We start from the raw sequence: 41,528 nt of genomic DNA, 5'->3' as shown, positions 1-41,528 counted from the left end.
GCGCGGTCGCCTGGGTGGCGAACAGAATCCGGGGCTGCCTGCCACCGCGCACCGGGGGCGGGGTCGCGGCCACTACCTCCTTCAGCCAGGCATTCAGCGGGCCGGTCGCTATCCTGGTGTCCCACGACGCCAGCGCACTCTCGAGCGCAGGCACCAGCTTTTGCACCGCCCGACCCGTCTTGGCCGAGATATTGACCCGCTGCGCCCAGCGCACCTGCGCCAGCTCCCGGTCGATCTCACGCTCGAGCAGCTCTCGGCGGTCCTCGTCAACCAGATCCCACTTGTTGAAGGCCAGCACCAGCGCCCGTCCGGCCTCGATGACCATCGACAGCACCCGCTGATCCTGTTCGGTCAGCGGCTGCGATGCGTCGATCAGCACAATCGCCACCTCGGCCGAGTCGATAGCCGCGTGGGTGCGCACCGACGCGTAGAACTCGTGTCCGCTGGCCTGGCCGACCTTGCGGCGCAGGCCCGCGGTGTCGACGAAACGCCATACCTTGCCGCCCATTTCGATCAGCGAATCCACCGGGTCGACCGTCGTCCCGGCGACCTCATGTACCACCGACCGCTGATCACCGGCCAGCTTGTTCAGCAAGGAGCTCTTGCCCACGTTGGGTTTGCCGATGAGGGCCACCCGCCGCGGCCCGCCGCCGGCAGTGGCCGACTCCCCCACCGCGGGTAGGGCCGCCAGCACCTCGTCGAGCAGGTCGGCCACGCCGCGGCCATGCATCGCGCTGATCGCATGCGGCTCACCGAGCCCCAGCGACCACAACGCGGCAGCATCAGCTTCGCCCTTTTCGTTGTCAACCTTGTTGGCGGCCAAGAAGATCGGCTTACCCGAGCGGAGCAGAATGCGGGCGGCAGCCTCGTCGGCGGCGGTAGCGCCGACACCGGCATCGACCACCAGAATGACCGCGTCGGCGGTACGCATCGCCACGGCTGCCTGTTCGGCCACCAGCTGCTGCAAGCCTTTGGCGTCGGGCTCCCAGCCCCCGGTGTCCTGCACCACGAACCGGCGTCCGCTCCACAACGCGTCGTAGCAGACCCGGTCCCGCGTCACGCCCGGAACGTCTTGCACCACCGCCTCACGCCGCCCCAGAATCCGGTTCACCAGCGTCGATTTGCCGACATTGGGCCGGCCTACAATCGCCACAACCGGCGCAGGCTCCGGCTCCGGCAGGTCGGCCAGATCGAAACCGTCGAGCTGCCAGTCACTTTCGTCAGCCCAGGTGCCGTCGTGGGTCACCGGACCGCTCCGCTGCACTGCGTGACCAACTCCAGCAGGCGATCGACGACTTGAGCCTCTGTCATCTCGCTGGTATCAACGACGATCGCGTCGGACGCCGCTCGCAGCGGCGACACCGCACGGGTGGAATCAAGATGGTCGCGCCGGCGCACGTCGGCCAGTACCGCGTCGTAGTTGCCGGCCAGTCCCGCTGCGATATTTTGATCGTTGCGGCGCCGCGCGCGGGTCTCCGCGGATGCTGTCAGGAAGATCTTCACCGGGGCATCGGGGAACACCACGGTCCCGATGTCGCGGCCTTCCACGACGATGCGGCCCGGCCCGCCGGCCATGGCACGTTGCAGCTCGACCAGGCGCTCGCGCACGACCGGCACCGCTGACACCGCCGACACCGCCGACGTGACGTCATCGCTGCGGATCTGCGCCGAAACGTCTTCTCCGGAAAGGCAAAAGCTGCTTGTGTCTGGGTTGTAGCCGACCGACAGCTGTGCGGTGGACGCGCAGTCCCCGACCGCCTGTACATCCGCCGGGTCGATGCCCGCGCGCAGCACCGCCAGCGTCACCATGCGGTACATCGCCCCGGTATCCAGAAACCGAGCGCCCAGTTTGCGCGCGAGTCCCCTTGAAACAGAAGATTTTCCAGTACCGGCCGGCCCGTCGATGGCGATGACCGCCGCCCTCGCCGGACGATGACCGGCTTGGCTTGGCTCGCTCACAAGCCCACCACTTTGTACAGCTGGCCGATCTCGTCGCGGCCCAGCGCCCGCACGCTACCTGGCCGCTGCTTGCCCAGCGTCACCGGCCCGATATCGGTGCGCACCAACGCCGCCACCGGAAATCCCGCCGCCGCCAGCAGCCGGCGCACGATACGATTACGTCCTTCATGTAGCGTTACTCGCACCAACGTCTTTCCGGGAATCGCGTCCACCACCGCGAAGGCGTCGACACTGGCCACCCCGTCGTCCAATTCGATTCCGGCCCTGAGCTTTTTGCCTAAGCCGCGCGGGACCGTCCCGGCCACTGTGGCCAGGTAGGTCTTGGGTACCTCGTGCGAGGGATGCATCAACCGGTGCGCCAGCTCACCGTCGTTGGTCAGCAGGATCAGCCCCTCGGTGTCGGCGTCCAGACGCCCGACATGAAAAAGTCTCTTGTTGCCCCGCACTTTTCGTTCGATCAGGTCGCCGATACACGGCCGCCCACGATCGTCGGACATGGTGGAGTGCATGCCGCGTGGCTTGTTCAGGGCCAAGTAGACCAACGACTCGTCGAGCACCACCCTGGCTCCATCGACACGGATCACCGAGACGTCCGGGTCGACGCGGGTACCCAACTCGGTCACCAGCTTTCCGTCGACCTCGACGCGGCCGTCGACGATCATCTTCTCCGCGGCCCGCCGGGACGCAATCCCGGCCTGGGACAACACTTTCTGCAGGCGGATGCCCGGCTCCTGCTCCAGCTCGACCATCAGTCGGTGTCCACATCGAACGCCAATGTCGGGTCAGCGGGCTGGCCGCCGGCGAGCTTGATGAACCGCGGCTCGCTATCCAGGGTGGCGCTCAGGTCATCGATGGTGTCGACGTCGGGAAGCAGCGGCGCAAGGTCCGGCAGCTCGGACAGTGACGTCAATCCCAACCGCTCCAAGAACAAGTCGGTGGTGGCAAACGTCACCGCGCCGGTGTCCTCGTCGGTACCGACCTCGGTGATCAGGCCGCGCGCCAGCAGCGTGCGCATCACGGCGTCCACATTGACCCCCCGAACCGCACTCACTCGCGCCCGTGTCACCGGTTGACGGTAAGCCACCACCGCAAGGGTTTCCAGCGCGGCACGGGTGAGCTTGGTCCGCGCACCGTCCAGAAGCAGCTTCTCGACGTAGGGCGCGAATCGGGCGCGGGTATACAACCGCCAGCCTTCACCGCTGTGGCGCAAATCGATGCCGCTGTCGCGTTCGGTGAGTTCGTCGGCCATCAACCGCAGTTTCGCCGCGACCCGGTAGACCGGTTGTTCGGTGGCCGCGGCCAGCGCCTCGGCGGTCACCGGGGTGTCGACCACCAGCAACAGCGCCTCTAGCACCCGTCTGAGCTCGTCGGGGTCCATCTCCGCGGGCTCGGCTATTTCCGGCATGTCCGAGGCCCCCAAGGAACCGGAGGCCCCCACGGAACCCGACGAACCCGGGCAAAAGGCGTAGGACAGATATTCCTCGGGAGTTGCATCATCACTGGCGCCGGTCATCATTGGTCTCGCACTTCTACCAAAGCTTCGCTAGTCGGCCGTTCCCCGGTCCACGAAACCTGGAGCACGCCAAGGGGCTCTGACTGGTCGAATGCTACCGCCCGGGACCGATACAGTTCGAGCAGCGCCAGGAAGCGCCCGACGACCTCGATCGGCGCCCGGCAGTCGGCGACAAGCTCAGAGAAGGTGGCCCACTGGCCACCACCGCGCGCTCGCAGCATCGCCAGCAGGTGCTTGGCCTGCTCGACAACCGAGACGGTCTGCACGTGCAGATGCGCGGTCGCCACCGTCGGGGCCGGCCGCGGAGTCAGGGCCACGGCGGCGATCTCGGCGAAGCGTTCGGCGTCGACGCCCAGCATCACCTCGGGAAGCAGGCCCGCAAACCGCTCTTCCAGCGAGACCGCCCGCGGGTAGCTGCGCAGCGCGGTGGCCTCCAGCTCGGCGAACATTTCCGCGACATGCTTGAACGCCCGGTATTGCAGCAACCGGGCGAACAGCAGGTCACGAACCTCGAGCAGGGCCAGATCCTCCTCGTCGTCGACCTGCCCGGCCGGCAGCAGCCGGGCCGCTTTGAGGTCGAGCAAGGTCGCCGCGACCACCAGAAACGCCGTGGTCTCCTCCAAGTCCAGCTGGGTGCCAATGGCTTTGGTGTAGGCGATGAAGTCGTCGGTGACCTGGTGCAAGGCCACCTCGGTGACATCGAGCCGGTGCGCGAAAATCAGCTGCAGCAGCAGGTCGAACGGCCCCTCGAAGTTGGTCAGCCGAACCAGAAAGCCGTTCTGAGGTGCGGTGGCTGGGTTCGCGGTGTCGTTCACACGCCGAATCGGTCGATGAACTCGCGGGCCAGGGCGCGGTAGGCCACGGCACCGGCCGACTTCGGTGCCCACGTCGTGATGGGTTCGCCCGCGACGGTGGTCTCGGGGAAACGAACCGTGCGGGTGATCACGGTATCGAACACTAGGTCACCGAACCGCTCGACGACGCGGGCCATGACCTCTCGCGCATTGACGGTGCGGGGGTCGTAGCGGGTCAGCAGGATGCCGCTGATCTCCAGCTTGGGGTTCAGCCGGTCGCGCACCTTGTCGACCGTATCGGTCAACAACGCCAGGCCGCGCAACGAGAAGAACTCGCATTCGGTGGGGATAACCACGCCGTCGGCGCAGGCCAGCCCGTTGACGGTCAGCAGCCCCAGCGACGGCTGGCAGTCGATCAGCACATAGTCGTAGCGGTCCAGCACCGGGTACAGCGCACGACCCAGGGTCTGCTCCCGGCCCACCTCGTTGACCAGCTGGATCTCAGCGGCCGACAGATCGATATTGCTGGGCACCAGATCCAGGTCTTTGACCCGGGTGTGAATCAGCACGTCGTCGATCGACACGCGCGGCTCCACCAGCACGTTATGGATGGTCTTCTCCAGCTCGTAGTGGGGAACGCCCAGGCCCGCGGACAGCGCCCCCTGCGGGTCCATGTCCACGAGCAGGACCCGCCGGCCGTACTCGGCCAGCGCGGCACCAAGATTGATGGTCGACGTGGTTTTCCCGACGCCGCCCTTCTGGTTGCACATCGCCACCACCCTGGCCGGCCCGTGCGAGGTGCGCGGCACCGGGTCAGGGATCGCCCGCGGCGGCCGTCCGGTCAGGCCGACTTCGATTCCGCTGTCGGGGTGATCGGTCATACCCGGTCGCGGCCGAGGGTCACGGGCGTCAGGGTGGACATCGCAGGAAAGTCTAACGGCTTCCTCCGCCTGCGCCGGGAGACCCGCGGGCAACCTTGGGAGCTTGCTGTGGAAGGCCGCGGCACCGCGGCCCGTATGACATGCTTCTCGGGCAGGGGTGTTCTGAGGAGCTGCCATGGACGACACGAGCACCGACCAACGAAGCCACACCGATCAACTGGACCCCCGGCTGCTGCGGATCGCCGGCGTGTGTGTCCTGGGCGCGATGATGTCGATCGTGGACACGACGGTCGTCACCGTCGCCCAGCGCACCTTCGTCGCCACCTTCCACACCACGCAGGCCATGGTCGCCTGGACCATGACCGGCTACACCCTGGCCTTGGCGGCGGTGATCCCGCTTGCCGGTTGGGTGGCCGACCGGTTTGGCACCAAGCGCCCCTTCATCGGTTCGCTGCTCGCATTCACCTTCGGCTCATTGCTGTGCGCGATGGCGCCCAACATCACCTTGCTGGTCGCGTTCCGCGTGGTGCAGGGCCTCGGCGGCGGCATGCTGATGCCGCTAGTGCTGACCATCCTGACCCGGGAGGCGGGCCCTCAGCGGCTCGGGCGGGTGCTGGCCATCCTGGGCATTCCGATGCTGCTCGGCCCGATCTTCGGTCCGGTGCTGGGCGGCTGGCTGATCGACAGCTACGGGTGGGAATGGATCTTCTGGATCAATCTGCCGATCGGCCTGATCACCGTGGCACTGGCCATGACGGTATTCCCACCGGATCAGCCGGCAGCCTCGGAAACCTTCGACGTGATCGGCATGTTGCTGCTCTCCCCCGGCCTGGCCACATTCTTATACGGGGTCTCGCAGGTGCCTCGCTGCGGCACGGTGGCTGACCGGCGGGTCTGGATACCCGTGGCCGTGGGCCTGGTGCTGATCACCGGGTTCGTCGTGCACGCGCTGTTGCGCTCGGATCATCCGCTCCTTGATCTGCGGCTGTTCAGCAACCGGACCGTCAGGCTGGCCAACGTAGCGATGTTCTTGTTCGCCGCCTCCTTTTTCGGCGCCGGACTGCTCTTTCCGAGTTACTTCCAGGAACTGCTGCACCAACGGCCGCTACAGGCCGGGATGAGCATGGTTCCGCGCGGAATCGGCGCCATGGTGACCATGCCGCTCGCCGGAACGTTGATGGACAAACGGGGACCGCGCAGCATCCTGCTGGTGGGCATCGCGCTGATCGCCGCCGGGATGGGCGTTTTCGCCTACGGGGTTGCGGTGCAGGCCGACTACCTGCCGACCTTGCTCACCGGCCTGACCATCATGGGCCTGGGCATGGGTGCCACCATGACGCCGCTGTCGGCCGCTGCGGTAGCTGCCCTGGCCCCGCAGCAGATCGCGCGCGGTTCGACGTTGATCAGTGTCAATCAGCAGGTGGCGGCCTCGGTGGGTACGGCACTGATGTCGGTGATCCTGACCGGTCAGTTCAACCGCAGCGCAAACATCTCCGCTGCCCACACAATCGAGGCGCTGCGCGACAACGCCGCGCAGCGCGGGGTCCCGCTTGACGAATCGGCCCTGCCGGCAGCGGCGCGCGACCTCAATTTCCCGGTCGCTGTGATGCACGACCTCTCCCACGCCTACGCAGTGGTGTTCGTGATCGCGGTCGTGCTGGTCGGGCTGACCTTCGTTCCGGTGGCTTTTTTGCCGAAAAGCCAAGCAGCACAACCGTTTAAGCGCGCAAGCTAGCTAGCGACAACGTCGAACTCGATGGGCAGCGTGACCGGGCCCGTCAGTGGCGTGAACGGTCGCCACGGCGCCGGGCCGGTGCGCCGCGGGTTGCGCAGTCGCTGAGTCATGACCGTCAGTCCCAAACCAAGCTCGGCCCTGGCCAGGTGCGCGCCGAGGCAATGGTGCACCCCGGCACCGAAAGCCAGCCTCGCCGCAGGATCGTCACGGGTGATGTCCAGGCGCTCCGGGTCTTCGTATACGTCTGGGTCTCGGTTGGCCGCGGCGATGTTGACACTCAGTTGGGTACCGGCCGGAATGACCACGCCGGCCAGTTCGACGTCCTCGACGGCTTGGCGGATGACAGCGAAGGCCGCCGGGGTGTGCCGCACCAGCTCGGCCACCGCGCTGGGGGCCAGCTGCGGGTGCCGGCCAAGCAGTGCCCATTGCTCCGGGTGGTCGCAGAGCACCTGTACGGCGGCAGCCAGTTGGTTGCGGGTGGTGTCGGTGCCGGCCATCAGCATTGCCGATACCAACCTGCACAGCTCGTCGCGGTTGAGCCGGTCGCCGTCTTCCTCGGCGCGGATCAACTCCGAAATCAAGTCGTCCGTGAGGTTGTCGCGCCGCTGCGCGACCATGTCGTCGACGTAGGCATCGAGCTGGTCGTAGGCATTCATGATGACGGCCTCGTTCCCGGCGGCGTTCCAGGTGAACATCTTGAAGATGTCGTCGGCCCAGTCGGAGAACAATTGCCAATCCGCCGCGGGAGCACCGAGCAACGCGCAGATGACCGGAATCGGATAGCGCTGAGCGATATCAGTGACCACGTCGCACCGGCCAACCACTGTCAGCGGGTCGACGAGCGAGGTGATCACTTCCGTGATCGTCGGCTCCAGCCGCACCGTCGAGCGTGGCGTGAACGCCTTGGAAACCAGCCGGCGCAGTCGGTTGTGTTCGGCACCGTCCAGACTCATGAGGTTGTTACGGAACCGTTCCCACAAGCGACCCGACGTAATCCCTTGGGCAGCAAGGAAAAGTCCCTTGGGCACGGTGAACCGGCTATCGAGCAGCACGCTTCGTACCAACTCGTAGCTCAAGATCTCCGGACCTAACAGGCCCATGGCGATCGGGGACTGTTCGCGTGCTTGCCGGATGAGGCGGTGCGCTTCCTCCGGACTGCGGGCGTCTCGGTAGGCGAGCAACGGCAGGTCGGCTTCGAACACAGTGGGACACATGGACCCCCACACTAACTTCGCCGACCGCGAAGAACGGTCACCAGGTACCGGGCGAGGCGCCATTGTGATTCAAGCTGCAGGTTCAGAATTATGTTTTAATTTGGACGTTCCGGGCTGACGCATCGCAACGCTTCGCCGGCCGGAAATAGTTTAAAACCGGAATTAGACGTACGCTGATTTTATCTTGGTTCGCTACCCCTACCTGCGGGTTAACAAAGCAGTAATTGTCGCTCGGTCTCCCAATCCCGACAATTGTCGATAAAAACAAGGGCACTGTTTGCTGACAGCGATGTCGCGACCGACCGCGTTCAGTTTCCCAGCGCTAGGTGGTGTCGATGACCGTTAATTTTCCCAACACAACTAGCCACGTCAATGCAGCTCGTTGTATCACTTCGTCGCGCTCGGCCGGGGTCCGCGCCGGGCAATCGGCCATCGCGATCGGGTCGTAGGCGGTGCCCGTCGTCCTGCTTGTCCCCGCTGCCGGCAGCGCGCCGGATGCCGGCAGCATCGGCCCGGGTGCGCTATCCAACTTCGCGGCGTTGCCACCCGAGATCAATTCGGGGCGGATGTACAGCGGCCCGGGATCGGGTCCGCTGATGGCCGCCGCGGCGGCATGGGGCCGGTTGGCCGATGACCTGGAGACCGCCGCAACTGCCTACAATTCGGCGGTCTTGGAGCTGGCCAGCCTGCGGTGGCGGGGCCAGGCAGCCGATGCCATGGTGACCGCCGTTCTGCCGTTTGTCGGCTGGCTGAGTACCACAGCGGCGCTTGCCGAACAAGCCGCAATCCAGGTCAGCGCGGCCGCAGCCGCCTATGAGTTGGCTTTTGCGCTAACCGTGCCACCGCCGGTAATCGCGGCCAATAGGACTTTGCTGATGGCGTTGGTCGCGACCAACTGGTTCGGGCAAAACAGCCCGGCAATCGCGACCGCCGAAGCCCACTACGCCGAGATGTGGGTCCAGGACGCCACCGCCATGCACGAATACGCCGGCGCCGCGGCGATCGCCTCGGTGTTGACGCCGTTCACGGCGCCGCCCAACGTCACCAACCCGTCCGCGTCCACATTTCCATGGAATACCTTGCTGCAGTACTGGACCACGATTCTGGACGCCTTGGCGATCTCGGAGGCGTTCATTTACGACGCCGGCGGACTCACCTTGAACCCCCTACAGTTCGTGGCCGCGATGTTGTGGTCCAGCGCTTCCAACGTCGAAGCGCCGGCCGCGGTGGCCGGGGCGGTAGCCGGCGCTTCCGGCGCCGCCGCCGGCTGGAGCTGGTCGCAGGCAGGAGCCGGGCCGGTAGCGATCAGCGCAGGTCTGGCCGTCAAGATCGGGCCGATGTCGGTGCCACCGGGCTGGACACCGCCACCCTCTCCCGCAGACGCGAAAGTGGTGACGTTATCGGCCCGAGGAGTTCGTGCCGGCGTCCGGGCCGGCGAATTGTCTGGCCTACTGCAGGGTGTATCGCCGTCACGGTCGAGAGCGGCACAAGACGGCGGCAACTTCGGCCGCCGCTATGGATCACGCGTCCAGGTGATCTGTCGCCCACCGAATGCCGGATAGCCGGTTCAGTGATCGACCTGACGGACCGCGAAAACGTAAGGAGTTCATAGCAAATGGATTTCGGGGCACTGCCACCGGAAGTCAACTCGGGGCGCATGTATACCGGTCCGGGTTCCGCGCCCATGGTGGCGGCCGCGTCGGCCTGGAACGGATTGGCTTCCGAGCTGAATCTGACCGCCGACGGCTACGACAGGGTGCTGACGATGCTGCACTCCGACGAATGGCTGGGCCCGGCATCGGCTTTGATGTTCCAAGCAGTCGTACCTTACCTGGCATGGATGCGAGCCGCCGCCGCGCAGGCCGAACAAGCTGCCGGCCAGGCGCGGGCGGCAGCAGCCGCCTTTGAGACGGCGTTTGCCTCGGTGGTCCCCCCGCCGCTCGTCGCGGCCAACCGCGCGCAGCTGGCATCGCTCGTCGCGAAAAACGTCTACGGGCAATTCGGCGTCGCCATCGCGGCTCTGGAAGCTCACTACGCCGAGATGTGGGCCCAGGACAGCAGAGCCATGTACAGCTACGCGGCTTCCTCGGCCAGCGCCGCGGAGCTCACACCGTTTACCCCGCCGCCACACATCACCAGCCCGTCCGCGGCCGCTACGCAATCCGCCGCTGTTGCCCAGGCCGCTGCCACCGCCGCGGGCGCAGCGCAGAGCACCCTGTCCGGCCTGATCTCTGAGCTGCCGAGCACGCTGATGAGCCTGGCGTCACCGCTGGCGTCGGAGTTGTCGGAGCTGGCGTCGGCCGGCGCTTCCTCGATTCCGGCGTGGCTGCAGTGGCTCGTCAACTGGTACTTGCCGATATCCCAGCTCCTCTACAACACCGTGGGTTTGCCGTATTTCGCCATCGGCATCGGCAACAGCCTGATCGGGTCGTGGCGGGCGCTGGGCTGGATAGGCCCGCAAGCCGCCGACGCGGCCGCGGGAGTGGCCTCCGCTGCTGCCGGCGCCGCCCCGGCTGCCCTCGGCGGCGCCGGGCCGGTAGCGGCCGGCCTGGGCAACGCTTCCGCGATCGGCAAGCTGTCGGTGCCGCCCACCTGGACCGCGGTCGATCCGGGCCCGGCCGTCAGACCCGACATTGCACCGCTGGCCAGCGACATCGTCAATCCGCCGGAGGTCGCCGCGCCGGGAAGCCTGCTGGGCGGATTGCCACTGGCCGGCCCGGGCGCTGCCGGTGCGGGCGCCGGTCCCAAGTACGGATTGCGGGTCACCGTGATGTCCAGGCCGCCATTTGCGGGGTGACCGCCGCTGCTGTGGTGCACAATTCAACCCACCGCGTGATGAGGACGCCACATGCCGCACCTGCAGCGCAGGCTCGCCAACCGTCATATTCAGTTGATCGCCATCGGAGGAGCGATCGGCACCGGCCTGTTCATGGGCTCCGGACGCACGATCTCCCTCGCCGGTCCCGCGGTGCTAGTGGTGTACGCGATCATCGGGTTCTTCGTGTTTTTCGTCCTGCGGGCGATGGGTGAACTGCTGCTGTCGAACCTGAACTACAAATCGTTCGTCGATTTCACGGCCGACCTGTTGGGGCCCGCCGCAGCTTTTTATCTGGGGTGGTCGTACTGGTTCGCCTGGGTCGTCACCGGTATCGCAGACCTCGTGGCGATCACCGGCTATGCCAGGTTCTGGTGGCCCGCCGCACCGGTGTGGTTACCGGCACTGCTCACCGTCGCCCTCATCCTCATGGTCAACTTGTTCAGCGTCGGCCATTTCGGCGAGATGGAATTCTGGCTGGCGTTGATCAAAGTGGTCGCGATACTGAGTCTCATCGCGCTGGGCGCATTACTGGTGGTGACCAACTTTGTCTCTCCGCAAGGTGATCGGGCCACGATTGAAAACCTTTGGAACGACGGCGGATTGTTCCCCCGGGGCTTCATGGGCGTGGCCAGCGGGTTCCAGATCGCGTTCTTCGCCTACATCGGAGTCGAACTCGTCGGCACCGCCGCCGGCGAAACGGCAAATCCTCGTCGTACACTTCCCCGCGCGATCAATGCCGTCCCGGTGCGGGTGGCGATCTTCTATGTCGGTGCGCTGGTGGCGATCCTGGCGGTGGTGCCCTGGCGGCGCTTCGCCAGCGGCCAATCCCCTTTCGTGACAATGTTTTCGCTGGCCGGCCTGGCCGCGGCAGCATCGGTCGTCAACTTCGTGGTGACCACCGCAGCCGCCTCCTCGGCCAACTCCGGCGTGTTTTCCACCGGCCGAATGCTGTTCGGCCTGGCCGACGAGGGCAGCGCGCCAGGCGTGTTCCAACGCCTCAACCGGGGCGGTGTGCCCGCGTCGGCCATTGTGTGCACGGCTCCACTGCTGCTGACCTCCATCCCGCTGCTGTACGCGGGCGGGTCGGTCATCGGGGCCTTTACGTTGATCACCACGATCGCCTCGCTGCTCTTCATGTTCGTGTGGGCCACGATCGTCGTCAGCTACCTCGTGTACCGCCGCCGGCATCCGCAGCGTCACGCCGACTCCGCCTACAAGATGCCCGGTGGCGTGCAAATGTGTTGGGCGGTACTGGCCTTTTTTGCATTCGTGATCTGGACCCTGACCACCAACCGCGAAACAGCGATCGCGTTGGCATCGGCCCCGCTGTGGTTCGCGGTCCTCACGCTGGGTTGGGTCATCGTCCGCAGGCGAAACACCAACGCCGGCGTGCTCAGCGACGAGCCCTCAGTGTTGCCGTAGGCCGTGGGCGTCCAGCACCACGTCTCGCACCGCGGTAACCGGCATGGGCGCAGCCCCATCCGACAGCAGGTCTGGTGCCGAGGTGATGATCAAGGGCGTGTCCTCGTCGGAGTCCGGCAGCCTGCCGTGCGTGCCGCCGACATGCCGGCCGTGAAGAGCGATGACTCCCATGGTGTATCGAAGGCCCAGCGCCTTTTTGGCCAGTGCCGCGGCGGCTTTGGCTTTGACCGTCCGATCGTCGGGGTTCATCAGCAACTCGGCGGGGTCGTAACCGGGTTTGCGATGAATGTCCACACACGGCGCGAACTCCGGTGCCCGGGCGTCGTCGAGCCAGTAGTAGTAGGTGAACCACGCGGCCGGTTCGGCAATCGCGACCAGCTCCCCCGCCCGCGGATGATCAATGGCCAAGGCCTGCTGGGCTTTTCGATCCAGGACCGCGTCGACACCGTCGAGCTCCGCGACCAGAGCGGCCACCCGGGCGATGTCGGACTCGTCACGCACATAGATGTGCGCGGCTTGATGGTCGGCGACGGCGAATGCGCGTGACGTCCACGGGTCCAGGTATTCCCGTCCTTGTTGGGTGTAGACGCTCAGATACCCTTCCGCGCGGAGCCGGCGGTTGACATCCACCGGGTTGTTGGCCGGCGCGATCCCGTATTCGGAGACCACGACGGTCGCCATGTTATGCTCGGCGGCCGCGGCCAGCAGGGGGGCCAGTGCCGCGTCCACGTCCGCAGCGGCGCTGCGGGCCTGCGGTGACCGGGGACCGTAGCGTTGAAAGTCGTAGTCTAGGTGTGGGATATACGTTGTGAGCAACGTGGGTGAATACCGCTGCAGGATTTCGATGGACGCATCCACCAGCCAGCGTGATGACGTGATGTCGGCCGTCGGTCCCCAGTATTGGAACAGCGGGAACGTGCCCAACTTATCGCTGAGGATGTCGTGCAGATCCGAGGGCACGGCGTAGCAGTCCGGTGATTTGCGGCCGTCCTGGTGGTACACCGGCCGGGGCGTGACGATCACGTCGTTGCTCGCGTTCATCGCGTACCACCAGCCGACATTTGCCGAGGTGTACCCGTCGCAACGCCCCGCGGCGGTCTCCCAAACCTTCTCGCCCGCAACCAGCTTGTTGCTTTGCCGCCACAGCAACACCTCGCCCAGGTCGCGAAAATACCAGCCGTTGCCGACGATTCCGTGCTGGTTGGGCATCCGGCCGGTGACCATCGACGACTGCACCGAGCAGGTGACCGCCGGGAACACTGGGGTCAGCTGACGCATCGCGCCCCGGGCGGCAAACGCGGACAGATTCGGCATGTGCTGCAGCAGCGGTTGGGTGAGCCCGACGACGTTGAGCAGCAGAACTCGTCGCGTCATGCCGCGTCCCGGTTGCGTAACAGGTCGTTCAGCCAACCGATCTCGGCCGCAATGTCGTCGGCCAGGCTGCCCATCCGCAGCGACGTCGGCAGTACTTCCCAGGTATAGGTTTCGATTTCGACGTCCGCGGGCTGAGGTAGCGCCTCCGTGCCCAGCATCGCCATCACGTCGGCCAGCACGTGCGACGTGTTGCTCAGCGGTGCCGGCGGGCTGAGGTGCAGCGGGACGTGGTAATGCACCCGGGCGCTGCCGGTCCTCGGTATCGACGGGTCCGTGAAGGACAGGTCGTCGCGAAACCACCGGTTGCCGCCGGCGTCCACACCGTTGACCTGATGCAGATACGGGGAGCCCGCGAACTCGGCGAAGGCTTCGACCACGCCGTCGGCGGCCAGGTTGTCGATGGCAATGGCATTGGAGGCCTGGATCTTCACCACGCCGATCCCGATGTCAGCCAGCCCGGCCACCACCTCGGCCGGGTTCTCACCCATCACGGCCAGGTGACAGGTGTCCAGGCACAACCCGATGTAGCGGGTATCCACGCCGCCACGGCCGAACCAACCGATGGCGTCTCGGCACGATCCGATCACGCAGCCGGGTTCGGGCTCGACGGCCAACCTGATCCGATGGCCGGTCTGCTGCTCGATGCGCCGCAGTTCATCGCTGAGCGCGGCCAGAGTCTGCCGGGCCTTGACGTCGGCCGCGTCGTTCCATGGGTCGCTCCAGCCCAGCGGCAATGTCGAGATGGAGCCGTTTTGGGCGCCGGCCAGCAGCTCACTGAGCACCTCGGCACAGAGCCGGGTGTATGCGAGCCGCTCTGGCGTAGTCCAATCCGGTTGGTAGACTTTATGTTTCACCGAAGTGCCGTGAAACCCTCCGTAAGGAAAAGCGTTCATGGTCACCACGGCAAGCCCGTTGTCCGCCAGGATCGCGGCCAGTCGGGCGCGGGCCGCTCGATCCTCGGCCAGCCGGGCCATGGTGGCGGCCGGCAACCACAGCCCGACGCCGAGCCGTTCCAGTCCGGCGCGTTGGCGAGCCGGAGCGAACACCGACAGCAGCTGGTGTTCCAACGACTGCAGACTGTCGGCGGCGACGACATTACTGCAGTAGGACAGCATCAGGGCTTTTCCCCGCGGTTGATGGTGTTGCCGGCGAAGGCGGCCTGCTGCTCTTCGCTCAACAGGCGCAGCTGCCCGCTTTGGCCGTAGAATTCGACCGGATTGCGCCACATCACCCGGTCGACGTCGTCTTCGCTGAACGAGGCCGCCAGCATCGCCGTCGCGGTCTTGACCGTCTTGAGCGGATCGGATCGGCCCCAATCGGCGGCCGAGTTGACGATGATCCGCTCGAGCCCGAAACGCTGCATCAACGCGACCATCCGCGCCTCGTCCATCTTGGTGTCGGGATAGATGGAGAAGCCCATCCAGCAACCGCTGTCCCGGGCGGGCTCGATGGTCACCTCGTTGAGGTGATCCAGCAGCACCATCCCGGGATCGATACCGACCCGCTTCACCAGGTCAATGCTGGCCTGGGTCCCACCGAGCTTGTCGCGGTGCGGCGTGTGCACCAGCGCGGGCAGGCCATGCTCGGCGGCCATCTCCAATTGCGTTTGAAATACTGAGGTTTCATCCGGCGTCATGGAGTCGTAGCCGATCTCACCGACGGCCACCACACCGCTTTTCGACAGATACCGTGGGATCTGCTCGAGCACGGCCCGGCAGCGGCTGTCGTTGGCTTCCTTGGGATTCAGTGCGATGGTGCAGTTGTGGGCGATGCCGAACTGGGACGCGCGGTAACGCTCCCACCCGATGAGACTGTCGAAGTAGTCGATAAACGAACCCGCGTTGGTGCGGGGCTGCCCCATCCAGAAGGCCGGCTCGACGATCGCACGGACACCCGCGGCATACATCGCCTCGTAGTCGTCGGTGGTCCGTGACGTCATGTGAATGTGGGGGTCGAAAATCCTCACTCGGGCACCTCCGTCATCGTGGCGGCCAGTTGCTGCAGCATCCTTACGTCGGCCGACACAGGGCGCCCGGCCGCGGTGCGCTCGCTGATGTAATCGGTTGCCATCCGTGCTAATTCCGCATCCGCGCGGATGCGCAGGCCGGGTACGGCTCGCAACGGCACCTCCATGAAGATCAGCTTCATCACGCCATGGCGCCAGGAGTGCTGGGCCAGAAACCGTGTTCCGAATCCACCGAGCGCCGCCCCGACCAGCCGTGGATCGTTGCACCGCAACGCATCCTCGGCCAGGGTCACACCGACCGCCGTGGTGACGTCCCCGAGGGGGCCGTCCAGCGCCGCCGCCTCCAGGCCGCGGAGCACGGCCAGGCGCTCGTCGCTATCCCCCCACTGGTACAGCTTCTCGATGAGCGGACCCGCTGCCGCATCGGGGCCTTCGGCCACCAGCGCGGCAAGCAACTGCAGCCGGGCCAGCAGCGCCGCAGCGCTGGAATGCTGTGACATCGCCCGCTCGGCCTTGGGGAAAGCTTCCAGGATCTTGTCGGGATTGTGGTGGATCTCGGCCACCGCGTTATCGATCCACGAGCGCGCCACGATCGGCAGACTGGCGCGTTTGATGGCAGACATGCTGCGCCGTAGCACATTCGGCGCGTCGTGGGAATGGCGCGGCAGCTCGACCGAGGCAACCCCGGCGAAGCCGCTGCTGTGCAGTGCGTCGATCACGGCACCGAGATCGAGGTCGCCGTGACCGAACTCGAGGTGTTCGTGTCTGACCGGTGTCATGTCGTCGAGGTGGACGTTGACCAGCTTGTCACCCAGGTCGGCGATGGCCGCGTGCGCGCCCGCCGGCTCGGTCATCACGCAGTGACCGACGTCAAGGGTGATGCCCAGTCGCGGCGGATCGCCCAGTGCCCGGCATACCTCGCGGGCCTGTTCCACCGTCTCCACGAACATGCCGGGTTCGGGCTCGAATCCGAGCGTCACCGCCTTGCGGTCCGCATAATCGACGACCTGCGACAGTCTGCTGATGAGCAGGTTTCGCGTCGTGTCGGGGTCGCTGTAGTCGACGGCGTAGCCAGACCACAGCGACACGCAGGTGGCTCCGAGGTCCGCGGCGATGTCGATTGCCCGCCGCAGGAATTCGACACGGGGTTCGGCGGCGATGTCCACGAGTGCCGGTTTGTGTTTGTTGCGCGGGTCGAGCAGATAGCGTGCTCCCGTTTCGATCGCCACCTGCAACCTATGGCTGTCCAGCAGCGCACGCAACGCGCCGAGCTGCGCAGCCAGATCGGAGTCGAACGGTCGAACATGCGGGTAGCCAATGGTCAATGCGACGGCGGTGTAACCCTGATCCGCGATCAGCGCGAGCGCGTCGGCAAGCGGGTGGTCGCTCAAGCCATTCGTGTTGTAGCCAACATGCATTAGGTCACCTCAGTGGGTTGGGGCGCAGAGACTTTGAGCCGCAATCCAATTGCGAGCCCGCACAACGTCAGCATGGTGCGCGGCGCCCGGGCTGCCAGCATGGCCTGGACCGCGATCATCGAAGCGATGCCACTACGCACCGCGCTGCGCAACACCGTGGCGCTCGGCTGCTGCCATGCCTTCCACAAGCCGGGGCCAAACGACCACGCGTACACCGCCGCAGCGGGCGCGGCGCGAAAACCCGGTGTGCTCACCATCGCCGAAGCGGCCACCGACGCCGCCATGCCCCCGACGACGGCCGGCAGGCTGCGCTCTGAACCCGTGACCTCGCTGCGGGACAGCACCGTGATCGCGGTGGTGTGCCCGCCGATCACCGACGCCGGAACCAGCGCGCGCCGGTAATTCGGGCCGGCGCCGAGCATCACGTCGAGGAACCGGCAACCCGACATGACCAACGGCCCCGCAGCGGTGTCCTTGGCCACCAGGTCATACGCGGCGACGCACAACGTGATTCGGCCGGCAGCGGCCAAACCGTGGCGGCCGCCGGCCGCCGTCGCAGTCGCCAGCCCTGCCGCGGTCAGGGCGGCGGCGAAAGATATCGCCGTGCCGGCCGACACTTCTCCGGACGGGATCGGCCGCTCGGGGCGTTCGATGGCGTCGCGCTCGCGGTCGGCCCAGTCGTTGAGCACCATGCCGCTCCAATACAGCAGCGCCGAGGCCAGCGGGAGCGCCAGACGGCGTCCGGTCAGCGGACGCCCAGCCCAGATGGCGCCCACCGCAGTGTCACCCAGCACGGTGAGCGCAGCAGGCGCCCGCATCAGGTTCAGGTACGCCTTGACCTTCACTGGTCGGCCGGAACCGGTGTCGCAAAGGACCTGGCCCACTGCACCAGCGCCTCGTATTGCGCCGCAAGTGAATGCGTCGACGAGCCCCACGGTTCTTTGAAGAAGAAGCCGAGTTGCCCGACGACGCCGTGCGCACCGCGCAGTCGCGCCATCGCCAGCAGGCGTGCCACGTCGAGAACCAATGGCGCCGCCAATGCGGAATCCGGTGCCGACCAGATGGTTTGCAGCGTGATCTGACCGCCGAGAAATCCGGTGGCGTGGATGTGGTCCCACGCGACTTTGGTTTCCCCGAGGTCGGGGACATAGTCGATATGCAGTGGAGCATTGACGGAGCCACCGAGCATCTGCTGGATACCACGTTGCTTGCTGGCGAGCTTGGACTGCGCAGCGACCGGGTCGGCGAGCGTGGCTCCATCGCCGCCGCCCAGCAGATTCGTTCCCGCCCAAGAATTTACGATCATCGCGCGGCTGGCGAACATCGGCGCCAGGACGGTGCGCAGCAAAGTCTGCCCGGTCTTAGCGTCCTGGCCGCCGTAGAGAATGTCCGCGTCGTCGGCCAGGCTGCGCAACGCGGCAACGCCCATGCTGGGCGACGGGGTGAAGCAGGAGTAGGCAGCGCCGTTGCGGATCGCCGCCAGGGCGGTCAGCGCGCTCGCCGGCAGCACCATACGGTCCTTCTCGCATAGTGCTGCCCGCAATATGTCCGGGTCGTGGTATTCGGGGCGGTCCGGCACCGGCGGCTGCGTCGATGCCACGTCGATGACCACGAAGACGTCAAGTGCGTTACGAGAGATAAAAGAGCCCATGGCGTCGCTGAGCCGGTCGATCAGTTCGGCCTGGGTGCTGGCACCGACGGTCGACGGGTCGGGCGTGGCTACACACGACGGACCGACGATCTCGTCCTCCGTGGCCGCCAGGCGATCTGATACCGCAGCGACCACCCGGTGCGGCAGCAGTCCCGCTTCGACCAACGTCTCGGCGCGCTTGACCAATGGGGTGGTCGACAGGTCTCGCCCAGCCACCACGAAATCGGCATACTTCGGCAATGGCACACCGGCGAAGTCGGCGGCGGCTGTCACGCAGCCGGTTTCGGGGATCAGCCCGGCGCTGAGCGCATACAGACCCACGATCGACGTAGTTGCCACCGACCCCCGCGCACCGCTGAGCCACACGCCGCAGCGCGGTCGCGCGGTCACCCGGGATGCGGTGTCGTAGGGGTCCATCGCGCCGTCCTTGGTCGCCGAACGCTGCAATAAATCGATGTGTTGAGCGTTAAAAACTAGCTTTTCTAAGCAGAGGATGCTAGCACCGAGCATCGTGTTCAGCTGATCAATGTCTGTACGTAAGCTGGCAACAATGAGCTTCAGAGCGCGCATAGCCCCGTTGCGGTGGTCGGTCTGGCGCATGGCGCCCGGGATCCGCAACCTCACCCGGACCGGTCAGATCGGTGACGGCCGTGAAGCAGCCGCCCTCGACTACGTACTCCGGCACGCCCGGGCCGGCGATATCGACGACGTGTTGGCCACCATCGACAAGTTCGCTTACGAAAAATCGATGCTGATCAATATCGGCGACGAGAAGGGGCCGATTCTCGACGCCGCCGTGCGGCGCGCCAATCCGGCGCTGGCACTCGAGTTGGGCACTTACTGCGGTTACGGCGCACTGCGGATTGCCCGGGCAGCTCCGAAGGCGCGGGTGTACTCGGTCGAGCTGGCCGAAGTCAACGCCGCCAACGCCAGGCAGATCTGGATCCACGCCGGCGTCGCGGACCGGGTCACCTGTGTGGTCGGCACCATCGGCGACGGCGGAGACACCCTGGACAAGCTGGCAAGCGAACACGGATTCTCTTCCGGCACACTTGATTTCGTGTTCATCGACCACGACAAGAAGGTCTACCTCGACGACTTGCAGAGCATCATGGACCGCGACTGGCTGCATCGGGGTTCGGTCGTGGTAGCCGACAACGTCCTGGTGCCGGGGGCACCGAAGTACCGGGCCTACATGCGGCGTCAGCAGGGTGGGTTGTGGAACACCGTGGAGCACAAGGCCCACCTCGAGTACCAGACGCTGGTGCCCGACCTGGTGCTGGAATCGGAGTACCTGGGTTAGTTGCCGTGGTGGCACCCTGGTCGCCACACCCGACTTCTTAGCCTCATCCGCACCACTTTGTCTGGTGGGCGGGCGTGGCTCTGGGTTTCTGTCGAACCGGGGTCGTTACGGTGCGGGCGTGCAGTCACTGATGTATCCGTCGATCGATCTCGGCGACGCCGAATCACATCTGGGCGCCGACACCTACCGGCGTGGCCTCGACTACGCCCGGAAAGGACGAGTGGTGCGTTGTTCATGGAACCCCGGCAACGACAGTCTCACCGGGAGCGTTCGCGGTAACCGTGGTCGCGCCTACACCACCACCGCGCACTCGTCAAGCGTCGTACCCAAGGAACTGGTGGCCGCCGAGCTGCCCGCCAAGCAAGAGCAATTGCTCGATATCGAGCTGCCACCCAGACACCACTCGCTCTACGACAAGCGGCTGCAACGCGAACGCCAGAGGTGCTCGGCTTGCTCGACGACATCCAGTGGCCAGGTGCGAGCTCGCCTCGGCACCCAGGGCATCGACTACTGCTATCTTGATGGGCGAACCCGCAACCTTCCCAAGGTGATTCAGCGCTTCTAGGAAGGGACTGTGCCGGTTTTCCTGATTAGTCTCAAGGCCGGCGGTTTCGGGTTGAACCTCGCCGAGGCCGCCTAACTGCTTCCTGCTCGACCCGTGGTGGAACCGGCCACGAAACCCAGGCCATCGACCGTGCCCACCGCATCGGCCAGAACCGCAATGTTATGGTGTACAGGCTCATTGCCGCGACACCATTGAGGACAAGGTCATCGCACTCAAATGCGCGCAAAGCCAAGCTCTTTGCCAGCTTGATCGATGACGGCAACGCCTTCGTCTCCGCGCTGACGGCCGATGACATCCGCGGACTGCTCACCTGAGGTCGGGGCACTTGGCCGTTATTCACAGTCAGAAGTTTGGGCGCTGTCGTTGTACCTGCGCGCCATGACCGAGTGCATCTGGCGCCCTAGCGGTTACCACGACGTCCAGCCAGAACATGAGGCAACCCCAGCGGCGCCGACCGCCTGAATCACCACGTCGTAGAATCACGACGACGTCCTACACCAGGTCCCTTTACTTGACCGTGCACGAAAGTTTGCCCTGAACGCGGCATTTGATGGCCTGAACCGCATACGTCTGAGCACTACGGTCGACACTGGGCTGCTTAGGACGGCACGCGACGTGTGGCCAGGAATTGCCGACGCAGCTCTCATCGGAGGCTTTCGGGAATTACGTGCTCGCCATCGATCGGCCGAGGTGGATGCGAGTTATGTAGCCTACGGCAAGCACCCGCTTGATGAGCCCGACGAGCGGGGCGACCTTGCGTCGTGGCGGCGAACGCCTGGAGAATCGTGAGCGCACTTTCGGCACGCGGAGAGCGGTGGTGGTGTGAGATGGCCGAGATCGTCCGGCGTCTGCCGGTGTGCTGTCGCGCGATGCGGCGATCCCTCGGCTTCGACGGGCACTCGTCGCACCGTGCACCACGACCATTGGCGGGCGGGCCAGCGAGGTTGGCCTTGAACCGGGTTCCGACCCGATCCCGCTCCGTTCGGCGGTGAATCCGGATTTAGTTGACAGTGTCTGTATGGGAGCGTTGGTGAATCGGCTTGGCCGACGCGCCGACGCCCGGATGCGGGCGAGTTGCGCGGCTCCCGAGGTCGCGGTCGGCCGCTGTCGATGACGCACCAGCAATCTTGTCGACGGCCCTGACACGAGGTCCACCGATCGGTGGAACTCGATATAGACGGTTGGGGGATAGGCGTTGTCAGCTGCCGCATCTACTCTGATGCCCGGCTCCCCCGCGGCGAGGGTACGGCCTACCGGTGCCAGCTTGCGGCATAGGGAACCCGATGAGCTGACCGCTCACCGCGCCAATGTTTACCCTCACAATTTGCGAAGCATTTGCTGTCTTAATGCCATGCCGATTTCAATCGACCACCGTTACTGGGTCGGCTATCACCGAAAGGGCCACGACACATGACTAGAGCCGCCTCCGATCCGGCACCTCAACCCAAAGCCAGCGTGATCGATTCTGGCTTACCTCACGAGCAGCTTCGCGACGATAAACCATTGCGACGCAAAGGAATCGCGAGTGCGGTGTTAGGAGCGTTAGCGCTGACCAGTGGCGCTGCGGCCATAAGCGACACCAGCACCACCCTGCAGCTGGGTACCGGCGCCCGGCATATCGGTGTTGGCAGACTCGCCATCGCCCTGACCTCTCATGACGGCTTCAAACTCGACAGCTGCGAAAACAACAATGTCTCCGCTTCCTCCGGCTCAAGCAACCAGGGCGTCGACTCCGAGGGAAGTGGGGCTGCGCTACAAATATCGCCGAGAGCCTCCAACATCAGTGACAACGACATAATGGGCGACTGGCTGGACGTAACGGGCACCGCTGCTGCGACGATTCCGGTTACTCCCATAGACCCGATTGATAATGACGAGGATTGGGTAGTGGTGATAGATCCACAAGCGCAATACACCTCGAACATGAATGATCGGAGTGAAGCTGAATTTCAGAATACATTAGCCGAGAGAATGGCCGAGGTATACGAGCGAATTGAAGCACGCAAAAATGGCATTGTAGACAGAGTTGTGGTGATAGAGGACGAACCGTCAGATAATCTGAGGCTAAATGATGAGGGAGAGGATGCATTTCAGTCAACCTTAGCTGAGAGGATGGCTGAGGTATACAGACGGATTGAAGCACGAAAAAATTACAATAAATAGTTTCGGTAAAAGCCCGCCGGGAAGACAAACGCGGGGCATGTTGGACTGGACCTGTCCTCGGATCCGTTGTTAACGAAACGGCAGATCGTGGAGGGAGAACTGCCGCATCAATGACCACCGCATCGCGGTCGTGGCGCGGCCCGCGGAGCGAAAGCCATGCCGCCGTCGTTACTGCTGGTTCGGCCTCCGAAGTGACCTGACCGCGCCGTCCGTCGACTCCTGGCAGCCTTCCATGACAGTGCGCACGGCGCTCTTGGTAGCCGCGTCGACCGCCATGTTCGGCCGATCTTGAGTTCCGCGGTGGACGCGGTGGTTACGAAGTGACCCTGGCCCCGGCGCTGAAAACACCGGAATCGCTCACCCTCGCGCACCAGCTCGTCGATCACCGACGACCCCACCGGCGACGAAGCGCCATTGCCGGCAGAACCACGGCGACAAGGTTGCGCAGCGCACAGTTGCGTGCGCCGAGCACATTTGCAGCGCTAGGACTTCCGATGCTGGGCCATCATTGAGCGGGCATACGGCATCCGGCCACTACTCGAAGCGACTGCTGCCGCCGCACCACCAGTGAAATCGTTGCGACTCCTTGGCCACCTGGCGCAGAACGACAGCACGCACTGCGGTAGAAGTCGACAGACGTCGCCGACAGTTAGAACAGCCTATCGCTGTGCCGCAACGAGGCTCAGATCGAGTATGTCGCCATCATACTGCGGTGCGGCCGACCGAACGGGCGAGATTGGCTCGTGGGCGAACCGGGCGAGCTGCGCGGAGGTGCATTGGCAGCCGCGATCGGCGTGCAAGAACCCCCACCCTTCTGACGGTCGGCGATTCAGGCGGAGACGACGGCGAACAGACGCCACTCCCCGGGCACACCCTTGAGTTGATGCGCGCCGCGTTCTACAAAAAGCAGTCCTGACCCGATGACCAGATCGTGCAGTGTGCTGGACACGAGCACCTCGCTCGGTCCGGCCAGGGCGCACACCCGGGCCCCGATATGCACGGCGATCCCGCCGATGTCATCGCCGCGGACTTCGCATTCGCCGGTGTGCAGCCCGGCGCGGACCTTAATGCCGAGCGTCTGCACCGCGTCACGAATTGCCATGGCGCAGCGGATCGCTCGCTGCGGGCCGTCAAACATCGCCAGGAAGCCGTCGCCGGACGTGTTCACCTCGCGGCCCCGAAACCGGGCCAGTTGCGAGCGGACGACGGCGTCGTGGGCATCGAGCACCGCACGCCAATCCCGGTCACCAAGCTGCGCCGCACACCGTGTCGAGTCCACAATGTCGGTGAACAGTACCGTGGCCAGAATCCGGTCATCCGGCACCTGCGCCCGATGCCCGGTGAGGAATTCGGAGATCTCCTGAAACGACGCACGCCACGGTTCAACGAAGTGGTACATGTTGCGCCCCGGCAGCTCAACATATTTCGCGCCCGGAATGCGGTCGGCCACGTACTTGCCCGCCGCGCGCGGGATGGTCGCGTCGTCGGTGTGCTGGACGACGAGGGTGGGCACCCGGATTGTGGGCAGCACCGCCCGCACGTCCAATTCAGACAACAGCGGCATCATGAGAGCCACGGTTGCCGGGCTGGCCGCCAACCGCTCCTCTCGTGCCCAGGTAGCCCGGATCTCCTCGTTCCAGGGCATGTCCGGATTATGCGCATGCTGCGTCAGCCCGGTTCCCCACACCGCGACCGCGGCATCAAACAGTTGCGTCGACGTGCGCCCATCGCGGCGTTCAGCCATCTGGTCCGCGAAGACCTCGAGCGCGACCAGCGCGGTGGTGCGAGACGGATGTGTCGCCGCGAACAACGCCGCGGTTGCCAACCCGCCGCCGACCGCGACCAGGACCGCTTCGTGACTGCCGAGATCGTCCAACACGGCGGTGATGCTGTCGGCCCATTGCTCCAACGTCGGCCGCGCGCCGGCAGTGACCGGATCGGACACTCCCGTGCCCGGCTGGTCGAAGAAGATCAGTCGGCCAAGTGATGTCATCGCCTCGACCCACCCCTGAAGGGACGGCAGTTCCGGCAGCACCTCGCAGCAAAAAAACCAATTCGGGACGAACACAATGTCGCGTTCACCCGCCTCCGACGTGCGATAGGCGACGCGCAAGTCACCGTTCAGGGCGTAGCGCGTCTCCGAGAACACCGCAGCAGTCTAAATCTGTCGGCCTCGAATTTCGCCTGTCATGCGACCAGCCGAACGTAAGTGTTCTTCGCGCAGCCGCACCCACCATTGCGCCAACGGTGTTGGGACAAGCGCGAACAGCCGTCGCCCCAATGGCACCGGTCAAGTCGCCCGCGGATGCGCTCCGGCCCACACCTCTCGCAACGCGTGAACGGTGACCAGGGTGTAGATCTGCGTCGTGGTCACCGAGGCGTGCCCCAACAGTTCCTGCACCACCCGGACATCGGCACCGCCCTCGAGCAGGTGGGTGGCGAACGAATGTCGCAGCATGTGCGGCGACACGCCCGCGGTGATGCCGGCGCGCTCAGCCGCATCCTGCAGCACCTGCCATGCGCTTTGCCGTGACAACCGGCCGCCGCGGGAATTGAGAAAGATCGCGGCCGTGCCGCGGCCGCGGCGGGCCAAATCCGGGCGCCCGCGCACCAGGTAAGCGTCCAGCGCGTGCACCGCCGGCCGTCCCACCGGAACCAGCCGTTGTTTACCTCCCTTGCCGCGCAACAACACCGACCGGGCGTGGGTGTCGACGTCGTCGACGTCGAGACCCACGGCTTCGGAGATGCGGGACCCGGTCGAATACAGCAGTTCCAGCAGTGCCCGGTTGCGCAAGGTCAGCGGCCCGTCGGCCGGATTGTCGCCGCCCGCGCCTGCCAGCAGAGCCAGCACCTGGTCGACCGTCAGACTCTTGGGCAGCCGCCGGCCCGGCGTCGGCGGCCGGACCGCGCGTGCCACATCGAGCTCGGCCAGGCCTTCGGCAGCGGCGAACCGATGCAGTCCGCGCACCGCGATCAGCGCCCGGGCCGCCGACACCTCAGACAGCGCCGTCGCCCCCGAGTCGGGATCGCCGCGCCGCAGTGCCACCAGAAAGTCGCTGACGTCGTCCTCGCCGACGCCGGCCAGATCGGTGATCCCCCGGTCTTCGAGGTGCTTGGTGTAGCGGCGCAGGTCTCGCCGGTAGGAACTCAGGGTGTTGGCCGCCACACCGCGTTCGATCGCCAGATGGTCAAGGTAGCCCTGCAGTTGTGCTTCTAGCGTCACCGCGCGTTCTTCCGCGCCACGAACGACGTGGGTTTGTCGAGCCAGGGGCTGTCCACCGGACGCGGCTGGGCCAGTCCACCGGTTACCGCCTGCGCGGCCAAAATCCCCGCTACCGCAATGGCATTGACGATCTCGCCGCTGAACACCTTCCGCGCGGCCTCCTCGAGGGCAAACCACTGCACCGTCATGTCGGCTTCTTCGTGGTGCGCCACGGGCTGCTCCGCCTCGCTGAGCCCGGTGGCCAGATAGACCCGCACCGATTCGTCGCTGAAGCCCGGTGTGGAGTCGAGGTCCACGAGTACCTGCCAGGTAGCGGCCCGCAAACCGGCCTCTTCCTGCAACTCGCGCGCGGCAGTGAGATGTGCCGGCTCCCCAAAGGCATCCAGCAATCCGGCCGGCAGCTCCCACAACCGCCGGCCGAACGGGTGGCGGTACTGATAGACCAACGGGATGTTGCCGTCGTCGTCGACGGCGACGACGCCGACCGCACCGTAATGCTCGACGACTTCTCGGATGGCGGTGGTGTCACCAGGCATTCGTACCCGGTCCCGGCGCAGCGCGAAAATAGCCCCGGTGTGCAGGATTTCGGACGATACCGTCTCGAAGTCGTGCTCAGCCACGAGTCGCGGGCTCAGGTAGCGGCTGCGCGACGCCGTCTCGATGGTCGTTTCGCCGGTCGTTTCCGTTCGATGCGGGCTCGGACATCTCGGGGATGTCGACGGGCAGCAGCTCACCGCCCTTGTAGTCGATAGCAGCCTTGACGAATGCAACGAACAGCGGATGCGGGCGGGTGGGCCGGCTCTTCAACTCGGGATGCGCCTGGGTGCCGACCAGGAACGGGTGCTGGTCACGCGGGTACTCGACGAACTCGACCAAATGACCGTCGGGCGAGGTCCCGGAAAACCGGAGGCCGCTTCGGGCGATCCGATCCCGGTAGGCATTGTTGACCTCGTAGCGGTGCCGGTGTCGCTCGGACACGTGGGTCGATTGATATGCCTGCGCCACAATGGAATCCGCTTCCAGGACCGCCGCATAGGCACCCAGGCGCATGGTGCCGCCCAGATCCGCCTCGCCGGCCACGACGTGTTGCTGGTCGGCCATCGTGGAGATCACGGGATCGGGGGTGTCAGGTTCGAATTCGGCCGAATTCGCCTGGCTCAGACCAACCGAACGAGCGGCGTCGATCACGATGCACTGCAGGCCCAGACACAGCCCCAACACCGGTAAGCCCCGCATCCGGGCATACGAGATGGCAGCGATCTTGCCCTCGATGCCGCGGATGCCGAACCCGCCCGGAATCAGCACTCCATGGACATCTCCCAGCGCCGCCGCGACCCCGCCATCGGTCTGGCAATCGTCGGAACCCACCCAGAGGATCTCGACTTTGGCGCGGTGCTTGAACCCACCCGCACGCAATGCCTCGATCACCGACAGATACGCATCGGATAGCTCAACATACTTGCCTACCAACGCAATTCGGACCGACTCGTGCGGTTCGTGCACTCTGCGCAACAAGTCGTCCCATTCGGTCCAGTCGACGTCGCGGAACGGCAGGTTGAGCCGGCGGACGACGAACGCATCCAGTTCCTCGCGGTGCAACACCTTGGGGATGTCGTAGATCGAGGGTGCGTCCGGAGTGGAAATCACGCCGTCGACGTCGACGTCACACATCAGGGCGATCTTGTTTTTCAGTGCTTCGGGAACCTCGCGGTCGCATCGCAGGATCAACGCGTCCGGAGTGATACCGATGCTGCGCAGTGCGGCCACCGAGTGCTGAGTCGGCTTGGTCTTGAGCTCACCCGACGGGGCCAGGTAAGGCACCAGCGACACGTGCAGAAAGAAGACGTTCTCCCGGCCCAGGTCGTGGCGAACCTGACGCGCCGCCTCCAGGAACGGCTGTGACTCGATATCGCCCACGGTGCCGCCGATTTCGGTGATGACCACGTCCGGGCGGCGCCCCTGCGCAGTGGGTTCGGCCATCGCCATGATGCGGCGTTTGATCTCGTCGGTGATATGAGGGATGACCTGGACGGTGTCACCAAGGTATTCGCCGCGGCGCTCTTTGGCGATCACGGTTGAATACACCTGTCCAGTAGTGACATTCGCCGAGCCGGACAGATCACGATCAAGGAAACGCTCGTAGTGGCCGACGTCGAGATCGGTCTCGGCGCCGTCCTCGGTGACAAAGACCTCGCCATGCTGGAACGGGTTCATGGTGCCCGGGTCGACATTGAGGTACGGATCGAGCTTTTGCATCGTGACCTGCAACCCGCGGGCGGTCAGCAGCTGGCCGAGGCTACTTGCCGTCAATCCCTTGCCGAGGGAGGATGCGACCCCGCCGCTGACGAAGAGATGCTTGGTGACAGCTTGCGGATGCTTGCGCAACTGGGCGACCTCCGTGAAGACGGGCAGGGCTTGCCTTTCTAGCCTCACCTAGCTGGGCCTGCCGACCCACGGAATCCCACCCTAACACCCACGGCGCCGCGTCGTGGCGAACACGCCCGACCGGCTTAACCGGGGACTGCCGGGGCCTACTGGGGAACCGTCACCGACGTGGCCCCGTGACCGGTGCCGTAGTGGGCCGGGTGACCGCCGTTGATCAAGTCGTGCAAGGCCAGGATCGCCGTGATGCGGCCCGGCGCGGCGTCGACGTCGTCGACGGTGCTAACGGTGGCGGCCATGCCGGCGTCGGCGCGGGTGACTGCGACGGCCGCGCTGCCGGTCGATGAGCCATCCCGGCCGGCGAGCACGATGCCAGAACCGTGCGGCGCCAGCGCAGCGGCGAACCGCGCCACGCTGACCCCCTGGTTGCCGGCATCTGCGGGCAGACCTCCGCCGGTGATGACGATGCCCGTGTTTGCCACTCCGAAGTGGTCGGCGGGCTGGTAGGTGATGAAGCCGGTCTCGCGCAGCGCCGCGAACACGGTGTCGCGCTGGGCGTCGTCGACCGGTGGCGCCGGCGGGTTGGCCGGGTTGACGGGGCTCAGCATGGCGATCCCGAGCAGGTCACCGGCCTGGGAACCTTGGTCGACGAGCTTGGTGCTCAGCTGCGTACCGGCAGGCAGGATCGACGAGTTCACCACCGAACGCAGCTTTTCCGCCGAATTGGCTTCGACGAACTCCTGGGTCAACGACACGGTGCCGGTGACCGAACCACCGGCCTGTCCGACGATCTTCGACACCATGGCGACGTCGTCGTCCTTGGCATCCGGGGTTCGAAAGATCACCACCGTCTTGCCGGCCAACGCGTCGTGCACGATCCGACCGAGCACCTGAGTATCGAAAGTATTTGCGGCACTGAGTTTTTCGTTAAGCGCATTGCGCTGGTCGTTGAGTCCGCTGATCTGGGCGGCCAGGTCCCGCTTCTCGTTACGCAGGCTGGACAGCAGCGTATCGGAGAAGAAGCCCGAACCGAGCACGACTCCGATTGCCAGCGCCAGGAAGACGGCAGCCAGCGAAATCGCATGTTGGCGTAACGAGATCATGAAGGCACCGTCCTCGAAGCGTTAGGTCACCAAGTTCTGCACCCACAGGGAGAAGCGGTTCCAGTAGTCGACGATCCAGTGCAGCACCACACCGTCGGCGCGGGAAACCCACAGGACAACGATGATGGCGATCAGCATCGTCAACGCCAACAGCGCGATCGCTCCAGCCGAAATATGGTTGCGGTACAAGGTGGCGACGGCCTTGGCGTCCACCAGCTTCTCCCCCACCCGCAGCCTGGTGAGGAAGGTCGACGGGTTGCTTTGGGCCCGCGTCCGGTCGAAGAAGGTCTCGATGTTTGCGGTGTGCCCGGCGGTGACCAGCAGTGCGGCACCATGGTGGTCGGCGAGCAGCAAGGCCAGATCGATTGCCGAACCGGCGGCAGGGAACGTCATCGCCCCGACACCGAGGTCCTGGATCCGCTCCAGCCCGGGCGCATGGCCGTCGGCGTCGGCGGGCAACACCACCTGGGCACCGCACTTGAGCACCTCGGTGCTGATCTGGTCGGGGTCGCCCACGATGAGCTGCGGACGATACCCGGCCTTGCGCAACACATCGGCACCGGTCCCGACGCCGACGAGCACCGGCTGGTACTCCTTGACGAAGGGCTTGAGCGCCTTGACATCATCGGCGGCTCCCGGCTCTTCACCGACGATCACCACGTGCCGGCGGCGCATGTCGACGTCGATATCAGGGATGCCGATGCCGTCGATCAGCAACGGGCTTTCACTTCTGATGAACTCAATTGTGTTGCCGGCGAACGCCTCCAGGTGCGCCGCAAGGCCGCTCTTGGCCTCCCGCATCAGGTCGGCAATATCGTGGTCGGTGCGTTCGGTGCCGCGAATCAGCCGGCGGTCGCCGGAATACACGCCCCCTTCATGCACACGAATCTTCGAGCCATCTTTGACCTTCTTGAAGACCTCGGGTCCGGTCTCGTCGATCAGGGTGACGCCGTTGTTGACCAATACCTCCGGTCCCAGGTTGGGATAGCGGCCCGAAACCGACGACGATGCATTGACGACGGCGGCAACGTCAGCTTCCACCAGCGCGTCCGCGGTGATGCGGTCCAGATCGAGAATGTCGAGCACCACGATGTCGCCGGGACAGACCCTGCGCAGCAGGCGGTCGATGTTCCGGTCGACGCGGGCGGTACCGACCAGACCTGGCCGGGCGGTGTTACGAGACAGAAGTGCTGACATCTTCATGGGGGCGATTCTGTCGGGGAAGCATGGCCGGGGCGGGGAGGCGCGCCGTAACACCAGCCCCATAAGTTATACAGAGTCACAACTGTCACACACGAGGCCGCAAGGCGCCGAGTTGTTGGCCAATCGCGACCAGACGGCAACAAGACGTCGACGTTGGGAGGCTAGACCCTGTCGTTGTGTGCGGCGTCGTTCTGCGCGGCGTCGTTCTGCGCGGCATCGTTCTGCGCGGCGTCGTTCTGCGCGGCGTCAAGCAACTCCCGGGCATGCGCCCGGCCGCTGTCCGACTCACCGAGGCCGGCCAGCATCCGGGCCAGCTCGGCCACCCGGTCGTCGGTGTCCAGGCGCCGCACCCCGCTGGCACCGCTGCGCCCGGTGCTATACACCATCAGATGCACGTCGGCGTAGGCAGCCACCTGAGGTAAATGCGTGACCACGATGACCTGGTGGGTTTGCGCCAGCTTCGCCAGGCGTCGCCCGATCTGGACGGCTGCCCTGCCGCCGACCCCGGCGTCGACCTCGTCGAACACCATCGTGGTGCCGGCTGCCTGTTTTCCCGAGGTGGCCAGCACGACCTCGATCGCCAGCATCACCCGGGACAACTCACCGCCGGATGCGCTCTTGGCCAGCGGCAGCGCGCTCATCCCGCGGTGCGCGGCGAAACCGAACTCGACCAGGTCGATGCCGTCGGCTCCGGCGCGGGCCCGCTCACCCGACGGCAACGTCAACACGGCGGGATCGTCGCCCTCGGCCACGTCGGTGTTCACACCGATGGTGAATTCCGCGTCGGCCATCGCCAGGCCGGACAACTCCGCCGTGACCGCGGTGGCCAGCTTCTTGGCCGCTTTGCGCCGTATCTTGCTCAGATCGATTGCCGCTTGGGCTAATTCGCGCTCCAGCTGCTCGGCGCGGCGTTCCAGCGCCGCCAGGCCCTCCTCGGACACGTCGAGCCGGGCCAGGCGGTCCTGGGACTCCTGCGCCCACCGCAGTACCCCGTTGACGTCGGCGGCGTACTTGCGCGTCAGGGTGCGCAGTTGAGCCTGACGGGCCAGTTTGGCGTCCAGTGCGCTCGCATCGGCGGGCAGCTCGTCCACATAGTTGCCGAGTTCCCCGGCCGCATCGACAGCCACCGCCAGTGCCTGGCCGATCTGTTCGGCCAGCGCCCGCAGCGCAATGTCGTCGGTCGACTCCAGGGCTGCCTTGGCGCGCGCCAGGCACTCGGTCGCGCTGATGCCGAACGTATCGTCGGACACGCCGGCCAGCGCCACGCGCGCCACCGACGCGGCCTCGCGCAGGGTGTCCAGCTCGGAGAGCCGCACGATGTCGGCCACCAGCGACTCGTCCTCGCCCGGCTGTGGGTCGACGGTGCCGATCTCCTGCAATGCGAACTGCAGCCGGTCGGCTTCCTGGGCCAGTTCGCGCGCCCGGTTACGCCGGTCAGTGAGGTCGCGCCGCGCCGACAGCCATGCGTCGCGCAGCTTACGGTAGCGCTCCACCGCGGGGCCGCTGGACGCGAAGCGGTCCAGCGCGCCGCGTTGCTCGTCGGATCGCATCAACCGCAATTGGTCGTTTTGCCCATGCAGGGCGAGGATCTCGTCGGTGAAACCGCTGAGCGACTTGACGGGCACACTGCGCCCGCCGAGGTAAGCGCGCGACGGTCCGGTGCCGCTGACCGTGCGCAGTGCGATCACGCTGTCGTCCTCGTCGCGCTGCGCCCCGGACGCATCCAGAATCTCGTCGAGCCGGGCGGCGGTGGCATCGTCGAGATCGGTTGTGGTGAAACGGCCTTCGACCACGGCACGGTCAGCCCCGGAGCGCACCCGGGCCGGGTCGGCCCGGGCACCGCCCAAGAGCTGCAACCCGGTGACCACCATGGTTTTGCCGGTGCCGGTCTCGCCGGTGAGTACCGTCAGCCCACGATCGAACTCGGCGGTCGCGGTGCTGATGGCGCCCAGCGACTCGATTCGTAGCTCGGTCAGCACCAGTTACTTCCCACGCCAGCCGGTCACCGGTAACCGGAACTTGGTCACCAGGCGGTCGGTGAACGGCGCGCTGTCCAACCGTGCCCATTTGACCGGTGTTTCACAGCGGGTCACCTCGAGTCGTCCGCCGGCAGGGATCAGCATTTCGCGGCGGCCGTCGCAGAACACCAGGGCGTCGTGACCGTCAGCCTCTATCTCGATCGCGATGTTGGCATCAGGACTGGTGACCATCGGCCGGCCGAACAACGCGTGAGCATTGTTGGGTACCACCAAGATCGCTTCGAGATCCGGCCACAGCACGGGGCCGCCTGCGGAGAACGCGTAGGCGGTGGATCCGGTCGGCGTCGAGACCAGCACCCCGTCGCAGCCGAAAGCCGATACCGGACGGCCGTCGATTTCGATGACCACTCCCAGGACGCCGAGCCGTGGGCCTTTTTCCAGGCTCGCTTCGTTGAGCGCCCACCCTTGGGCGATGATGCGGCCACCGTCTCGTACCACCACGTCGAGGGTCAGCCGGTCTTCCACCCGGTAGTCGCGTGCCACCACATGCTCGAGCACCAGGTCTATGGCCTCGGCCTCGGCTTCGGCCAAGAACCCGATCCGGCCCAGGTTGACACCCAGCACCGGGATGCTGGCGTTGCGGGCCAGCTCGGCCGCACGCAGGAAGGTGCCGTCACCGCCGAGCACCAACACCAACTCACAGCCGTCGGCGGCATGCGGGTCGGCATTCACCACCTCGATCTGGACGCCGCGGGCTCGCATGTCGTCGGGAGCCAGGCGTAACGATCCGCGGTTGACCGCCTCGGCGGAAAGCACTCGCAGCCCAATATTGTTGTCGCCCAATACTTTCTCGACGCGACGCGCGGTCTCGGTCGCCTCGTCGCGTCCGGTGTGCACCACCAGCAAAACGGTGCGTTCGCTGCTCTGCTGCGAAGTCACTGCGGCCCCTCCTCGACCACCCGCTGCACTGCGGCCGCCAGTTGGTCACCCGCCAGGCAGCGATCGGTCTGCGCACGCAACCACAGGAAGTATTCGACGTTGCCCGCCGGCCCCGGAAGCGGGCTCGCGGTGACGCCGACGGTGTACCAGCCCAGCTCCTGGGCGCGCCGCGACACAGTCAGGACCGCATCCGCGCGTAACCGGGGGTCCTGCACCACCCCGCCGGAACCGACCTGCCCCTTGCCCACCTCGAACTGTGGCTTCACCAGGGGAACGATATCGGCGCCAGATGACGCACAGTCAATCAGCGCGGGCAACACGGTGCCCAGCGAGATGAACGACAAGTCAGCCACGATGAGGTCGACGCGCCCGCCGATCGCCTCGAGCGACAGGTCACGGACGTTGGTCCGCTCGACGACGACCACTCGCGGGTCGCGGCGCAGCGACCACGCCAGCTGGCCGTAGCCAACATCGGCGGCAACCACTTGGGCGGCGCCGCGGTCCAGCAGCACCTCGGTGAACCCTCCAGTCGACGCGCCTGCATCCAGGCAGCGCCGGCCTTCGACGGGAAGCGCGAAGGCCTCTAGCGCGCCGATAAGTTTGTGGGCTCCCCGAGACACCCAGCTGCGGGTGCCGTCGACCGCGACGGTCAACGCCGCGGTGACCGCCACGGCGGTGGCGGGCTTGACCACCGGCAGGCCGTCGATGCGCACCTTGCCGGCCTCGATCAATTCGGCAGCCTGGTGACGGGATCGCGCAAGGCCGCGTCGCACCAGCTCGACGTCAACGCGGGCACGCCGTGCCACCGTTGCACTCAGCCTTTCTCCGCGGACTCCAGTGCCCGCAACAACACGTCGTGGGCTTCCGACAGACGGCGCGCGATGTCCTCCAGTTCGGCAAGAGACGGCCCGTTCTCGGCGTCGGCGACGTCCGGCAGCTGGGCCACCAGGGCCTCTATTTCCGAACGAATCTGATCAGGATCAATAGTCATGGCACTCCTACGCTAGTTGCCGCTTAGTCGCCGTGCTCCAGGGACCAGCGGCGCAATGCGTCGCGGGCCGCCTGGTCGCCGGCCTCGATACGCACGGGCCGCCCGTCCGAATGCGCGTCCCAGACCGCTCGCGCGACGGCGCGTACCACCGATAGGTCGTCCCCATCCGTGTCGCCGACGGCGCTGACTGTGAGCGCCGCGTCGGTGACATCGACCCGCCAGCCAGGCTGTGACCCGATCACCAGCAGATCGCCGTCCTGATGCAGGCAGCGCAGATCGCGGCCCAGGTAGGTGGGGCGCTGGCGCGGTTGGGCGAACACCGCGTCGCGTGCGCTGTTGACGCCACTGAGCACCATTAGGCTCGGCAGTCCCGCGGCGTTGGCGCCCTCGATGTCGGTGTCGAGCCGGTCACCGATTACCAGCGGTGTCCGGCACTCGCCGCGGGCCACCGCGTCGGCCATCAATTGCGGACCCGGCTTGCCGGCCACTTGCGGCTCGGCACCGGTGGCCGTTCGCAGCGCCGCCACCAGCGACCCATTGCCCGGCAGCAGGCCGCGCTCGGTGGGCAAGGTGGGATCGACATTGGCCGCTACCCACAGCGCACCGGCGCGGATGGCCAGCGCGGCCTCGGCCAGTTCCGGCCAGCCGACGGTCGTTGAAAGACCCTGCACCACGGCGACCGGCTGGTCGTCCCAGCGGCGCACCGCACGCAGCCCCACCGCGGCGACCTCATCGGCCAGTGCGTCGGTGCCGACGATCAGCACCGGTGAACCCGGCGGGAGCTGGTCGGCCAGCACGCGCGCGGCACTCTGCGCGCTGGTGACCACGTCGGTGCCGGTGGCTTGGAAGCCGAGCTCACGCAGATGCGTCGCCACTTCCTCGGCGCTGCGCGACGCATTGTTGGTGACGAAGAGTTTGCGGCCGGTCACCTCGGCCAACGATTCGACGGCGCCTTCGGTGGCCTGCCGCCCCCGAAAAACGGTCCCGTCCAAGTCGATCAGCAGGCAGTCATAGTGCTGCGCAAGAGTTTTCACCTGATGCTCAACCCAGCTCGGCGACCCGGTCTTCGGCATCGGTGATGCCGTCGAGGTCAGCGTCCGCCGCGCGCAGGAACCAGTGCAGCGCTTCATCGCGACGCCCGAGCGACAACAGTGTCTCGGCATAGGCGTAAAACAGTCGCGCAGCCGTCGAGCCAGTCCGGGCCGGGTCGAGCTGGGGCGTCGACAACACCGTCAGGGCCTGCTCCAGCTGCCCGAGATCGGCACGCGCGCCGGCGGCGACGATTCGTAGCTCATCGGCGTCGTCGCCGCTGAGTTGAGCCGCCTCGGGTCCGCGCGCAAGTTCTATGGCCCGCAGCGGACGGCCGAGACCGCGTTCGCAGTCGGCGATCAGAGCCAGCAGCGAGGACCGGCTACCCATCCGCCGCGCGGCGCGCAATTCGGCCAGTGCCTGGGCCCAATCCCCGCAGCGGTAGGCAGCGATCCCGACAGCCTCGCGAACGACGGCGATTCTGCTGGAGCGCGCGCGGGCGGCGCGCGCGTGGCTCAGAGCGGCCTCGGGATCCTCGTCGAGCAGCTCGCCGGCAGCCACCAGGTGCCGCGCCACGGCATCGGCGGTGGCACGGTCCAGGGTGCTCAGCTCACGCCGGATCTCAGGCGCCAGCTGCCTGGCGTCCACGCCCGGGGGGATGACCGGCCCGTCCCGGGGCTCGCGGATTGCATCCGATGGTGCCGGCCGCGGCCGGGAACTACGCCGCGGCGCGCCACCCGACGGCGGTCGCGGACGTCGCTTTCCGCTGCGGTCATGCGTGTCGTCGACCACCCGCTAGAGGTTACGGGCATGTCAGAACGGCTCACAATCGGTCTCATGCCTGCAGCCGATTGGGCAACAGCGGGTAGAGCACGGCCGGGCAATACGTCGCAATCGCGACGATGGTGAACGCGGCGGCCGCGTCGTGAGACATGCCGTTGTTTTCAGCCATTTTCGCCACGACCGAGTCGAACGTCCCGTCCGGCTGGACTGCCATCGGGCATACGGAACGGCCGATTGCCATCGCCGTCGCCGGTTGCCCATAGGAGATGCCGGCGTTGTTCAGGGCTGTCAGAAACGCATTTCCCATCATGTCGGCGTGTGTGGGTGCCGCCATGGTGGCGGACATGCCAAGCACGCCGGCAGCCAAGGCCACCAGCCGAAGGGCCATCACTGATGCCGTCATCTCCGCTTTCTCGTCGATCGGTTTTGAACACGTGCCGCATAAGTGCTGAATACACTGCTGGGCGGCGGTCACATTCACAACACGGTGCGGTAAAGGTTTGCGCACTAACCCGTTTCGCTGCCGACCTACTCCGTGCCGGACGCTAAAGCGGGCAGCGGCACGCATCCCAAGCGGCGGCGGCTCTGTCCCCCAATCGGGGGACAAGCGGACCCCACCGTTGGGGGACTGCAATTTTCCCCCGGTTATTAGCCAGTCGTGGGATAGCAGCGGGACGCAAAGCCCCGGAGGATAGGTCTCGAAGCGGAAAACGAAGCATCACGAAACCAACTGAAACAAGCCGAAACCAGAGCTGATCAGTCAGCCCCAAAACTTCGGCGGGGATCTCATCGCCTCCCACCCCCCAAGTCTGAGATCCCGCTGGGACTTTCTCATGCATCCCGTCGTAATCTTCCTCCGTAACCCCGGCGACTGAGTAGCGTGAAAAGCCATGTCGGAACTGCCCGGGCTCGGCACCCAGCAACTGATGAAAGCTGGCCCCGACTGGTCACATTGGCCGGCACGGGTTTTGGGTCACGCCGACCCCACCACAATTGGCCATCGGGCGGGCACTTGCCGGATCATCTCACCCGATCAAACCTGGCAGGCGGTTCAACCTGCGCTGGAACCGGCCGGGATCACACGCGTAGCCGACCTGACCTGGCTGGACGACCTCGGAATTCCCACCGTCCAGGCCGTGCGGCCCGCGTCGCTGACCTTGTCGGTCAGCCAGGGCAAGGCCACCACCTACCGTGCCGCCCAGGTCTCGGCGGTCATGGAATCGCTGGAAAACTGGCACGTCGAGAACATCACTCCCAACCTATTGTCAAGGAGCACAACAGATCTCGCGCACGAACTGACCTATGACCCGGCTGAGCTCAACCGGCCGGCAGGAAGCTTCTACCATGCCGGCGCCAAACTCGACTGGATGACCGCGACGACATTGCTGACCGGCCGGCGAACCTTTGTACCGTGGCTGGCCACCGTCGTCAACGTGGTGGTCAGTGACTGCTGGGGACCGCCGATGTTCGGGATGGACACCACGGGATTGGCCTCCGGCAACAGTTACCACGAAGCCACTTTGCACGGGCTCTACGAGGTCATGGAGCGCCATGGCATGGCCAGCGCGCAGCCCGGATCAACATTGTTCGAGGTGCCCCTCGACGACCTCGCCCGCTCGGAGTGCGCCGAACTGGTCGAGATGGTTCACCGGGCCGGAAGCGAGCTGCGGGTTGCCCGGATCGACAGCTGGGACGGGTTCTACTGCTTTGCCGCCGAAATCACCTCGCCCATGACCGAGATTCCGTTCAGCGGCAGCGGACTTCACCATGACCCCAACGTGGCGCTGTCGCGGGCGATCACCGAGGCCGCGCAATCGCGTCTCACGGCCATCAGCGGGGCTCGTGAGGATCTACCGTCGGCGATTTACCACCGGTTCGCCCGGGTGCACACCTATGCCCCGGCTCGTCGCTCCATCCAGTCGATGCCCAGCGCGCCGGCCACACCGTGGCACGTCGACTACAGCGACTCGCTGGTCGATCTGCTGGCCGCCGCGGCGACTGCGGTGGCCGGCCGGTCGGGAGTCGAGCCGCTGGCGGTCGTATGCGACTTCGACCGTGCCTGTGTTCCCGTGGTCAAGGTCATCGCCCCCGGTCTGTCGGCGTCGATACATTCGCCGATGCGCACCCCGCTCCAGGAGCATCGATGACAACCAAGGCACGGGTCGTCGTCACCGCGGGCCCGACGATCAGCGCCGACGATATCCACGCGGTGGTGCCCAATGCCGAAGTGGTGGCGCCCATTGCGTTTGGTCAGGCTTTCGGATACGGGTTGCGGCCGGGCGACACGCTGCTCATCGTCGACGGACTGTTCTTCCAGCACGCGTCGGTACGGCACAAGGAACTGCTGACCCTGCTCGACGACGGGGTGCGGGTGGTCGGCTCATCGAGCATGGGAGCGTTGCGCGCCGCGGAGCTGCACCCGTTCGGCATGGAAGGCTACGGCTGGGTCTTCGAGGGATATCGCGACGGGCTGCTGGAGGCCGATGACGAAGTAGGGATGGTCCATGGCGACCCCGAGGACGGGTACCCGGTCTTTGTCGATGCCCTGGTCAACATTCGTCACACCGCCGCGCGGGCGGTCGAATCGGGTTTGCTATCAGCAACTTTGGCTGATCAGCTGATCGAAACCGCACGCAGCACGCCGTTTACCCAACGTACCTGGAATCGATTGCTCGAGGCTGCCGGAGTCCCGGAAAGCCGCACTTTGGCAACGCAATTGAAGTCGCTGCGGGTGGACGTCAAGCACGCCGATGCGGTCCTGGCCCTGCATCAGGTCGTCGGCGGCCAGGGCGGCGGCGCGGTCCGGCCCGGTCCACCCCCGACGGTGTGGTCGGAGCGGTGGCGGCAGCGCTGGTCGCCGCCGACCCCCGTATCCATCACGACCGACAGCGGCGTCGAGTCTGCGGTCGGCGTCGCTGACCTTGACGTCCTTTCGTTGCTGAGCGTGTGCGCGAGCGATCGTTGGGCATACGTTCCCGCGCTGGAGCAGGTCGCCGCCTGGCACTGGAGCGCGACGCACCCCGACGACGGCGGCAGTGTGCGGGACCGGGCCGCTCGGGCCGCCGCGGAGATAGCGGGCGACAGCTACCAACGCGCGCTCGAGACCGTGGCCCACCACCATGCGCAGGCCACCGGCATCGTCGATGAGTCCGGCTTTCCCGAACACGTCAGGGAACACTGGCTGACCGCCGAGGAGCACGAGCGCCTACGTGACGATCCGGTCGCGGTCTCGGCTCGGCTGATCACCCGCACCCTCTTTTTTGCCCGATCGCTACCGGCCATCCGGCACTTCCTCGAACTGCTACGGGAAGATCCCCGGCTTCCCGAATGGCGGGCCATGGTCGCCCGGGCGTTGGCGCGCCGGGACGAATTAGCCCGCCAAAAGCCACATTTGAACCTGCGCCGCCCGGATCCCGGACAACTCAAGCGTCTTTTCGCCCACCACTGGGGCACCGAGGTAGACCGTATCGAGCTGGCGCAACGTGGCCTGATGACCGAGGACGCCTTCTACACCGCCGCCACGCTGTTCGCGGTGGCGGCAGCCGACAACCAATTGCCCTCCATCGAAGTCGGCAGATTGGGCCGCGGCTAAGAGCCCACCCGTTCGACACCTGCGATATTCCGCTTGCCACGGCGCAGCACCAGCCACCGGCCGTGCAGGAAATCCGTGCCCTGCGGCGTCCATTCGTCTGTTTCGATGCGAATGTTGTTGACCGACACCCCGCCTTCGTCGATGGTGCGCCGCGCGGCCTTCCGCCCGTCAGCAAGGCCGGTGGCCACCAACAGGTCCACGATCCCGTCGGGAGTACCCGGTTTCAGTTCGGCGACGGTGGTTTCGCGGAGCGCGGTGGACAGCGTCGGCTCGTCGAGCCGGCCCAGCTCGCCCTGGCCGAAAAGCGCCCGGCTGGCGTGCTCGACGGCCGCGGTCGCTGCTTCGCCGTGCACCAAGGAGGTGAGTTCGGCGGCGAGGCGTCGCTGGGCTGCCCGCTGCTGGGGCCGCTCGGCCGTGGCCTGCTCCAGTTCGGCCAACTCCTCGGCCGACAGGAACGTGAACCACCGCAGGTAGCGGATCACGTCCGCGTCGGCAGTGTTGACGAAGTACTGGTACCAGGCGTAGGGGCTCGTCAGCTGCGGGTCCAGCCACAAGGAGCCGCCGCCGGTGGACTTGCCGAACTTGGTGCCGTCGGCCGCGGTCACCAGGGGAACAGTGAGCGCATGCACTGTGGCACCGATCTTTTGGCGCACCAGCCGGACCCCCGAGATGATGTTGCCCCACTGATCGGAACCGCCGATCTGCAGCGCACAGCCGTGGCGCCGGTGCAATTCGACGTAGTCGTTGGCCTGCAACAACATGTAGCTGAACTCGGTGTAGGAGATCCCCTCCCCCTCCAGGCGGCGCCGAACGGTATCGCGATCCAGCATCACGTTGACGGAGAAGTGCTTGCCGACATCGCGCAGGAATTCGATGGCCGACATCGCCGACGTCCACTCGATGTTGTTCTCGACGATGGCTCCGTTCGGCGAGCCCCCAGAATCGGAAAAATCGACGAAACGTTCCAGCTGCCCGCGGATCCGCTCGGTCCATTCGGCGACGGTGTCGGCGTCGTTGAGAGTGCGCTCGCCGACGTCGCGCGGGTCGCCGATCATGCCGGTGGCCCCGCCGGCCAGCACGATGGGCCGATGCCCGGCCCGCTGGAAGCGGCGCAACGCCAGCAGCGGCACCAGATGCCCGGCATGCAGGCTCGCGGCGGTGGGATCGAAGCCGGCGTATACCGTCACCGGGCCGCGGCGCAATTCGGCGGCCAGCGCGTCGAGGTCGGTGGACTGCGCGATCAGTCCACGCCATGCCAACTCGTCAAGGATCATGGTCGAAGAGTCTTCCAGGTTAGGACGGCGCTCATCGTCTGGGCGGGGTTCGGCGTGGCTGAGTGCGCATGGCATGGGTGCGCCCAAAGAATCGACCGCCAGGCGCCGGGCCGGTCGACAACTTTCCTGGCGAGTCCCCGTTACTGAGTCAACCCGTTTTTAGAGCCGGGTTTGTTTGATTCGGATTCAGTTGATCTCGCAGGCCACCGGGGTATGGGTGTGTCTGCAGGCCGAAGCGTACTCGGCCGGTGTGC

The 41,528-nt window shown here is 65.9% G+C and carries 35 protein-coding genes and 3 pseudogenes; 11 read left to right on the top strand and 27 right to left on the bottom strand.

From position 1 onward, the window contains the following. The 6 genes from der to EET13_RS13510 form a co-directional block, all read right to left on the bottom strand. Positions 1-1,246, bottom strand: a 1,246-nt coding sequence (der, locus tag EET13_RS13535; RefSeq protein WP_122442782.1) for a ribosome biogenesis GTPase Der, incomplete at its 3' end; no start/stop codon positions are given. Beyond that, complete coding sequence (gene cmk, locus EET13_RS13530; RefSeq protein ID WP_122442777.1) at positions 1,243-1,959, bottom strand: (d)CMP kinase; 717 nt, start codon at positions 1,957-1,959, stop codon at positions 1,243-1,245. The genes der and cmk, both read right to left, overlap by 4 nt. After that, the gene (locus EET13_RS13525) at positions 1,956-2,708 is read right to left on the bottom strand and encodes a pseudouridine synthase (protein ID WP_425293677.1); all 753 of its coding nucleotides are present in this window, start codon (positions 2,706-2,708) and stop codon (positions 1,956-1,958) included. Before EET13_RS13525 ends, cmk begins: the two co-directional genes overlap by 4 nt. Then, complete coding sequence (gene scpB, locus EET13_RS13520) at positions 2,708-3,364, bottom strand: SMC-Scp complex subunit ScpB (protein ID WP_122442781.1); 657 nt, start codon at positions 3,362-3,364, stop codon at positions 2,708-2,710. Before scpB ends, EET13_RS13525 begins: the two co-directional genes overlap by 1 nt. A gap of 107 nt (positions 3,365-3,471) precedes the next feature. Beyond that, positions 3,472-4,287: a segregation/condensation protein A gene (locus EET13_RS13515; protein ID WP_122442775.1), complete on the bottom strand. Its 816-nt coding sequence runs from the start codon at positions 4,285-4,287 to the stop codon at positions 3,472-3,474. Further along, positions 4,284-5,147: a ParA family protein gene (locus tag EET13_RS13510; RefSeq protein WP_211186427.1), complete on the bottom strand. Its 864-nt coding sequence runs from the start codon at positions 5,145-5,147 to the stop codon at positions 4,284-4,286. Before EET13_RS13510 ends, EET13_RS13515 begins: the two co-directional genes overlap by 4 nt. Before the next feature lie 175 nt (positions 5,148-5,322). Here EET13_RS13510 and EET13_RS13505 point away from each other — a divergent pair, with 175 nt between their 5' ends. After that, entirely contained in the window at positions 5,323-6,882 is a 1,560-nt protein-coding gene (locus EET13_RS13505; protein ID WP_122442773.1) for a DHA2 family efflux MFS transporter permease subunit, read from the top strand. Here the strand turns inward: EET13_RS13505 and EET13_RS13500 are convergent. Continuing rightward, entirely contained in the window at positions 6,879-8,096 is a 1,218-nt protein-coding gene (locus EET13_RS13500) for a cytochrome P450 (protein ID WP_122442772.1), read from the bottom strand. The two genes, EET13_RS13505 and EET13_RS13500, sit on opposite strands and share 4 nt — an antisense overlap. A 566-nt stretch (positions 8,097-8,662) precedes the next feature. Between EET13_RS13500 and EET13_RS13495 the strand changes: the two genes are divergently transcribed. The 3 genes from EET13_RS13495 to EET13_RS13485 are packed head-to-tail and all read left to right on the top strand — an operon-like array spanning position 8,663 to position 12,336. Beyond that, entirely contained in the window at positions 8,663-9,658 is a 996-nt protein-coding gene (locus EET13_RS13495; protein WP_122442780.1) for a PPE family protein, read from the top strand. A 53-nt stretch (positions 9,659-9,711) separates the two neighbouring features. Beyond that, positions 9,712-10,893 (top strand): PPE family protein, encoded by a 1,182-nt coding sequence (locus tag EET13_RS13490; RefSeq protein WP_122442771.1) that lies wholly within the window; start codon positions 9,712-9,714, stop codon positions 10,891-10,893. Positions 10,894-10,944: 51 nt separating this feature from the next. Further along, complete coding sequence (locus EET13_RS13485) at positions 10,945-12,336, top strand: amino acid permease (RefSeq protein ID WP_122442770.1); 1,392 nt, start codon at positions 10,945-10,947, stop codon at positions 12,334-12,336. Here the strand turns inward: EET13_RS13485 and EET13_RS13480 are convergent. The 6 genes from EET13_RS13480 to EET13_RS13455 are packed head-to-tail and all read right to left on the bottom strand — an operon-like array spanning position 12,322 to position 19,162. Next, positions 12,322-13,710: an alkaline phosphatase family protein gene (locus tag EET13_RS13480; protein ID WP_122442769.1), complete on the bottom strand. Its 1,389-nt coding sequence runs from the start codon at positions 13,708-13,710 to the stop codon at positions 12,322-12,324. The two genes, EET13_RS13485 and EET13_RS13480, sit on opposite strands and share 15 nt — an antisense overlap. Continuing rightward, positions 13,707-14,825 carry a metabolite traffic protein EboE gene (gene eboE / locus EET13_RS13475; RefSeq protein ID WP_122442768.1) on the bottom strand — a complete coding sequence of 373 codons (1,119 nt, stop codon included), beginning with the start codon at positions 14,823-14,825 and terminating at the stop codon, positions 13,707-13,709. Before eboE ends, EET13_RS13480 begins: the two co-directional genes overlap by 4 nt. Further along, complete coding sequence (locus EET13_RS13470) at positions 14,825-15,676, bottom strand: TatD family hydrolase (RefSeq protein ID WP_122442767.1); 852 nt, start codon at positions 15,674-15,676, stop codon at positions 14,825-14,827. Before EET13_RS13470 ends, eboE begins: the two co-directional genes overlap by 1 nt. Then, the gene (locus EET13_RS13465; protein WP_122442766.1) at positions 15,673-17,094 is read right to left on the bottom strand and encodes a TIM barrel protein; all 1,422 of its coding nucleotides are present in this window, start codon (positions 17,092-17,094) and stop codon (positions 15,673-15,675) included. Before EET13_RS13465 ends, EET13_RS13470 begins: the two co-directional genes overlap by 4 nt. Beyond that, the gene (locus EET13_RS13460; protein ID WP_122442765.1) at positions 17,094-17,939 is read right to left on the bottom strand and encodes an SCO3242 family prenyltransferase; all 846 of its coding nucleotides are present in this window, start codon (positions 17,937-17,939) and stop codon (positions 17,094-17,096) included. Before EET13_RS13460 ends, EET13_RS13465 begins: the two co-directional genes overlap by 1 nt. Beyond that, complete coding sequence (locus tag EET13_RS13455; protein WP_122442764.1) at positions 17,936-19,162, bottom strand: inositol-3-phosphate synthase; 1,227 nt, start codon at positions 19,160-19,162, stop codon at positions 17,936-17,938. The genes EET13_RS13460 and EET13_RS13455 overlap by 4 nt, the downstream gene beginning before the upstream one ends. A gap of 133 nt (positions 19,163-19,295) precedes the next feature. On the opposite strand from EET13_RS13455, the gene EET13_RS13450 reads away from it, so the two are divergent. The 5 genes and pseudogenes from EET13_RS13450 to EET13_RS29875 all read left to right on the top strand — a co-directional run bounded on the left by EET13_RS13450 (position 19,296) and on the right by EET13_RS29875 (position 22,776). Beyond that, a complete protein-coding gene (locus EET13_RS13450) occupies positions 19,296-20,048 on the top strand; it encodes an O-methyltransferase (RefSeq protein WP_122442763.1) in 753 nt (250 codons plus the stop codon). Positions 20,049-20,376: 328 nt separating this feature from the next. Further along, a pseudogene (locus EET13_RS33100) lies at positions 20,377-20,927 on the top strand (helicase-related protein); the annotation flags it as partial. A 238-nt stretch (positions 20,928-21,165) separates the two neighbouring features. Then, positions 21,166-21,402 (top strand): annotated as a pseudogene (locus EET13_RS32580) (type II toxin-antitoxin system antitoxin MazE5); the annotation flags it as partial. After that, positions 21,399-21,727: pseudogene (locus tag EET13_RS13435) on the top strand (type II toxin-antitoxin system PemK/MazF family toxin). The pseudogenes EET13_RS32580 and EET13_RS13435, both read left to right, overlap by 4 nt. Before the next feature lie 296 nt (positions 21,728-22,023). Beyond that, positions 22,024-22,776: a hypothetical protein gene (locus tag EET13_RS29875; protein ID WP_136623157.1), complete on the top strand. Its 753-nt coding sequence runs from the start codon at positions 22,024-22,026 to the stop codon at positions 22,774-22,776. An 829-nt stretch (positions 22,777-23,605) separates the two neighbouring features. On the opposite strand, the gene EET13_RS13430 is transcribed toward EET13_RS29875, so the two are convergent. The 13 genes from EET13_RS13430 to EET13_RS13370 form a co-directional block, all read right to left on the bottom strand. Further along, complete coding sequence (locus EET13_RS13430) at positions 23,606-24,925, bottom strand: adenylate/guanylate cyclase domain-containing protein (RefSeq protein ID WP_122442761.1); 1,320 nt, start codon at positions 24,923-24,925, stop codon at positions 23,606-23,608. Positions 24,926-25,066: 141 nt separating this feature from the next. Continuing rightward, positions 25,067-25,999, bottom strand: coding sequence for a site-specific tyrosine recombinase XerD (gene xerD / locus EET13_RS13425; RefSeq protein WP_122442760.1), 933 nt, complete (start codon positions 25,997-25,999; stop codon positions 25,067-25,069). Further along, the gene (locus EET13_RS13420) at positions 25,996-26,619 is read right to left on the bottom strand and encodes an NUDIX domain-containing protein (protein WP_122442759.1); all 624 of its coding nucleotides are present in this window, start codon (positions 26,617-26,619) and stop codon (positions 25,996-25,998) included. The genes xerD and EET13_RS13420 overlap by 4 nt, the downstream gene beginning before the upstream one ends. Further along, positions 26,612-28,384, bottom strand: coding sequence for a CTP synthase (locus EET13_RS13415; protein ID WP_122442779.1), 1,773 nt, complete (start codon positions 28,382-28,384; stop codon positions 26,612-26,614). The genes EET13_RS13420 and EET13_RS13415 overlap by 8 nt, the downstream gene beginning before the upstream one ends. A 146-nt stretch (positions 28,385-28,530) precedes the next feature. After that, entirely contained in the window at positions 28,531-29,484 is a 954-nt protein-coding gene (locus tag EET13_RS13410; RefSeq protein WP_122442758.1) for a copper transporter, read from the bottom strand. Positions 29,485-29,505: 21 nt separating this feature from the next. Further along, positions 29,506-30,687: a putative cytokinetic ring protein SteA gene (steA, locus tag EET13_RS13405; RefSeq protein ID WP_122442757.1), complete on the bottom strand. Its 1,182-nt coding sequence runs from the start codon at positions 30,685-30,687 to the stop codon at positions 29,506-29,508. A gap of 161 nt (positions 30,688-30,848) precedes the next feature. Continuing rightward, the gene (recN, locus tag EET13_RS13400; RefSeq protein WP_122442756.1) at positions 30,849-32,666 is read right to left on the bottom strand and encodes a DNA repair protein RecN; all 1,818 of its coding nucleotides are present in this window, start codon (positions 32,664-32,666) and stop codon (positions 30,849-30,851) included. Between the two features lie 3 nt (positions 32,667-32,669). After that, the gene (locus EET13_RS13395; protein ID WP_122442755.1) at positions 32,670-33,605 is read right to left on the bottom strand and encodes an NAD kinase; all 936 of its coding nucleotides are present in this window, start codon (positions 33,603-33,605) and stop codon (positions 32,670-32,672) included. Next, a complete protein-coding gene (locus tag EET13_RS13390; RefSeq protein ID WP_122442754.1) occupies positions 33,602-34,411 on the bottom strand; it encodes a TlyA family RNA methyltransferase in 810 nt (269 codons plus the stop codon). The genes EET13_RS13395 and EET13_RS13390 overlap by 4 nt, the downstream gene beginning before the upstream one ends. Before the next feature lie 8 nt (positions 34,412-34,419). Next, positions 34,420-34,596, bottom strand: a complete 177-nt coding sequence (locus EET13_RS13385; RefSeq protein WP_099188375.1) for a hypothetical protein — start codon at positions 34,594-34,596, stop codon at positions 34,420-34,422. A gap of 23 nt (positions 34,597-34,619) precedes the next feature. Next, positions 34,620-35,630 carry an HAD-IIA family hydrolase gene (locus EET13_RS13380; protein ID WP_122442778.1) on the bottom strand — a complete coding sequence of 337 codons (1,011 nt, stop codon included), beginning with the start codon at positions 35,628-35,630 and terminating at the stop codon, positions 34,620-34,622. A gap of 7 nt (positions 35,631-35,637) precedes the next feature. Next, positions 35,638-36,417, bottom strand: coding sequence for a tetratricopeptide repeat protein (locus EET13_RS13375; RefSeq protein ID WP_122442753.1), 780 nt, complete (start codon positions 36,415-36,417; stop codon positions 35,638-35,640). Positions 36,418-36,460: 43 nt separating this feature from the next. After that, on the bottom strand, positions 36,461-36,796 hold the full coding sequence (locus EET13_RS13370) for a DUF732 domain-containing protein (RefSeq protein ID WP_168990771.1): 336 nt from the start codon (positions 36,794-36,796) through the stop codon (positions 36,461-36,463). 502 nt (positions 36,797-37,298) lie between these two features. Here EET13_RS13370 and EET13_RS13365 point away from each other — a divergent pair. Further along, positions 37,299-38,555 (top strand): YcaO-like family protein, encoded by a 1,257-nt coding sequence (locus EET13_RS13365; RefSeq protein WP_122442751.1) that lies wholly within the window; start codon positions 37,299-37,301, stop codon positions 38,553-38,555. Further along, positions 38,552-40,000 carry a TfuA-like protein gene (locus EET13_RS13360; protein ID WP_122442750.1) on the top strand — a complete coding sequence of 483 codons (1,449 nt, stop codon included), beginning with the start codon at positions 38,552-38,554 and terminating at the stop codon, positions 39,998-40,000. Before EET13_RS13365 ends, EET13_RS13360 begins: the two co-directional genes overlap by 4 nt. Here EET13_RS13360 and tyrS read toward each other — a convergent pair. Continuing rightward, positions 39,997-41,274 carry a tyrosine--tRNA ligase gene (gene tyrS, locus EET13_RS13355; protein WP_122442749.1) on the bottom strand — a complete coding sequence of 426 codons (1,278 nt, stop codon included), beginning with the start codon at positions 41,272-41,274 and terminating at the stop codon, positions 39,997-39,999. The two genes, EET13_RS13360 and tyrS, sit on opposite strands and share 4 nt — an antisense overlap. Positions 41,275-41,528: the final 254 nt, after the last annotated feature.

Source organism: Mycobacterium attenuatum (assembly GCF_900566085.1).
GTDB lineage: Bacteria > Actinomycetota > Actinomycetes > Mycobacteriales > Mycobacteriaceae > Mycobacterium > Mycobacterium attenuatum.
The sequence above is the reverse complement of the archived record's forward strand: the minus strand, read 5'-3'. Positions and strand labels throughout refer to the sequence as shown.

Excerpts from the sequence above, each read along its gene's own strand:
- EET13_RS13525 (WP_425293677.1), bottom strand. The coding sequence starts at position 2,708 with ATGGTCGAGCTGGAGCAGGAGCCGGGCATCCGCCTGCAGAAAGTGTTG.
- scpB (WP_122442781.1), bottom strand. The coding sequence starts at position 3,364 with ATGCCGGAAATAGCCGAGCCCGCGGAGATGGACCCCGACGAGCTCAGA.
- EET13_RS13510 (WP_211186427.1), bottom strand. The coding sequence starts at position 5,147 with ATGACCGATCACCCCGACAGCGGAATCGAAGTCGGCCTGACCGGACGG.
- EET13_RS13505 (WP_122442773.1), top strand. The coding sequence starts at position 5,323 with ATGGACGACACGAGCACCGACCAACGAAGCCACACCGATCAACTGGAC.
- EET13_RS13500 (WP_122442772.1), bottom strand. The coding sequence starts at position 8,096 with ATGTGTCCCACTGTGTTCGAAGCCGACCTGCCGTTGCTCGCCTACCGA.
- EET13_RS13495 (WP_122442780.1), top strand. The coding sequence starts at position 8,663 with ATGTACAGCGGCCCGGGATCGGGTCCGCTGATGGCCGCCGCGGCGGCA.
- EET13_RS13490 (WP_122442771.1), top strand. The coding sequence starts at position 9,712 with ATGGATTTCGGGGCACTGCCACCGGAAGTCAACTCGGGGCGCATGTAT.
- EET13_RS13485 (WP_122442770.1), top strand. The coding sequence starts at position 10,945 with ATGCCGCACCTGCAGCGCAGGCTCGCCAACCGTCATATTCAGTTGATC.
- EET13_RS13480 (WP_122442769.1), bottom strand. The coding sequence starts at position 13,710 with ATGACGCGACGAGTTCTGCTGCTCAACGTCGTCGGGCTCACCCAACCG.
- eboE (WP_122442768.1), bottom strand. The coding sequence starts at position 14,825 with ATGCTGTCCTACTGCAGTAATGTCGTCGCCGCCGACAGTCTGCAGTCG.
- EET13_RS13465 (WP_122442766.1), bottom strand. The coding sequence starts at position 17,094 with ATGCATGTTGGCTACAACACGAATGGCTTGAGCGACCACCCGCTTGCC.
- EET13_RS13455 (WP_122442764.1), bottom strand. The coding sequence starts at position 19,162 with ATGGACCCCTACGACACCGCATCCCGGGTGACCGCGCGACCGCGCTGC.
- EET13_RS13450 (WP_122442763.1), top strand. The coding sequence starts at position 19,296 with ATGAGCTTCAGAGCGCGCATAGCCCCGTTGCGGTGGTCGGTCTGGCGC.
- EET13_RS29875 (WP_136623157.1), top strand. The coding sequence starts at position 22,024 with ATGACTAGAGCCGCCTCCGATCCGGCACCTCAACCCAAAGCCAGCGTG.
- EET13_RS13410 (WP_122442758.1), bottom strand. The coding sequence starts at position 29,484 with ATGATCTCGTTACGCCAACATGCGATTTCGCTGGCTGCCGTCTTCCTG.
- steA (WP_122442757.1), bottom strand. The coding sequence starts at position 30,687 with ATGAAGATGTCAGCACTTCTGTCTCGTAACACCGCCCGGCCAGGTCTG.
- EET13_RS13385 (WP_099188375.1), bottom strand. The coding sequence starts at position 34,596 with ATGACTATTGATCCTGATCAGATTCGTTCGGAAATAGAGGCCCTGGTG.
- EET13_RS13370 (WP_168990771.1), bottom strand. The coding sequence starts at position 36,796 with ATGGCCCTTCGGCTGGTGGCCTTGGCTGCCGGCGTGCTTGGCATGTCC.
- EET13_RS13365 (WP_122442751.1), top strand. The coding sequence starts at position 37,299 with ATGTCGGAACTGCCCGGGCTCGGCACCCAGCAACTGATGAAAGCTGGC.
- EET13_RS13360 (WP_122442750.1), top strand. The coding sequence starts at position 38,552 with ATGACAACCAAGGCACGGGTCGTCGTCACCGCGGGCCCGACGATCAGC.
- tyrS (WP_122442749.1), bottom strand. The coding sequence starts at position 41,274 with ATGATCCTTGACGAGTTGGCATGGCGTGGACTGATCGCGCAGTCCACC.